The organism is Chlorobaculum sp. 24CR, assembly GCF_004118635.1.
In the GTDB taxonomy this organism is placed as follows: domain Bacteria; phylum Bacteroidota; class Chlorobiia; order Chlorobiales; family Chlorobiaceae; genus Chlorobaculum.
Window position 1 is genome coordinate 1 of the sequence record NZ_SDGU01000025.1, and the last position, 57671, is coordinate 57671.

A 57671-nucleotide genomic window follows, 5' to 3' on the forward strand; every position below is an offset into this window, starting at 1 on the left:
GCTGCGGCTTCTGCTTCGACTGCAAGCAGTGCGTCTCGTTCTGCCCGCAGGAGGCGATCACGCGCTACCGCGACAACCCGGCGGGCGAAAAAGTCTCTACCAACTACGCAAAATGCGTCGGCTGCCACCTCTGCTCCCTGGTCTGCCCCTGCGGCTACATCCAGATGGGCATGGGCGACGGACTGTGATTTTTTTTAACCTCTCAAGAAAGAACCGACGATGAACATAGGAATTCTGCTCAAGGAGGGACCTTACAACCACCAGGCGGCTGACACGGCGTTCAAGTTCGCCGAGGCGGCCATAGCCAAAGGTCATAAGGTCGATGCCATTTTTCTGTACAATGACGGGGTCATCAATGCGACCAGACTTGGCGATCCGCCCCAGGACGACCGCAACATCGCCGCCCGCTGGACGGAGCTGAGCCTGAAGCACGGCGTCGAAGTGCTCGCCTGCATCGCGGCCTCGAAGCGCCGCGGCATCAACGACGAGGTGATGATCGAAGGCGGTGAAATCACCGGCCTCGGCACCCTGACCGACATCGCTATCCGTAACGACAGACTTTTAACCTTCGGAGACTGAATATGAGTGAAGAACAGGATATCAAGAAGATCATGCACGTGATGCGCCGTGCGCCGCATGGTTCGATCTACACCTATGAAGGACTCGAAATGATCCTCATCATGGCGGCCTACGAGCAGGATCTCTCCGTTGCTTTTATCGGCGATGGCGTTTATGCGCTCAAAAAGGATCAGGACACCGCCGGAATCGGTATCAAGGGATTCTCCAAAACCTTCATGGCGCTCGATGGTTATGATGTGGAAAAACTCTATGTGGACAAACAGTCGCTCGAAGAGCGCGGTTTGACCGAAGATGACCTGGTGGTCGATGTCGAGGTGATGGACGCCTCGGAGATCGGACGCTTGATGAACGAGCAGGATGTCGTCATTCACCATTGATCCGGCCCGCGATTTCCGGGGCTGAATAACGAGCAAAGAACACAGAAACGGTAACTCATATCATGTTGCATACCATCAATAAATCTCCGTTCGAGAACAACACCTTCACCACCTGCGTCCGGTTTCTCCAGCCGGGCGACCCCGTGCTTTTCATCGAGGACGGCGTCTATGCCGTGCAGGCGGGCAACCGGTTCGGCGCGCTGATAGCGTCCGTCCTGAAGAAAAACAATCCGGTCTATGCCCTCAAGCCCGATCTCGACGCCCGCGGTATTTCCGCTATCGCCGAGGGGGTGAAGACGGTTGATTATGCCGGTTTCGTCGATCTGGTCGAGGAGCACCAGATCAACAGTTGGCTGTAATTTTTTCGGAATGTCGCTGTTTTGCCGGTTTGCCGACGGAATATTGTTTCTGTCGGCAAACCGGTATTGACAGTGGCGCGATGTGCAAGTGCGGCTTCAGCGCCAAACTATTACGGCGCATGGCGAAAGGAACCGTAGCGTCTTGTTGACGAATGCGTTCTTTTCAATGATTTCCCGAACGTATTTACCTGCCTTGAGGGGGATTATTGCAGGATAAATCATATATTAAATGATTTTACTTCATCCCTGCCTGCATTCAAGTCATTTTCGCACGGGAAGGTCGGTCTGGCGATCTTTTTACCAACAAATACAAAGCTGTTGCTATGGTTTTGAAAAACATCAGAGACTGGATTGTTCCAGGTGTTCTGCTCATGTTGTTCATGATAATGCCGGAGATTGCCTGTGCTGCCGAAACCGCAATGGTCGCTGACACGGCATGGTGGGTGTGGGTGCTTGGTCTGTTTGTCTTCAGTTTTGTCCTCGGCATCGTAGCCGTTGTCGCCGGTGTTGGCGGAGGCGTACTGTATGTTCCCATTGTCAGCAGTTTCTTTCCCTTTCATATCGATTTCGTCAGGGGAACCGGCCTGCTGGTCGCGCTTGCCGGAGCGCTGTCCGCTGGCGCTCCGCTTCTGAGAAAAGGTCTTGCCAACCTCAAGATGGCTCTCTCCATGTCGCTGATCGGCTCCATCAGTTCCATAGCGGGAGCGCTGGTGGGACTCGCTTTGCCCGAAAATGTCATTCAGCTCTCTCTGGGCCTGACCATACTTGGCATTACGGTTATCATGTTTCTTTCAAAAAATTCAGCGTATCCTCAGATCGAGAAGCCCGATTCACTTTCGCAGGTTCTTCAGATCTATGGCATTTATTACGACGAGCATCTGAAAAAAGAGGTGAACTGGCAGATACACCGGACGCCTGTCGGCCTGCTGCTCTTCATCGTGATCGGTTTCATGGCGGGCATGTTCGGGCTTGGCGCCGGCTGGGCGAACGTTCCGGTGTTCAACCTTGTGCTTGGCGCTCCCCTGAGAGTCTCCGTCGCGACCAGCGTCTTTGTGCTCTCGGTCAACGATACGGCGGCAGCCTGGGTCTATCTGCACAAAGGGGCGGTCTTGCCGCTCATCGCCGTGCCATCGGTGGCGGGCATGATGCTCGGCACTAAAATCGGCGCAAAGCTCCTGACGAAAGTACATACCAACGTGGTCAGAAGGGTGGTCATCACGCTTCTGGGAGTCGCCGGTCTGCGCGCGCTCCTCAAGGGATTCGGAATCTGAAACCGTAGAAGAATGAAACAGCAAACAGTACATGCCGACAAGGTGCAACTCGCTTATGCGGCGATTCTCTCAAAAGCGACAACACTGAGTATCGTGTTCGTGATTCTCGGTTACGTCGTTTATATCTTTCAACTCCTGCCGCTTTCCGTGCCGATAGAGCAGGTGTCGGAAAACTGGCACCTGCGAGCATCCGAATTTCACCAGCATATCCATGCTCCTTTCGGATGGAGCGCCTTGAGTGACTTCGGTAAAGGCGATGCGCTGAGCTACATCTCCATCCTCTACCTTGGGGCCGTCACCATGTTTTGCCTTGTGGCGGCAGGGTTCGCGTTCCTGAAGGAAAAGAATGCGATTTATACGGCCATTTCTTTTGTGCAGCTTCTGGTACTGATTTTTGCCGCTACCGGCATCATCTCCGGCGGGCACTGATCCGGGCAGAGAAAAACTTGTCGATGTCGTTCCGTTTACCTGAATCTCAAAACGATCAATCAGTCTTATGTCAGATACCAAAAAAATTGCGATCATCGCGTCCAAAGGGACGCTGGACTGGGCCTATCCTCCCTTCATCCTCGCCTCCACGGCTGCTGCGATGGATATGGAAGCGGTCGTTTTTTTCACCTTCTACGGTCTTCCGCTGCTGAAAAAAGAGATCGACGCCAAGGTGACGCCGGTCGGCAATCCGGCAATGCCGATGAAGATGCCGTTCGGCAGCAAGGATTTCCAGGCGATCAACTGGTCGATTCCGAATCTCATTTCAGGCAACATACCGGGCTTTGACACGATGGCCACCAGCCTGATGAAGGAGACCTTCAAGAAAAAGGGCGTGGCGACCATTGAGCAGCTTCGCGAGATGTGCATCGAGGCGGGCGTCAGGTTTATCGCCTGCCAGATGACGATGGATGTGTTCGGATTCGACAAGTCGGAGTTTATCGAAGGTGTCGATTACGGTGGCGCGGCCTCGTTCCTCGAATATGCCGCGGACGCCAACATATCGCTCTTTATCTGATAGCGGGGAAGTTTCCGGAAAGGGCGGTGACGCTTCCGGTTTTAGAAATTATTTTGCATAATTACATGCCCACTCACTGGAAGTTCGTTTTTTCGTGAATGAGCATGTTCCTGTCGATATGCTGCCGGGCAAAGTGCGAATCGGGTTTCGCGGGCCAAACCCCTTCCGGTTTTCTGACCGCGCCAGGCAAGTATATGTGCTCGTTGCGACGTGCACATACGGGAAATGTTTTTGTCGGCTGCCGTTTTTTGGCTGCAGAGTTTGGTAAATACAGCAGGATTCCATAACATGAATTTTGTTTTTTACCGCCCGCACAGGCATGTCTTCAGCCGCTCGATGACAGTATCATGCATGATCCTCAATAACTCATATTCAAAGGAGTCTCATGGCGTTAGTCAATCCACATGGCAAGGAAAAGGTTTTAAAGCCGCTCTTGCTGACCGGTGACGAACTGGTCAGTGAAAAGGAGAGGGCAAAATCGATGAAACAGGTCAGGCTCTCTTCGAGGGAGACTGGTGACTTGATCATGCTCGGTATCGGCGGCTTCACTCCGCTGACCGGTTTCATGGGCCATGCAGACTGGAAAGGAAGCGTCGAAACGTGCACTATGGCCGACGGCACCTTCTGGCCGATTCCGATTACTCTCTCGACTTCAAAAGAGCAGGCTGACTCTCTCTCCATCGGTGAAGAGGTGGCTCTGGTCGATGACGAATCCGGCGAACTGATGGGCAGCATGAAGATCGAGGAGAAATACTCCATCGACAAGGCTCACGAGTGCCGTGAAGTGTTCAAGACCGACAATCCGGCTCATCCCGGCGTATTGATGGTCATGAGCCAGGGCGACGTCAACCTCGCGGGGCCTGTCAAGGTGTTCAGCGAAGGCACGTTCCCGACCGAGTTCGAGGGTATCTACATGACTCCGGCAGAGACCCGCAAAATGTTCGAGGGTAACGGCTGGAGCACGGTTGCCGCCTTCCAGACCCGCAACCCCATGCACCGCTCCCACGAATACCTCGTCAAGATCGCCGTCGAAATCTGCGATGGCGTCCTCATCCACCAGCTTCTCGGCAAACTCAAGCCGGGCGATATTCCGGCAGACGTCAGGCGCGATTGCATCAACGTTCTGACCGAAAACTACTTCGTCAAGGGCACCACCATCCAGGCGGGCTATCCGCTCGACATGCGCTACGCCGGTCCGCGCGAGGCGCTGCTTCACGCACTTTTCCGCCAGAACTTCGGGTGCAGCCACCTCATCGTCGGACGCGACCACGCAGGCGTTGGCGACTACTACGGCCCCTTCGACGCACACCATATCTTCGACCAGATTCCAGAGGGCGCGCTTGAAACCAAGCCGCTGAAGATCGACTGGACCTTCTACTGCTACAAATGTGACGCCATGGCGTCGATGAAAACCTGCCCGCATGAACCGGCCGACAGACTCAATCTGAGCGGAACGGCGCTCCGGAAGATGCTCTCCGAAGGCGAAGAGGTGCCGGAGCACTTCAGCCGTCCGGAGGTGCTTGAGATTCTGAGGCGCTACTATGCCGGTCTGACCGAGAAGGTTGACATCAAGATGCATTCCCACGCGATCGGGAAATGACGGTTTTCCGGGAAACCGGGATGCCCTGTTTTTTTTATCTCACTTATATCCAATGGCTTCGTAAATCGCGGGCAAAGCCTGCAAATTTTCGGTTAAAGGAGGACAAATTATGCCAAGTTTCGTCATTAAAGAAAAATGTGACGGCTGCAAAGGGCAGGAACGGACAGCATGTATGTACATCTGTCCGAACGACCTGATGAAGTTGGATGTCGAAAGGATGAAGGCCTGGAACCAGGAGCCTGACCAGTGCTGGGAGTGCTACAACTGCGTGAAGATTTGCCCGCAGCAGGCCATCGAGGTCAGGGGATACGCCGATTTCGTGCCGCTGGGCGGCAACGTCATCCCGCTGAGGGGCACCGACGCCATCATGTGGACCATCAAGTTCAGGAACGGCATTCTGAAGCGCTACAAGTTCCCGATCAGGACCACCTCGGAAGGTTCCATCGATCTGTACTCGGGCAAGCCTGAGCACGATTACGCGAACCTCAAGAAGCCTGGCTTCTTCAACATGACCGAATATCCAACCATTTAAGCAAAAAATCACTCAAGGAGGCATTATCCATGGGAGTTGAAAAAAACGAATTCAAGTTTAGCAAGAAGCCCGAAGTTGTTTATGTGGATACGGATATTCTGCTGATCGGCGGTGGCATGGCTTGCTGCGGCGCTGCGTACGAAGCGGCCAAGTGGGCTACCCCGAAAGGTCTGAAGATCACAATGGTTGACAAGGCTGCCGCTGACAGAAGCGGTGCTGTCGCCATGGGTCTTTCCGCTATCAATACCTATTGCGGCGAGAACGATCCGGCTGATTACGTAAAGTACGTAAGAACTGACCTCATGGGCATCATCCGTGAGGACCTGGTCTATGACCTTGGTCGTCACGTTGACAACTCGGTTCATCTTTTCGAAGAGTGGGGTCTTCCGGTATGGAAGCGCGACGAAGACGGTTCGACCATGGATGGTTCGAAACCGGCTCCGAAGCTCGCCGAAGGTGGCAAGCCCGTTCGTTCCGGCAGGTGGCAGATCATGATCAACGGCGAATCCTACAAGGTCATCGTCGCCGAGGCCGCCAAGAAAGCTCTCGAATACAACCGCAAGGAGACCGGCGTCGAGCAGAACCTGTTCGAGCGCGTCTTCATCAGCGAACTCATCCACGACAAGAACGATCCGAGCAAGGTCGCTGGCGCGATCGGCTTCAGCGTTCGTGAGCACAAAGCCTACGTCTTTACCGCCAAAACCATGCTGCTGGCATGCGGCGGCGCCGTAAACGTCTATCGTCCGCGCTCGACCGCTGAAGGTCAGGGCCGCGCATGGTACCCGATCTGGAACGCCGGCACCACCTACGCGCTCGCCGCTCAGGCCGGTTGCGAACTGGTGCTCATGGAGAACCGTTTCGTGCCCGCCCGTTTCAAGGACGGTTACGGCCCGGTCGGCGCATGGTTCCTGTTCTTCAAGTGCAAGGCAACCAACTCGCTTGGCGAGGACTACTGCGCAACCAACCTGGCGGCAGCCAACAAGGATTTCGGCAAGTACGCCGAAGATCCGCACAAGCTGACCACCGCCATGAGAAACCACATGATGATGATCGACATGAAGGCCGGCAAAGGCCCGATCCTCATGAGGACTCACGAAGCGATGGCCGCGCTTGCCGAAACCATGACTCCCAAGCAGATCAAGCACCTCGAAGCCGAGGCATGGGAAGACTTCCTCGACATGTGTATCGGTCAGGCTGTTGTCTGGGCCGGTAACAATATCGAGCCGGAGAAGACTCCTTCCGAGCTTATGCCGACCGAGCCGTACCTGCTTGGCTCGCACGCCGGTTGCGCCGGTATCTGGGTCAGCGGCCCTGGCGACATCGCAGGCATCCCGGCGGAGTGGAGCTGGGGCTACAACAGGATGACCACCGTCGATGGCCTGTTCACCGCGGGTGACGGCGTTGGCGCTTCGGGTCACAAGTTCTCTTCCGGTTCACACGCCGAAGGCCGTATCGCCGGCAAGAACATGACCGCCTACTGCCTCGACCACGCAGACTACAAGCCGGAACTGGGCCGCGATGTTGACGAAGTGATCGCCGAGATTTACGCTCCGATGGAGACCTTCGCCAAGAACAAGGATTACAGCACCGATCCGCTCGTCAATCCGAACTACATCAGGCCGAAAATGTTCCAGGCCCGTCTCCAGAAGATTATGGACGAGTATGTCGCTGGTGTCGCCACCTGGTACACCACCAGCAAGACCATGCTCGAAAAAGGTCTCGAGCACCTGTCGCTCCTCAAGGAGGACGCCGAGAAGATGGCCGCCGAGGATCTGCACGAGCTGATGCGCGCCTGGGAGAACTACCATCGTCTGATGGCCGGTGAAGCTCACGCACGTCACATCCTCTTCCGTGAGGACAGCCGTTACCCCGGTTACTACTTCAGGGCCGATCACTTCTACGTCGATGACGAGAACTGGAAGTGCTTCACCATCTCGAAGTACGACAGGGACAGCAAGGAGTGGACTCTCTCGAAGAGGGACTACGTCCAGGTCGTTCCGGACTGATCCGCTTATCGTTCAGGCATATCCCCGAGGTCGAACCTCGGGGATTGCTTTATAGGCAAACTTGAATCCATAAGTGAATACTGCATTGTTACCTGTTTTCAGGAAGGTTGATTTTTGAGAGTTTATCCGCAGAGGAAAATCATGTCAGTTGAAACCATTTTAATTGTCGGCGGCGGCATCAGCGGAATCACCACGGCGGTCGAGGCTGCCGAGGTCGGCTACAATACCGTGCTTGTCGAGAAGAACCCCTACCTTGGCGGCAGGGTTTCGCAGCTCAACAAGTATTTCCCGAAACTGTGCCCCCCGTATTGCGGCCTGGAGATGAACTTCAGACGCATCAAACCCAATCCGAAAATCACCGTTTACACCATGACCGAAGTCGAGTCGGTGAGCGGTCAGGAAGGAAATTACAGCGTCAGGCTCAAGGTCAGCCCGAGGTTCGTGAATGAAAAGTGCACGGCCTGCAACGCTTGCGCCGAGGCATGCCCTGTGGAGAGGCCAAACGAATTCAATTTCGGAATGGACAAGACCAAAGCGGCCTATCTTCCGCACGTCATGTCCTATCCCATGAGATATGTTATAGATAGAGACGCCTGCAAGGACAGCTCCTGCGACAAGTGCGTCAAGGCGTGCAAATACAACGCCATCGATCTGAATATGAAACCGCAAACCGTGGAGATGAAGGTCGGCAGCATCGTCTATGCCACCGGCTGGAATCCTTACGATGCGTCCCGGATGGACAATCTCGGTTACGGTCGCGTCAAGAACGTCATCACCAACATGATGATGGAGCGCCTGGCCGCGCCGAACGGCCTGACGGGCGGCAAGCTGCTGAGGCCTTCGGATCAGAAAGAGGTCAAGAAGGTCGTTTTCGTGCAGTGCGCCGGATCGAGGGACGAGAATCACCTCAACTATTGCTCGTCGATCTGCTGCATGGCTTCGCTCAAGCAGGCCACCTACGTTCGTGAAAAGGTCAAGGATTCAAAGGTGGTCGTGGCCTATATTGATCTGCGCGCGCCTGGCAAGTACGAGGAGTTCCTCAATAAGGTGCAGGCCGACCAGAACGTGAGGCTGGTCAAGGGCAAGGTCGCCAAGATCGAGGAAGACAAAGCCACCGGCGGCGTCATTGTCGAATTCGAGGATGTCGAGGGCGGCGGTAAAATCCATGAGCACGCCGACATGGCGGTGCTCGCCACCGGCATGGAGCCTTGCGTCAAGAACAATTCCATGCTGAGCTTCGAGGAGAACGGGTTCATCAACGGAGGCAACGCTGCCGGAATCTACTCGACCGGCGTGGCCAAGAGGCCGTCCGATGTCACCACATCCATTCAGGATGCGACCGGCATGGCATTGAAAAGCATTCAAAGTCTCGTGAGGAGTTAAACCATGGCTGATGAGAAAAAAATAGGAGTATATCTCTGTACTGACTGCGGCATCGGGGAGGCATTGAATGTGGATGAGCTTGAAGCGGTAGCCAAGAAGGAGTTCAAGGTTCCCGTCTGCAAACAGCATTCCAACCTGTGCAGCAACGAAGGTGTGCAGATTATCAAGGATGACCTCAACAACGGCGAGGTCAACAAAATCGTCATCGCTGCCTGTTCGCAGAGAGTGAACAACGAGGTGTTCAATTTTGACCCGCTGACTTACGTCACCGAAAGGGTAAACCTGCGTGAGCAGGTGGTCTGGACGGCACCGAAAGGCGAGGACAAGGAGGGCACCCAGTTGATGGCCGCCGACTATCTGCGGATGGGCATCACCAAGGTGCAGAAATCCGAGGTGCCGATACCGAAGCTTGCCGACGTGAACCGCACCGTGCTGGTTGTCGGCGGCGGCGTGACCGGCCTGACCGCAGCGCTCGAATCGTCGCAGGCGGGATACAAGGTGGTGCTTGTCGAAAAGGCCCAGGAGCTTGGCGGCTGGGCAAAGAAAATGCACCGCGTGTTTCCGACCAAACCGCCGTTCGCCGAAATCGAACAGCCGACCATCGGCGTGAAGATCGACGCGGTCAAAAAGGATGGCAATATCGCCGTGCACACCGCCACGACCATCGCCTCCATCGATGGCGGTCCCGGCGAGTACACGGTGACGATCGATAAAAACGGCGCACAGGAAACGTTCCCCGCCGGCTCCATTGTGCTTGCCGCCGGCTGGAAGCCCTATGACGCCAGCAAGCTTGGCCATCTCGGCTACGGCAAGCATCGCAACGTCGTGACCAACATCGAGTTCGAGCAGAATGTCTCCAAAACCGGCGGCAAGGTGACGCGCCCTTCAGACGGAAAACCGGTCAAGAATGTTGTTTTCCTCCAGTGCGCCGGTCAGCGCGACAAGGAGCACGTGCCCTACTGTTCGACCGTTTGCTGCAACGTTTCCCTCAAGCAGGCCAAATATGTGCGTGAATCGGATCCCGATGCCGGGGCCTTCATTGTTTACAAGGATATGCGTACGACCGGTCTGTACGAGAATTTCTACAAGACCGCCCAGGACGACGAAGGCATTTTTCTCACCAAGGGCGAGATTCTCGGACTCAAAGAGGAATCAGACGGCAGCCTCGTCATTGAGATCGACAACCAGTTGCTCGGCATGAAGATGAAGGTAAAGGCCGACATTCTGGTGCTCGCCACCGGCATGGTGTCGAACATGGTGCCCGACGGTATGTCGGTCAACAACCTTACGCCGGAGTATATCGGCAAGATGGTTCAGAAAGAGACCTCGGACGGCGTGATCGAAACGCTCGAACCGGAGAGCCTCATCCTGAATCTCAAGTATCGCCAGGGGCCGGAAATGCCTCATCACAAGTGGGGTTTCCCGGATTCCCACTTCATCTGCTTCCCCTACGAAACGCGCAGGACGGGCATCTACTCCGCCGGCGCGGTGCGTCATCCGATGGATGCCGTGCAGGCTACAGCCGACGCTACCGGCGCGGCGCTCAAGGCGATCCAGTGCATGGAGCTGACGGCGCAGGGCCGGGCGGTGCATCCGAGAACCTGGGACAGAACCTATCCTGAAATCCGTTTCGAGAGCTGCACCCAGTGCCGCCGCTGCACGGTCGAATGTCCGTTCGGCGCGTACAACGAAAAGTCGGACGGCACGCCGCTCGATTTTCCGTCACGCTGCCGCCGCTGCGGCGTCTGCATGGGAGCGTGTCCGCAGCGAGTCATCTCGTTCAGGGACTACAGCGTCGATATGATTTCCGCGATGATTAAGTCGATCGAGGTGCCAGACGAGGGTACCTTTGTTCTGGGCTTTGTCTGCGAAAACGACGCCTATCCGGCCTTCGACATGGTTGGCCTGAACCGGATCGCCATGAACACCAACTTCCGGTTCATTCCGCTGCGCTGCCTGGGCGGCCTGAATCTGGTGTGGATCGCCGACGCTCTCTCGCGCGGAGTCGATGGCATTCTCTTGCTCGGTTGCAAATATGGCGACGACTACCAGTGCCACTACGTCAAGGGCAGCCAGATGGCCAACGAACGCCTCGGCAAGGTTCAGGAGACGCTCGACAGGCTCATGCTCGAAGCCGAGCGTGTCGAGCAGGTTCAGCTCGCCATCAACGAGTGGGACAAGCTGCCGGGCATCCTCGAGGAGTTCTCGAAAAAGATCGATGATATAGGTGAAAATCCGTACAAGGGATTCTAAATCAACCACCACGGTCAGCAGGGCCTCGCGCATTCCGGATCGTACTCCGGATCGAGACGCGGGTTCTGCTGTCCGGGTTTATACCGCTGTTAATTCTGGAGGTTTTCTATGGCTCAAGAGACTGTATTCACACCGGACGTAAAGTTCGTCAGGGAGCTGCAAAAGGCCGGTGCCGATACATTGAAAAAGTGCTATCAATGCGCGACCTGCTCCGTGGTGTGCCCGCTGGCCCCCGATGACAAGCCATTTCCCCGCAAGGAGATGCTCATGGCGCAATGGGGCCTGAAGGACGAGTTGCTCAAAAGCTCCGACATCTGGCTCTGCCACAACTGCAACGACTGCTCCAAATACTGCCCGCGCGGCGCCAGACCGGGCGACGTGCTCGCGATTTTGCGCAAAACGGTCATTCAGGAAAACGCCTTTCCGAGGTTCATGGGAAAACTCGTCGGCGACCCGAACAATATCTGGCAGGCGCTGCTCATTCCGGTCGTGCTCTTTCTGGCGCTGCTCGGCGTGACGGGACACCTGCACATTCCCGAAGGGCCGGTGGTTTTCTCGAAGTTTTTCCCGGTTGCTTTCATCGACGGCGTCTTCGTACCGCTTTCGGCGCTGGCCGTCGGCATGTTCGCCGTCAGTATTTCGCGCTTCTGGAAGAACATGACTGAAGCCTCCGGAATGACGCCGAAAGCCGAGTTCATGCCGAGCCTCATCGAGACGCTCAAGGAGATCATGACGCACTCGAAGTTCAGGAAATGCGACGAAAACAAGGATCGCTCGGTTTCTCACGTGCTGGTGTTCTACGGCTTTATCGGCTTGGCGATCACCACCGGATGGGCGGTGTTCAACCTCTACATCCTGCACTGGGAGCTGCCCTACGCGGTTGACGAACATGCGCTCGCGATCTTTGGCGGCTCCGCGGCTCTGGCGTGGGCTTACAAGATCGTCTTCAAGCTGTTCGCCAACGCCAGCGCCATCATGCTGCTCGCGGGCGGAACGCTGGTCATCACAAACCGCCTCAAGGAACGGAGCGTCGAAACCACCACCTCGTCGTTCGACTGGCTCTTCGCCGGTATTGTGCTGATGGTTGGCGTGAGCGGATTCCTGGCCCAGGTAATGCGCGTGACGAACTTCCCGGCGGTTCTGGCTTACAGCACTTACTTCATCCACCTCGTGCTGGTGTTCTACATCATCGTCTATCTGCCGTACTCGAAGCTCGCCCACTTCGTTTACCGAACGGCGGCGATTACCTGGACAAAGATGCTGAAGCGGGACGTCGAAATGTAATGAACGTCGAGGCGGGTTTTCCGCGCCAGGGAGGGTTAAAATGCAAAGGGGTCGCCATGTTGAACAGGCGACCCCTTTTGTTTGAAATCTTTGTCTGGCGGCGGGCTTACTCTTCGATGATCTGGCCTGTCATGCCGTCGGGGCTGAAGACGCACATCGCGTCGAACACGCCGTTGTCGGGATAACACATGCAGCGGTAGGAGGCGGTCTTGTTGTAGTTGTTTTTCAGGTTGGCCCAGCCGTTCACGTAGAGCTTGCACTCGTCGTTGAAGCAGATGTACATGTAAGGAGTACACCAGCCCAAACCATCCCCATAGTTGATCGGAGGCGGTTCGCATTTTTTCATTTTCACGCCGCAATGGGGGCACTCGGGAGCTTCCGTTATCTTCATGGTATTTCTGATTGAATCGAAATTTGGGTAAGTTACGCGACCCTGGAGGGACTTTCCGAAGGAACCTTAGCGGTTTCGCTTGTTTCCGGGAATGCAATCATGATAACCCATCCGGAGAGTTTCTGCAACAGTTTATCACGAACATTCCGCTGTTTTTCCCGGTTCCCGAACGGGAAGGGCGGCAGACCAAACCAGCAAGACGATGGAGAACATTCTTGAAAAACTCGGCATAGAACTCAACGCAGAGACCCGCCTCACCGGCGACAGCAAGTTCAGCTTCAACTGCCACAGCGCCCTGTCATGCTTCAACACCTGTTGCAGCAATCTGGATATCGTGCTCACCCCCTACGATATTCTGCGGATGAAAAACCGACTCGGACTTACCTCGGCGGAGTTCATCTCGGAATATACCGAGCCGGTGATCCAGAAGGAGTCGAAGCTGCCGTTCCTGAAGCTCAGGCTCGGCCAGGAAGGCAAGTGCCGGTTCGTCGCCGCCGAGGGGTGCACCGTCTATGGCGACCGTCCGGCGGCGTGCCGCTACTATCCGCTCGGCTTCGGCATCTACAAGAACGAGGAGGCCGGAGACGACTTCTATTTCCTCATCAAGGAGGAGCACTGCAAGGGATTCGGCGAACAGCGCGAATGGACGGTTGGCGAGTGGCGCAAAAACCAGGGAATCGACGAATATGACGACAAGAATCGCGTTTGGATGGAGGTGATCCTCAACAAGAAGCTCTACAGCCCGGAGCTCGAACCCGACGAAAAGAGCCTGAAGATGTTCTTCATGGCGAGTTATGACCTCGACGCCTTCCGGGAGTTTGTCTTCGAGAGCCGCTTTCTCGACGTGTTCGATATCGAGGAGGAGCGTCTCGAAATAATCAGGAGCGACGATTCCGAGCTGATGCTCTTCGCCCACCAGTGGCTCCTCTTCGCGCTTTTCAAAAAGCCGACGATGAATTTGAAAGAGAGTTGAATTCTTTTCCCAAATCTCGCTCATAGGTCTTATAAGTCCTATAGGAATTCCTGTAGGGGCGGCTCTTGTGGCCGCCCTTTTTCAGCCTGCCTGAATCACCTCAGTACGTCACCACCTGCGATGCGCCCATCACCAGATCGACCAGGGTTCCCGCCGCGCCGATCTCCGCGCCTTCGATAAGCTCCTCTTTTGTTATGCCACGCTGGGCGAGGCAGGGCGAGCAGAGGTAGAGCTTGCCGCCCGCTTCGAGAAAGGTGTCGAGCATCTCCTTGAGTGGCTGAAAACCCTCGGCATTCACTTTTCCAGCCTCACCTTGTTTTGCGAGCACCACCGCCGAAGACTGGAAAAACATCGTGACTTCGACGTCGAGGGCTTGCGAAGCCGTTGCGAGCACGAACGGCAGGGAGGCCTTTTCGGCGTTTTCAGGCCCGATGGTGCTGATGATGAGCAGTTTGCTGGTTTCCATAAAGGTGGGGGTTAGTATTGATGAAGAGCGGGAAATACAAGGCAATCCCCTTAACGGGAAATAATTTGCCAGAACGTAAAACCACGATTACGCGGCAACGGCCAGACAAGCCCGCTTCGGTTATCGAAGCGTCGTGAATGAAAAAATATACGTTTCCGGAGCGCTATTTTAAAGCCGTTATCTTTTTATTCGCCTCATCCTGCTTGTCGTTATCGTCGAAGACAAGCGTCGAAAGCGCCGGGCGGGAGCGGTCAGATTGTTCACGCATCTCTCCGGTTTCAGCGCGGAATGGTCAGAGGCATTCCGTGACAGCGCCGATTCCCTGATACTCGCGCATCGCCTCCAATTTCTCCCAGGCCGCGCCCGTTTCGAGGGCTTCCCGCGCCATGTCGGCGCCTTCGCGGTAGCTCGTGGCCATTCCGGAGATGTAGAGGGCTGCTGCGGCGTTCATGCAGAAGAACTCCGCTGCCGCGCCGCCGCGCTTGCCTTGCAAGACGTCCGTGACCACGGCGGCGTTCTCCGCGCCGCTCTTCATGCTGGCGATCGCTTCCAGCGAAACCCTTTTCATGCCGAAATCTTCGGGCGTCACCTCGTAGCTGGTGATCGTGCCGTTGCGCAGCTCGACCACCTTTGTCAGGCCGCACAGCGAGAACTCATCCATGCCGAGCGACTGGTCGAAGCCATCCGCCAGACCGTAGGGCGAAAGGGCGGCCTTCATGCCGATTTCGGCAAGAATATCGATCATCTGCATCGAGACTTCGGGGGCGTACGCGCCGATGACCGCGCAGTTGTTCTGCGCGCAGGGGCGGGTGAGCGGGCCGAGGATGTTGAAGGCTGAGGTGAAGCGCATCGAGCCGATCAGCCGCGCCCAGCCCGATTTCAGGAACGCCTCGCCGGGCAGGTAGCAGATGCCGGTGTTCTGCAAGCTCAGCGCGGCGCGTTCCAACGGATGGTCGAGGTCGATGCCGAGTGACTCGAAGATGTCCGAAGCGCCCGATACGCCGGTCACGAGCCGCGCGCCTTTCTTCGCGACCGGCAGGCCGCAGGCTGCCGCGATCAACGCCGCCGGGCTGGAGCAGTTCAACGTCTTGAGCCGATCCGATCCCGTGCCGACGATGTCGCAGACCGGCCCGTCGAGATCGATGTCGAGTTTCGCCGTATCGTGCCGGTCGAGCGCATCCCAAGCCCCCGACAGCTCCTCGGTGGTGGGCTTGCGCATCAGGTGCGCCGCCAGAAACGCTCCCTGCTGAAGCTCCGGCTGGATGTTGAGAATGACTTGCCGGTAAGCTTCGTACGACTCCTCACGGCTCATGACGTGGCCCGAAGCGATGGACGAAATCAGCTTGCCGAAAGCGCGAAGCGCCTGTTCGTGTGGCATTGGGGTGGTAGTGTTGGTTGAAAGAAAGAATAGGTCTTATAAGTCGTATAGGACTTATAAGACCTATAGAATGAAGAGTCTTTACTTGTCACTGAACTCGATTACCTGCCGGAAGCCTGTTCCTGCGAGCACGGTTTCCATGACTGCGGGCGCTTCGTCAAGGCGGATCGCGCGTTCGACGAGGAAGCCGAGGTCGTGGCCGTAGCGGCTGAGCAGGCCCAGCGCGTCGCGCATGTCCTGGCGGGTGCAGCCGTAAGAGCCGACCAGTTCGAGTTCCCGGTAGTGCAGCTCGCTGAAGATTGTGGCGGGACTCTCCGGTACGCCGCCGAGGCCGCTGAAGAGGCAGAATCTTCCGCCCGGCGCGAGACGGCGGATGCCCGATTCAAGGGTGTCGGCGGACGCTGTGGCGTTGAGGACGATCTCGAATTTTTCCTGCGCATCCGGCTTGTCGGCATCGATAGTGTACCGGTTTCTGAACGCCGCGCTTCTGGCAAGCTTCTCCGCGTTGGTGTCGATCATAGCCACGCTCGCGCCCCGGTTGATCGCCGCCACGGCAAGCAGGATGCCGAGCGTTCCCGCGCCGTAGATCAGCACCCGGTCGGCGCGCCGTATGGAACTCTGCTTCACGCCGTGGATTGCGCAGGCGAAGGGTTCGGCGAGGACGGCGAGCGACGCGCCGACTCCTTTCGGTACTTCGACGAGGCTCGAACGCGGCGCGATGAGCTGCCCGGCGAAGCCGCCGTCGCGGTGGAAGCCGGTGATTTTCATCTCCGGGCAGAGATTCTCCCGCCCGCTCCGGCACATGCTGCACGACCCGCAAGCGCTTCCCGGCCACACCGCGAAGAGTCGTCCCGGAGCCTCGTCGATGGCGCCGCACACCTCGTGGCCGAGCACTCGCGGCATCACCAGATCGCGATGCCCCGCCCGCCACATTTTTGCATCGGTGCGGCAAATCGCTGCCGCCGCAACCCGGACGGCAATCTCGTGATCCTCCGGAACAGCCAACTCCCGTTCCCCAAACTCGAGCTTTTCTTTTCCGGTCAGTATCAGTGCTTCCATCTCGTTCTCGTGATTGCGTTGAACAAACATGCGCTTGCCATTGAACGTGCACTTAACTACATAATTTTCAAGGACTTTCCCAAGGTAAACCCAGACCTTTTGCCGAGTCCCTGCGGGAGCATTCCTCGAAGCATCGCGTCAGGGAAAGTATCGCGATCCATGATGAATTCATACCCGGGATCTCTGCTGCGTTGTAGTTGATATGTTTACCGGATGAGATACGTTTTTGTTGTTTGTTTTTTTAGTGCACTTTTATATGAAAAGAGCTATTATTTTTTATTTCCTTACGGACAGGCGTGTGTTAATGACATAATGAATCTTTGTGGATTTTTTTAGCGGCGAAGGCTTGGTCGCAGTAATTTTGCTTGATCCATAATTGCTTTATTTTTCGATAGTTATGCCGTTAACGAATGTTTTAATATATGCCGATATATAAAAAATTGTGTATAAGCTGGAGGTGTTTCGATAGGTGAAATCAATAAATTCTTTTGTGTGTTCTGATATGATTACTTAAATTGCGTGTGCATTACTTTATACAAATAAATCGTTGATGTAAATCATATCAACAAAACAGGGGAAAATCTCATGAAAAAAATTCTAAGTGCGCTTGCAGTATCCGCCGTGGTGCTGATGGGTAGCAGTGGCGTGGCCAAAGCTGCTGTGGGAGATATCATTGATCTTGATATTCAGGGTTCTACCTATGCTGGTAGTGGTCCGGTATTAACCAATGGTTACGACTATTACCCATACAGCATTTCTTCTGCTACTGGCGAAGCGAATAAAAGAATTACTTATGCCGTGAGTCCTACTGCGGATGCGACAGCACGCCTCACGTACACGACGAATGCCAGTACTGCTATCAGCAATATCGGTGGCTCCAGCGCTATGCAGAGTCAGCCAACTGAGTATTTGTTTGATGGCTATATGACCGGCAACCCAGGTGTTGCCAATTCCATCAGTTTTTCGAGTCTTGACCCAAACCAGAGCTATAAATTGGTGGTGTACTCACAGGCGGAGTCTGGTACGACAGCAACTTTAAAAATCAATGGAACTCAGGTTATAAATAACGTGGGTTCTGGTTTGACTTCTCTGACAGAAGCTACTGCCGGAAATAGTCTCCTTGGAAACTACGCTGTGATTAATGGCTTGACAACCAATGCTTCCGGTGTGCTTGCTTTTACCTATCAAGGTCAAATTAGTGGTCTTCAGGTAGAGGCCGTTCCCGAACCGGCGAGCGTCATGCTTTTAGGCGTTGGAGGACTTTTGTTCGGTTTGCGCAGAAATCGCCAAAAAGCTGTGGCGTGACCTGTCGCTGATTGATTGTATCCATTGCTATCGAGAAGCCCCTCTGAAATTTCTCATTTTCAGAGGGGCTTCTTCATTTCCCTGAAAACCCCCGTTGATCTCAAGTTCCCTCAGGTAGCGAGCCAGCTCACACCGCAGAGCACGAGTTCACCGTAATGTTGCACGGTTCGCGTGGTTTTGCGCCGGTGATGGTGTTAATCTGTCATATCGGATGGATTAATTATCGCGACGCATCATGGACTTTTCTGCGGACAAACCCAGGCCTTCGAGCATTCACGTCGAGTGGCGGGAGAATGGGGATTTCGTGTTTTCGTGCCGCTATCTGACGGTGGCGGAGAGGAGTGCGGTCTCGCGCGAGCAGTCGCCGCCGAAGCGTCATTTTTTTCCCACCATGACCCTTGCGATGGGCAATGTGCTGCGCAAGCTGCGGCGGGAGCACATCTCCTTTCCGCTCTTTCTCGTCTCGCTCGCGTTCAACCACCGCAATCTGCTCTCGGAGATCGACCGACTGCTTCAAGCGCTGCACAATCACGTCGATCAGCAAAAGGGGAGCGGCGAGTACACCTGCCTCGTCACCTCGCGCGAAGATCAGTCCTGAACTTCGCCATCATCGTCCCACCGCTGCCGCCCGGCGAAATAGTCCCGGAGCACGAACTCGAAGCCGAAGGCGAGGTTGTCCCACGGAATCTTTTCCTCCGCGAACCAGCGCAAACACTGCCCTTCGTGCAGCGGGATGGTTTCGGCGGCGGCTTCGAAATCCATCAGAAAAATGTACTCGATCCGGTCGGGGAAGTCGTAGATCGAGTGACGTCGGCAGGCGGACACGTTGGTTTCGATCTCCTCCATCATCTCTCGCACGATGCACGCTTCGGGAGTTTCGCCAGCCTCGAAATGTCCGCCGGGAATGTCCCACAGGTTCGGGTAGGGTATCTCCGGTTTGTCGTCCCGCAGGAAGAGCAAGACCTCGTTGCGGGGGTTTTTGAGAATTATGCTGGTTCCGAGGTGCTTCATGGTTGGGTGCAGTGGGACTTTTGAGACTTTTGGGAGAAGAGTTGAAGATGATTCTCCGGGATTATACCACTTTGCCCTCTTTGATGAATTCCCGCATGATCGCTTTTTCGAGGCGTTTGTTGTCGAGGGGGTGTTCAGGGTTGGCGAGCGATTCGATGGCGCAGTAGTGCACGATGTTCAGGATGCCCGCGCCGGAGAGTTCGTAGCGCGCGGCGACGGCGCGCCAGTCGATGCCGTCGTCGATCGGCATCTGCTCCGGCAGGGTGTTGAGCCAGAGGGCGTGGCGGTCGTCGGCCTTGGGCATCGGAAAGTGGATGATGCTCTGGAAGCGCCGCGAAAAGGCTTCGTCGAGGTTGCCGCGCCGGTTCGAGGCCAAAATGACGAGGCCGTTGTGGCTTTCGATGCGTTGCAAAAGGTAGGCGGTCTCCTGGTTGGCGTACTTGTCGTGCGCGTCGCGGATGTCGGTGCGCTTGCCGAAAAGCGCGTCGGCTTCGTCGAAAAAGAGTATCCAGTTTTTGCTGTCGGCCTTGTCGAAGAGGCGCGAAAGGTTCTTTTCGGTTTCGCCGATATACTTCGAGATGATGCGCGACAGGTCGATGCGGAACACCTCCTTGCCGGTCTGCTTGCCGAGCAGCGTCGCCGTGAGCGTTTTACCGGTGCCGGGCGGCCCGTAAAAAAGCGCGCGGTAGCCGGGCTTGACGCGCTTGTTCATGCCCCAGTCGTGCAGCAGCGTGTCGTTGTGCGTGATCCAGTGTTCAATCTCGCGAATCTGGTGAAGCGTCGTTGCGGGCAGCACGAGGTCGCTCCACGCCATGCCGGTTTCGATGTATTCCGCCGGAAAGTCCATGCTGAAGCGCGGCCTGCTCGCCGTGCCGAGCGTGAGCTCTTCGACCAGCTCCGGGTTCAGCGTCAGCCGCCCGCTCATCATCGGCTCGCCCTCAGGCACCGCTTCGAGCCACAAAATGTGCTCCTTCGAGAACCAGTGCTCCGGCCCAAGCAGCCGCTGCACATCGAGCCGCTTTTCGAGATCGTCCCCCCCAATGACGAACTGCGCCGTCTCGCCAGTCGGCAAAAGCCCGCGATGGTTCACACCGCGCACGCCGCCAAACTCCGGAAAATCGCCGCCGTCGGGGAGGAACTCGGCGATGATTCTGCTGAAGAAGTCTGGCTGGATGTGGGGGGTTAGCGACAACACGAACAGGAGCAGCTCTTCAAAAGAGGGGTTGTGCGTGGCGATGAACGCTGTTATCCGCGAGTCTTCGCCATGCAGGCCAGGGGCTTCGATATTGATGGCATCGGCCTGATTGAACCGGATTTTCAGACGGGAGACAATAACCTCGCGCAGCCAGTCGATGAGGGTATGAAGATGATCGGAGTATTCCGGCATACGGGTTTGTTCTTCGTTGTTCTGATGTTGACCATCCTTTGCCGGGTGGTCAATGGTTTTCGTGATTCGGGCAGTCAGTGTGGTGTGCTACTCATACGAGAGGTACTCAGCCAGCAGAAACAGCTCTCGTTGCAGACCATCATCCTTTTCTGTGTTCAGCGCTTCTTCGATGTCTGGACGGAATTGAGGCCACATCAGGGCGCTGATGCACTCCAGCGCGAGTTGGCGTTTTTCAGTATCTGATGATTTCAGGCAATTCAGGATTTGCTTGTGCAGGGCCGGTGAGTATTGAGGTGACTGCAACGCACGGCGGTAGAGCCACTTGTCGTCATTTTCATCCAGATCGTCTTTCCAGACCGGCAGCAACTCCTTCAAGGCGGCGATTATCTTTTCACGTCCCTCGCCATAGACCAGCATATAGAGTACTTCCTGATGGCGGTCGGCGACCAGACGGATTTCACGTTCAGGAACAAGGGCGTCCGTCCATCGCCACCGTCTGATCTCCTCTTTGACCGGTTCCCCTTCTTGTTTCTGCAACGAGTAGCGAAGGCGCTTCGAGAGCGTTTCGACCGAGGCGGCTATCGTGTTGAGCGCCTCCAGCTCAAAGGGTAGATCGATGACAAGGGCGGGTTCCATCATGGAAACAGTGTTGATGGTTCTGTAAAGCAAATATTTCGACAGCTCTTTGCTGCGCTTTGCCAAAGAGACCGGATTGTAAGAGTCCGGCAACAGTTTTCAAACATACTGTTTTTTTCGAGCAGGTCAGTTTTTCGGGCGTGTTGCACGGAGAAATCTTGTCAATGCCTGCGCCAGTTGGTTGGCGGCGTTTCTCGCTTTTGCCGTGTCAAGGTTTTCTCCGTCCAAGGTTTGCTTGCACCAGTTATCGAATGCCGTGCCCAGTTGGCGAAGCGCATTGCCTTCAGCTCCTTGTATGATCGGTTCTTCACTATTGATCGCTTGCCGGAGACGACCGAAAATTTCAGCCGCCGCTCCCTGACGCACCGCTCTGGCGTCTTTGCTTCCACCTTTTCCGCCAAAGAAATCGGCATCGGCGGTTTCCGCTGAACCCCAGGTAGCCATGCCCGCCATCGGTTGCGAGCTTGAGCCTTGATATCGTCCCGCCGAGGTGATGTCATGCTCGGTTGCCAGACCCGAAGAGAGCAGTGATCTGCCTACCCGGTTTGCAGCCAGTTGTCCGGGCGACCGGGCGGGTTCAATTTGATCTCTCAGGCCTCGTGTTTCGGCGGAGAAGCGCCCTTCGCGCGCTTCAGCCTCAATGGACCCAGGGAATGGCGGATAGTATGATGGGCCGGAATGGCGTCCGGGCGAGGTGACATACAGGTTCTGCATCCCGGAAAACTCGCGAGCCTGATTATCCTTTACGGTTATTCTTGAATCATATCCCTGAACGTTGCCCGTTGTGAGTACCTGATGCTCTCGTCCGCGAGGCGGGGTCACGACATTTGCAAGCGGCAACCGATTGCGGCGAGCCTCGCGAATGAGGATGGCCATCTCGTCCTGCGTCAGCGGTTCCGGCAGCGCCTGGCCTGCCCGCATCGCGCGGCGTGCTGTCGAGAGTCTGCGGCGGGTCGCGGCCTCTCCCATCACCTCTTTGAGGTAGCGCTGTTCGGCCTTGACGAGGATCGGTTCAAGCGCCTGGCCAAGCCTTTTTTGCTCGGCAGTGTACATGTTCGCCGACGGGTTGATGGTCGCCACGATCTGATTGCCCTGAAGGTTGAGCGACGTGAGCCGGTACTGCCGTTTCCATGCTTGCAGCTTCAGGCGTAGGCGTATGCTTGAGGGGCCTTTTTTGATATAATCCGCCACTTTTGGCCGTAGCTCCCGTACCGCCCGGTCAAGGTCTCGCTGCTTCTGTTCAGGGCTTCGTGTATCTCTTCCACGGATTGCACCCGTAACCGCGCCCACCATCTTCTTCAACATCTTGCCGAGCCAGGCGACGATTTTGTCCAACCCTTTGTCGATGGGTTTGCGGACTTTCTGGACGATGCCGACGAGCTTTTTCGGGATGCCGCCGAGGCCGACGAATTTGGCGAGGAACGAGATGACCACCGTGAGCGTGTTGGCCAGCGTCTGCTCTACTTTGGTGGCCGCGGCGTTGACCTGCCCCGATGCGATGGCGGCAATCGAATCGACGAACGAAGCCACGACTGCCGCGATCTGCCTCGCTTTTTCGATGAAGAAGCTGATCGTGTTGTAGATCGCGATGATCGCCTGCACCACCGCGCCAGCCGGGTTTATCATGCTCACCAGCTTCATCACCGCTGCTTTGACAATCTCGACCGAAACCATCTGCGTGACCTGCGCGACGAGCTGGCCCTTGAGCTCGTTCAATTCGCCCTTGATCTGTTGCCACGCCGCCGCCGGGCCCTCCTTGACGAGCGTCACCAGAACGCCCGCCGTTTTTTCAAGCCCAGCGAGCACCGGTTCGGGAATGATCTTCACCAGCTTCGTGCGGATGTTCTGCCAGGTCAGCCCCAGCACCGAAAGCACCAGCTTGACGATCTCCATCAGGCTGAACGACTTCGGAATGTAAACTCCGGCATCGGCCAGCGGCCCGACCAGCCACTTGATGAGCGCGGTTTTGAGGTGCTTGACGATGTTGCCCGCGAAGCGCTGGAAGCCGAGTTTGGCGGCCCGCACCAGATTGCCCACGAACCCGATCGGGTTTTTCAGGATGGTGACGAACGCGCCCTTCGCCTTTTTGAGATAGGGCAGAACGCCGGGCGCGACCACCGAAAAGAGGATTTCCAGCAGGCTGATGACCTGGCCGAGCGCCCAGCTTCCGAACTCGGCGGCGATGCCGAGGAAGGCGCCGCCGATCTTGCGGAATGCGCCGACCACCGTCACGAGATCCATGATCGTCAGCGACGAAAGCGTCTGGATGATCTTTTGCGGAATCGACCGCGCAAAGCCGAGCAGGCCCGCGAGCGTGCCCTGGAACCACGCCCACGCGCGGGCGACGGCGTTTCCCTTCTTGATGTTCTCCCAAATCTCCTCCTGGCCGATCAGCTTCATGAAGCCGCCGATGAGCGTGTCGGGCGTTCGCGGCACCGCCTCGCCGGTGATCGGGTCCTGCCCGAGCAGCGCTTTGAGCAGGTCGTAACCCCGCGTGCCCTCCGCCAGCGCGGCCAGCGGCCTCAGGATCGCCTCCCGGATGAAGCCGAGAATCTGGCTCACCAGGCTTGTGGCGAACGAGATCAGTCGGCGGATCGGGGCCGTGAAGATCGCCTTGGCGCGATCCCAGACGCCGCCGAGGTCGAAGATGTCGCGCCAGCTCAGGGAGTCGATGAAGCGCCTCAGGCCGCTGACAATGTCGCTGCCGATGTCTCCGAGCGTGGCGAACTGCTGCTCGGCCCATGCGCCGACGCGGTTGAAAATACCGTGATTGTCGAGAGCCTGCGAAATCATGTGGCCGCCCGGCACCATTTCGACCATCGCGCGCAGAATGTTCGCGGCGCTACGGTTGACGCTGCGCTGGTTGATCGGGTTGAAGCCGATGATGACCGTCAGCATCGTGAAGCCGGGGATGTTGGCCGCCTTGTCGGCAAAGTAGTCGAGCGCGTCCTGCACGCCGAGGCGCTGCACCGGCGGTGGCGTCGCGGTGGTCGAAACCTGCGGCGAGCGCTGCACGGCGTGGCCCTGCTGGATGGTGTGGGTCAGTTCATGCGCCAGCAACTGCTTGCCGCCGCTCGTGCCGGGCTGGTACTGGTCGCGCGAGAAAAAGATGTGGTTCTTGTGGGTGAAGGCGCGCGCGCTGAGCTGGTTGTTCAGGCTGGCCGCCTCCGGGTCGTTGTGGATGCGCACCGTGCTGAAGTCGGCATTGAAGCGCGGCTCCATAAACCCGCGCACCTCGCTGGACATCGGCTGCCCGCCGGTCATCTTTCCGGAGATCGCCGACTGCACGCTCGACGAAGCCGCGCCCACGCCACCGGCCTCCTTGCGCTGAAGTTTGTCGTCAGCTTTCTGAAGTTTGTCATCGTCTTGCTTCTGGAGCTTGTCGTCGGCATCCGGAGCTTTTTGAAGCTTTTCGTCGTCGGCTTTCTGAATTTCTTTTTCTGGCGCAGCAGCTTTCTGGACTATCTCTTTTTCCTCTTTCTGGAGCTTGTCGTCAGAGCTTTTCTGGAGTTTGTCGTTGTCCTGTTTCTGAAGCTTGTCGTCACCTGGTGGAGCGGGGGCCGGGGTGGGGGAGGCCATTCGCATCACCTTTCCGGCCATGTGGTCGGCCTCTTTTTCGAACGGATCGCCGGGCTTGCTGACCTCCATTTTCATCTGAACGGCGGGCGCGAAGAAGGTGCTTTTTCCTGCCGGGCTGAAAAACGGCCTGGTGGCGGAGGCGTGAGTACTCTTGCTCGCGCTGCTCACGGATGATTTGACGGCACTGCTTTTCATATCCGCTCGTTTAAGTCAGAAACGCCACTCGACGCGGAGCATTCGGGGCATCCAGGGCAGCCGGATCATCGAGAAGCCCCACGGGAGGCGATCCAGCAGGATGTCGAAGCTGTTCGATTCGACCTGCAACAGCCAGCCGCCGTCGTGCCAGCGGGTCAGCTTGCCGTCGCGCTTGAGGAAGCTCTCGCGCAAGGCGTCGATGCCGGTGTTCTTCAGCGCCTCCCAGTGGCCGATGACCGCCGAGAGCAGCGCTGCCGACTCTTCCCGCTCCTGGTCGGAGAGAGGAGCGGCCTCTCCGACCAGGCTTGTTGGCGGGAGGCCGCAAAGGATTTTGGGCAGCACGAGATCGTATTCCGGCGCATTTTCCAGTCCGGTCGCCAGGTAATGCAGCAGCCGGAGCGCCTCGCCGGGCCGGAGCAGCTCCGATTCTCCGGCGAGCAGCAGCGCCCGGAAAAACTGCGGCAGGAACGGATGCAGCAGCACCAGCCCGGCGTTTTCGACGTACAGGCCGCGCCGCTGGTCGGGATGCTCGCCGGAGGCTTCCGGAGTTTTCGGGGCGGGCATCTGCCGTGCTCCGAATTTCCGATGCTTCTCAGCTGTCGAGTCGCTGTCGGAATCAGTGGGGGACGAAGCCTGCGAAGCGGTCGTGGATCGTTCCGTAGATTTTTCGGGCGCTGACTGTTCGTTCGTTTGCTCGCACGCCATATCGTCGGCCTCTCGATCAAACGCACTTGTATCGCGGGAGCCGGGTGAAGCGTCAGGTTTTCCCGGTGATTCCGTAATGGCGCCGGATGAGGCGTCCGGCGGCGTCGGCGGTGATCCGGCCGATCTGCCCGAACCTCGATGTCCGGCTGGTACGCTCTCCTGGTCCGTCGCGTCGGTCTCGGCAGTTCGTCTCTCCAGCCGGCTTGCCGCCGTGGCTGACGGCGTCGATTGCTCGCCGTCTCGCTTTGCTGGCGGCGCGGAGTCGCGCGACTGGCGGACTGCGTCCTTTGCACTCTCCGGGACCTGCGGTACTTGCTTTGTTCGGGCGCGGGTTTCCGCTGCGGTTTCGTTGCCCGGCAATTGAATGCGCGCGCTTTCCGTAAGCTCCGGCAGGCTCTTGGCGGCGGCGAGCAGCGTATCGCGCAACTCCGCCGGTTCGATGCTTTGTCGCGGGGCTGAGTGAGCGAGAGTCTGGTCGAGCAGCTTGCGTTCGATTCGTGTCACCAGCTCCTCCGGCAGGGCGGAGCGGCGGAGTTCGTCGAGGATATTTTCGATGACCGGCATCGCGTCCGGCGACAACTTTTCGATCAGCGTTGTCGTCACCTGCCGCGAGAACTGCGCGAGGAGGCGTTGCCGCGCCGTCGGGGATGCAAGCGCCTCGGCGGCGCGGCAACGCAGATCGGGGCGCTTCCATGCTTCGAGCAGTTGCGTCTCGAACTGCTCATGCGACGGCGGCCTGAAGGTTGCGGGCAGGGTTGCGTGGCGGAGGAAGAAGAGCAGCGCCTCGACGGCGGCTTCATCCTTCGACATCCGTGTTCCATCGGATTGATCGGCGCTTCCGGCGGTCAGCTCCGCGTCCGGCGTGGCGATTCCGGCGAGCGCCTTGTCGAGCGTTTCGGCGATCATTGCGGGCAGGCGCTCTTCGAGCTGGTCGAGCTGCACGGCTCCCGCATCGACTTCGAGCCGGTCGATCCGCAGAACGCTTGCGGAGTCGGCATACCGGTCGAGAATCCGCTCAATCTTCGGAACGATGCCGAGCTGGTTCAGCGCCGAAACGGAGGCGTGAAGGTTCATCGCGCCGCGTTCGGAACCGTTGAAGCGGAGGTCGAAAAACTGTTTGCCGATGGTATGTCGCTGACCGGTTGTCATAAAAAAAGTTGCATCGTATCGCCGTAAATCATTACATTAATCCACTGGATTTGCTTCCGCCGACAGGCGGGGGTTTTCGGGAAATGGCATTATTAAATGCTGAGCCTGTACCGCCAAACGCAAGTGTGCATCGTGGGTTTATCCCTGTTGTGTTTGGCGGTCTTCCCTTTTTCTGTTCCAGCCTCACAGTTCAAGTCCTTTCTGAGCATCTTTTTTCCCTTTGTAGATCGTTATCGGGTAGCCGCAAATTACCGGTATCATATCGGGCGTGATGGCGTATTTGCTGTCGATCAGCAGGTCGATGCCACTGAAGCTGCTTCTGCCGGTCACCTTCTGGTTGAGCGTGCGGAAGGTCTTCAATTGCGATGCCGAGCCGAAACTCGCGATATTTTCCGATTCGATTCTCGACAGCCAGCTTCCATTGCCCCAACTGCCCACGAGCACGATTTTAGCATCGGGATCGATACTCCGGATTGCCGATGCGAGACCGCTCAGCAGGCTCGCGTAAATCGGCAGTTTCCTGGCTGATTTGTAACGGCGCGCGCGTTTCAGCGCCATTTTTTCCCACTTGACGATATCCTGTATTGTCGGTCGCGTGACCGTGCTTTGCAAAGAGGCCGGTTTGAAGGTTTTCTGGATCCAGCGATAGACTTTTTCGTCGTAATCTTCGGCGATCATTCGGCAGCCGCTTTCCGTCTTTGCTCCGTCGATCTGCTCCCAGTTATCGTTCTGGAAGCGGAACATTCCGGCCTCGGTGTAGGCGTAGCGTATCCGGTTGCCCTGCACCCCTTCGAGTTCGATACGGAACCGCTGTCCCCGGACGCTGCGGATCAGCACGTTGCCGGTTCCGGCAGTGTGGTCGAAGACCGCGCCGAGCGGGAAGGTCTGGTTGAGTTTCGCCACGATGGCGGCGTGACCGTACTTTTTCAGGTCGCTCAGCGGGATGGAAACATCGATGAAGCTGCTGCTTCCGAGCAGGTTGCGGCCCTGAATTTCATATTTGCGGATTCTCAGGACATAGTTCGTGGCCAGGCGGCTCGCTTCCGCTTCACGAGCCGCCGGAGCTTTGCCGATGGCCTGTTTGCGGTAGTCCCGCATCGTGATGTTGTTGAGGTGCCGGACGCTGTCGATCCAGGCGTACTGGCACTCGCCGACGGAAATATCGGCGGGCTTGAGCGTTTCGGCGACGCGGTAGGGGAGGGCGAAATCGGCGACAATCTCGCTGGCGCCGATTCTTGAGAGCACCGGATTGTACGGGCTGCCGGAGGTCGAACCCGCTTTGTTGCACACCATCACGAAGGTACCGCCCGGCATGACGCCGGAGGTGTGTTCGATGCCGGGATGCTTTTTGAGGAACTCCGTCAGGTAGCCCTGCAACTCGTCGTCGTCGAGGTCGTCGGGTGGCGTTTCGGTTTTCAGCACCAGCACGTCGAAGGGCAGACGGTGCGTGGCGATTTTCTTCTGCAACGCTTCGAGCACCTTGTCGGCGTCGAGGCCGGTGTGCCCTTCGATCCGGAAAAAGCCGCACTGGTCGAGTGACCAGTTGATCGAATCATCACCGTCGATCCGGGAGCCGCAGTTCAGATCGCTTCGGCCAGCGGCGGTTTTCGCGAAGTCCCAGGTTTCGGGCAGGGCTGTTTTCGGATCGTTTGGATCGTAATAGCAGGGGATCGCCCGCAGCGATAGCGGGGCATCAGCCGCGCGGCTGGGCGTAACCCGGATATTTTCAGCCAGACTTTTCGAGTTGTTGTACGTCGGCAAGTCGAAGCTGGCGACCATCGCCCGGAGCCGGTTGTAGAGCGACTGCACTTCCGCTCGTTTCGTCTTGAGTTCACCGAGCGCCGGTGAGGGTCGGAAGGAGTGGCGAAAGGCGAGGATACCGGCTTCGGCGGAGGGCGTGTCGCCGGAAGACGGTTCCAGCTCGCCGAGTTCGAGGTGGCGTGGATAGAGCTGCGATGGCGGATTGCAGAGCGCGGTCAGCTCGAACGCTTTGGCGCGGAACTCGTCATAGGCGTCGATGAGGTCGTTCAGGAAGTCGTAATGGTACTGGAACGCGGCGGCTCTGTTTCTTGCCGGATTCAGAAAGCCCGATTCGATATTTTTCAGCTCCGTCGCAAAGTCAAATTCCGGTTTGTCGAGCAGCGGGGCGTAGGCGGTTCTCGTCGCGTCGAGGGCTTCGCCGATGCGCTTGAAAAGCGATTTCTCTGAGCCTTCGAGCGGATCGATCAGGATTTTCTCGTAAGCCGCGATGATCGACTCCGCATTGGTCAGCGCCGAGGCCGGGATGTCGAAGCGTGGCATTCTTAGATCCGGCAGGTCGAGCCGGGTGGCGAGGTTCGGGAAAAAGTCGCCTTTGGCATCCGCCTTGTTGATCTCGTCGGCGACCTCTTCATGCAGCGCGTCGAGATAGGCGGTGGGCACGAGCAGTTTGCGCACGCTGACCGTCACCTTTTTGCCCTTGTCGTCGCATGAGCCGGGCGTACAGGTTTTCAGGCTGGTTTCGAGCAGCTCGACGTAGAGCACGACCGCCATCTCTTGGGCTTTGGCGGCGTTGATCTCTATGCCTTCGTCATAATGTTCGTGGCTGCTGTCGAGCAGTTCGAGCAGCTTTCCGGCTCCGTCCACATCGTCGAGGAGCAGCGGCTTGTAGCCGTCCCCGACCTCCAGCGTGCGGTAGCGGTCGGCTTTGAACCCTTCGTCGCCGATGATGACCGGGTAGCCCTCCGAGGTGACGCCGTAGCCTTTAGAGATCGAAATTCTCGCCTTTCCGCCGCTTTTGGTCACGGAGACCTCCATGCCGCAGACGATGCCGATGCCGTGCAGCGTGGCCCGCGTGAGGCGCTCCTGTTCGTCGAGCCGGGTGGCGAGGGTGTTGAGGTGGTCGGCGCTCAGCACCTGGTTGACCTCGAAGTACGGATAGATGTTGTTGTCGGGAATCATGACAAGCTGTTGTTTAAGCGATTGATATCCTTGTTGCGCCAGTTACCCGCCGAGTATCGTGCTGTCGAGCCGTACCGGGTTGACGTCGTTGCCGTCAACGCAGTCGTGCAGCGTCGCGGGCGGGTAGATGCTGGTCAGTCTGGCGTGCATCGTGACGACCTCCAGAAGCAGGAGGCTTTCGTGTACGCGCGGGGCGTAGAGTTCGATGAAAAGCACTTTCAGCTCCGCCCGCTCCGCCGCCGACAGGGATGAGCTGTCGAAAGGCTCGTAGTCGAGCGCCTCTTCGAAAATCTCCGCGACAACGCTTTTCGGGTCATTCACGGCGTCGCCTGCGGCGGCCAGCTCGCGCATTGCTCGGTCGAACAAATCGCCGAACTGTTCGATCGCCTGCCGGGCGGTTTGCGCCGGGTCGAGCCTTGAGCCGATCATGCCGCGCATCGTCTCCTGCACCCGCGAAACGAATCCGGCAGGCTTCCACTCCCTCCGCTGCCTCTCCGGAAGCGCGGCGAGCCATGCGTCCCAGGCATCCTTGAAGCGCTTGTAAATATACCAGCGGTCATCCTCGACGACCTCCGCGAAGTGCTCCGACATCATATCGTAGATGGTCGAGCCGATAACGTCGTAGTTGCTGACGCCGCCGTAGATGTTCGACAACGGATCGAGTTCGGCGACGAAGAGTTCGCGGAGCGCCGCCGGGCGGTCGCTGTCTTCGGTTGTCCGGTACTGCTCCGACTTCATCCATGCGCTGAACGATTCGAGGGCGGCATTGTGAATCAGGTCGGCTCCGTTCAAGGCGTTTTTTTGGGGTGGGCGCGCGTTTCTTGCGTTCCGGCCCTCTTCGCGCAGGTAGTCGGTTAGTGGAACGGTCAGCTTTTCGCGGTAGGTCGAGTCGTAATCGTGATTGTCCACCCAGCAGATTTTGCCGAGGATGTGGGCTGGCAGCTCCTGCCGGATGGTGCGTTCGACCGAGCGGCGCAGCTCGATATTTTTGTCGAACGGCGCGAGCCAGCCGGGCATCACCACGGTGAGCTGGAAGGAGTAGGGATCGGCCTCGCCACACGCGCCGCACGGCAGTTTGCCGAGGCACACCTCCATCAGGGCGTCACCGGGGAAGCGCGGCCTGAAGAGCAGATGCTCCACGATGATGATTTTTTGCGCCGTTTCGGGCGCGAGACCGGCCAGCAGCGCAATCCTGCGTTTCAGCACGGCCTCGTTGTCTGGCCTCAGCGCCGTGGCCGCCGTGTTCAGCCCTTTGGCGCGGTTCCGGCTCAGTTCGGGAAGCGCGGTGAGGAAAGCGAGCTTGTCGGCAATCAGCGTCTCGGCCGGTTTGTTCTTGCCGTCGTAGTCGGTGACTTGCAGGGCGTAGTCGCTGAAGCGTTCGCCGAACCGGGCCATCAGGTGGTCGAGGAAGCGCCCGCGCCGCTCCTGCATGGTGGTGGCGGTTTCAGCCATTTCGAGCAGCGCTGCTTCGTCGAGCTCCTCTTTCAGAATGTCCGTGACCCCGCCAATGAGTTCTTCGTTTTTCAGGCTCTGGACGAACATGGTTTGCTGCACTGCCGGGTCGAGCGAAAAGAGGTGGCGCGCGCCCGCCAGTTGCGAGAAGGCGTTGGCGAGCAGTTGCTCGAAAACCATCAGGTAGCCCTTGAGCTGTTTGACTTGCGCCCGCCGCTCCGCCGTGGCCGGTTCGCGCACGCCGTCCGGGCCTGCGCCGTAGCACTCCGGCAACGAGTACTGCACCGGAACGTAGCGCTCCGGATCGCGGTAGCGCCCAGTCGGCACCGGCAGGTCGAGCGAACCGGAGTTTTGCGCTTTGAGCCGCTCCGTCTGGCCCCGGAGTTGTGCGAGCGTGTCGCTCACCTCCGCGAAGTCGGCGACGAACGGCAGGTCGTTTTTGAAAAAGAGGAAGGCCGAGTTATCGACCGAAAGCAGCGGCAGGCAGTTCTCGCTGATTTCGAGCGTCCATTCGGCGCTGATTCTCTTTTCGTCAACGCCCCGCCCGATGTCGGCCACGCCGCCGACCGGGTTGCCGGCGGTGTCGTACCGGGTCAGCCGGAGGCTCCTGACCGCCACGATTCCCTCGATCTCCACAATTTCGTTGATGATGTCGGAGGTGCGGAGCGTCTTGCGGAGTCGCGCCTTTTCGAGTTCCCCCTGTTTGAGGAAGCCGTGCGTCAGCATCGGGCCTTCAAAAATATCCTCGACCGCCATCTTCTCTTTCAGCAGCTCGTCGAGCGAGTGGAAGGGGAGCGGCGGATTGAAGTAGTTTTCGATGGCAAAAAGCATCGTAGCGAACACCTGCTCGATGTCGGCCTCCGGTTCGAGGAGGATGTCCGCGCAGATCGCCACCTCTTCGGTTCGCACCGGCTCGATGCAGCAGAACTCTTCGCACAGGTTCCGGTGCGCCCGGAGCAGTGCGGCGGCCTCGGCGGTGATGCGCTGCACGGCGGCGGATTTCAGCAAAAACGGCTCGGCCACGACCTTCGCCAGCTCGGCGCTGTCGAAATCCGAAAAAGTCCAGGCGTCGCCGTAACCCTTCAGCTCCGACGTGGAGCCGTAGAGCCTGACCGGCACAGCCGGGAGATCGAGCGTTATAACCTCCGCCGCCTCGTCCGCATCCTTGGAATCTTTGTCGAACACTATTTCGATATCGGCCAGATAGCTCTGCTTCCGTTCGCCCTCGGCGATGTTTGTCAGTTCGACGCTGGTCAGGGCGTGCAGCAGCTTGCCGCTGCTATCGACGTACTTCGACACCTCGCCCAGTCTGGCGGTTGACCATTCGGGCATCCGGAACTCCACCGTGACCTCCAGCGCCTCTTTGCCCGATATTTTGTCCGATATTTTGATCGCGAAGGCGTGGCGGATTTTTCGGTCGTTCAGATCGCCGAGTTCCGGATCGTTCTCGAATTGCAGGAACACATCGCGGATGCCCTGCGGCGAGACGGCGTCCAGCTCGAAGGTCTGCGCGCCCGACGGCATGAAGCTCAGGTAGTCATGCTTGCAGTCGGCGTACCAAGCGCTTTCGCACGCTCCTTTCCGGGTCGCGATCCACGCCTTGCTGATTCCTTCGTGATCGATGAGCAGGCGACGGAAATCGTCCGCCGTGAGCGGATTGACCGTCAGAATCTCTCTGGCCGTGAAGAAGGGCTGGATGGCGTAATCCGAGCCGTCGCCCGGCGGATTTTGCAACAGGTCGGTGATATCCCACCCGATCCGGTAGCCGAGGTCGGTGATGGCGTAACAGAGCGCTTCGAGCATGGTGACGCCCGGATCGTGACTGTTGTAGTCCGTCCACCACCGGTGGCTCATCTCTTCGATGAGTTCGATGCCCTTGCGGCGCAGGGCGGTGAACTCCTGATCCGGCTCGCGCCGAGGCTCTTTCTGTATGGTTCCGGTCGTTACAGCCATGTCGGAAATTCTTTTTTCGTCACGGTTTATCGTTGGTTATCCTTCGGAGTCTCCGGAGATCGGCGTGATCGTGTGCCCCGAAGCCTCCGCCGATACGAGGATCGAAAGCGGCAGGGAGGCCGAGGCTTCGTCAAGGTCACTGCTCGTCTTGCCGTTGCCGTCGGTGTGGAACATCCTGAACCCCGTGACGTAGTCAACATAGGCGCGCTCCTCGACGAAATCGATCAGCGAGGATTTGTGGATGCTGCCGCCGAACGCGATGTCCATCCCCTCCTCAAAGGCCCAGGGTGAGAGGAACTTCACCAGCTCCTGCTGCAACTGCCCGATGGAAAAAGCCTCATCGACGCCTTGCCGGAAGCGGACGCTGAATTCGGTGCTGACCGTCTCGAACACCGGATTTTCGACGTGCAGGACGACCATCTCCGAAGCGTGCTTTTCAAGCCGGGCTTTAATCAGGTCGAGCTCGCCGAGGCTGGTGCAGGGGCGCAGCGGATCGATGGCGTTGTTGTTGCGCAGGTTCGGCACCGCCACGATGGTGACATGTCCGGGCGCGAGTTCGCGGTAAATGCCGACGCCGGTTTCGCCAGGTTCGTAGCGGGTGTGGTTCAGGCACTTGACCTTGTAGATCTGCGGGAAGGCTTCGAGCACCAGCCGTTCGTAATCCCACATCGTGATGGCGCGGTTCCGGTGGCGCAGCCGCTCGCTGACTCTGGTGCGGAAGGCGGTTTCATCCTCGGCCTTCCGCCCGCCGAAGCTGGCGTAGGGCTGGGTGATCTTTTTGATCGACGCATCGGGCGTGACCGTTTTTTTGACGGTCTGTGCCGCGAGCTGACCGGCGGACTCTCCGGCGGAGTCGCCGCCGGTGACGCGCGTCGCTCTGGCGGCTTGCGTTGCGACGCCGATGATTTTGCAGACCGCCTCCGGCGTCTGTTTGACCGTCGCCCGCAGCCAGTGCAGCTCTTCAGCGCCGGGAAGCGAGTCGCCACTCGTGGCCGACGAGGGCACGGCGAAGCGGATGATGCCGGAACGGGTGAGTTGGGCCGTGTCGTCCGACAGCTCGGAGGTCTCGAAATCGACCCATTCGTTCGAGCCGAGCCAGCTCCAGGCGACATGCTTTTCCGGCTTCGAGACCGTCGGCGAGGCGCTGCCCTCGGCGAGCTGGAAGAGCACCGAGAGGTTCCGGCCCGGCGTGAAGCCGTGGATGCCGATGTAGAGTTCGCCCTCGTTGCTGAACGGGTAGAAGAGGGGCGATTTTTTGCCCGGCTTCATCGCTTTGCAGCCGAACGGCGCGAGCTGGTAGAGGGCCGCATCCGAAAGCCGCGTGGAGGCGGTGTAGCTCAGCGTCAGCGATTCGATCACCGGCGTGTAGGGTTCGACCGGCAGGCACTTCGAGAAGGTTTCGACAAACTGCTGGGTGAAGTTCTTCGGATTTTTCGGCTCTTTCCGTCCATCTTTCCAGACATAGAGGTCATGGCGCTCCTTCTTCCAGAGGGTCATGCAGTCATCGACCAGCTCGTCGTCATTTGCCGCGACGCGCATCATATACCGGCTCAAGGTGAGCGGGTAGAGCTTGTGGCCGAAATCGCCGTCGAGCGTCAGTTTCATGAAGCCGCTGCGGCTGTCGAGCGTGTAGCGTGTCGTATCGAAGTGCGTATCCGTCAACGCCTGCGCGGGCAGGGTGGTTTTCGATTCCGGAAACGCAACCTCGGCATACTTCCAACTGAAAAGCTTCTGGTTTTCGAGGTCGTTTTTCTCCGGCCACGAACCCTGTTTGAGGAAGGCGAAATCGGCCTTTGGATAAAATTCGTTGACCCAGTCAAAGTCGATGTCGCCTCTCCAGAAGGGAAGGCCTTTCCAGACGATGCGCAACTGGAAGCGGGCGCCCTTTTTCTGGAACAGCTCGTCGGAGCCGACCAGCAGCCAGTCGCCGCTTTCGGGCGTCGCGCCGAATGGCTGGAATGGCTTGTCGGTCTTGAGGCCGCCGAACTTGTTCGAGACCGCGAGGCTTTTCAGGCCGTTGCCGTCCGGCTGGTTGCCGCTGCCGTAGCCGACGCTGATGTCGAGCTTCGATCTGGCGGCGTCGAGCCGCAGCTCCTGAAGCGTCGAAAGCGACAGGCTTTTGGCCGACCCCTGCTTGAGCACCGCCTTGAGCATCGGCAGCGTCGCCGGAAGCGCGTTGCCCGGCTCGGCCTCCGTCATCGGTTCGACCGCGGGTTGCGCTCCGTCGAAGGTGAGCGGAATTCTGACCTTTTTCGAGAGCGTCGCCGACGCCGACACCTTGGCCGTGTCGAGCGTGGCCTGCACCCACTTCTTTCCGGTCGAGAGGTAAAAGTCGAAGCTGTTGCAGAACGCGGATTGCAAAACCTCGCCTCCGCTGAACTCAAGGGTGAGCGTGATTTCGCGGTTCCCCTCCCGGAGCAGCAGGTAGTTCGAGGCGATGGCGAAGCCGACTTCGGCGAGGCTGGTCACGCCGGTGTCGTTCAGGAACGGATGCCACTGGCCGTCGGTCGCGGTGATTTCGCCGCCGATGCCGTCGCCGGAGTTAATCTCCGGCCAGGCGTAGAGGCGGGGTTTGTCGTCGCTCAGCGAGTGGCGCACGGCCCGCATCGCCTCGATGGTGGCCCGGTTGGCGACCAGCTCCTCGTCGAGCGCGTACTCGACGGTCTGACCCGCTTCGTCCTTGCCCTTGAAGAGGGTTCCGGCTTCGAGTCGGGCGCTCTCCCTGTTTTTGACCAGCTCGAAGAGCAGATGAACCCGGTCAGGCTCGGAGGCGTTCGGCGCGAGTTTGAGCACCTGTTTGTAGTAAAAATCGAGATGGCGTCCGGTCAGCGTGTTCAGGTGGCGGCGCGACAGCTCCATCAGCTCCACGAAGGCGAGATAGAGCGCGTAGTGCGGCTGGTGGTCGTCGCGCCCGGTGAGCAGCTCCGGCAGGGCGGCTTTGGCGTCGGCAACGATGCGGGCGTAGGCTTTCAGGAAAAGATCGAGCTGCGAGGTGAAGAGGTTGTGCCTCGCCAGCCGACTCCAGGCGTCGAGGCCGGTCAGCGTGGCGTAGAGCGATTCGTTCGCCTCGATGGCGTCGAAGTACGTTCTCCAGTCCGTAGCCGCGCCGATGATCCACTCTTTCGAGAGACCCGCCGAGCAGATCGCCTCGAACGGCTCCGGAGCCGCTTCGAAAATGACAAGCTCGCTGTCCGGCGTCGTCTTTGCGACGATCTCGCTACCCGCCTCCGTCTCGTTTTCGATGAAGCCGAGAGCGACGCCAGCCTTGAAGGCGGCGACGAGTTTTCCGAAGGCCGGGGCGAGGCGGCTCACGATCAGGTTCTGCAAGGTCGCCTTGAGCTTGACGGCGGGATCGAGGTCGTCCTTGAGCTGGTCGAGCTGTCGCGCGAGCGTGCCGATGTCGCTGAAAAGCCAGCCGAGCGCGATTTTCTGTTCCACGTCCGACGCAAAGCCGCCATCGTTCTTCAGAATGTCGAGCAGCTCCTTGACGCGCTTGCGGTACAGATCGACCTTTTCGATGGCCACGCAGGCGACCCGGACGGCGGGGTCGTCGCTGAAAAAGCGCGTCCAGTCGTCGATCTCGGCGTTGTTCAGGTCGTAGTAGCGCACCGAGGCTGCGTAGTTCCGGGCAAAGGCGATGAGCGATTCCGGCGTCCGCCCGTCGATGGGCGCGCTCGACGGATCGAGCGCGGCGGGGAAGCGCTGCTTCCGGCTCGTGCCGTCACGCCTGAGCCTGTTCGGATCCGTTTGCATCGTGCACTTTTTGCCGTCGGCCATGCTTCAGTTCTCCCCCAAAGGATTGACGGTTATTGCCATGTCGATGTCGGTGCCCTCCTGGATGTAGAACGGATAAACCATGTTGAAACGCGAATTTGTGGTCTTGACCGTGTAATCGATGCTGATGAGCAGAATGCCTTCGTTCTCGTCGCTTTTTTCAATCGAGACCTTTTCGAGCCGGATGCGCGGTTCGTGGTAGAGAATGGCCGATTCGATTTTGTCGGCGACGAGGGTTTTGATGCGCGTGTCGAGGCTTTCGTAGATCAGCTCGTCGAGGTTGCAGCCGTACCACGGCATCATGACCCGCTCGCCCTGCGTCGTGCCGAGCAGCACCGCAAGGCTCGACGCGATGTCCGCCTCGTCTTCGAGCATCCGCGCGCCCGGCAGGTTCCGGTCGAACACCGGCGGAAAAGCCCAGCCACGTCCAAGAAAAGGGTACTGCATGTTAGGAAAGAGTTATAGGTCCTATAGGTCTTATAAGTCCTATAGGACCTATAAGACCTATTCGCGAATTTCCGGGCTGGGCAGGCGCAAGGCCTGCCCCTACATTTTCGTTCAAAGCGCTACCCTCCAATGATTACGGTTGGTGCGCCGGGGGGCATGATTGCGCCTCCTCCGGCGGTTGGGTCGCCTGCTCTGGCGGCGGGCATTCCGCCGATCATCACGGTGGTCGAACCCATTGCGATGGCGTCCGGGCCGCAGGTGTCGCCCTGCCGCGCCGCCGGCATTCCGCCGATGAGCACGGTGGGCGCTCCGGGTGGGATGATGGGCACCGGAGCGCCCTGGGTTGCCGTGCTGACGATCATGTCGCCGACTCGTGCTGCGAATGCCATTTCGTTTTTCCCTTGTCAGTTTATTTGAACCATGCCGCCGCTGATCTTCGCCGTGGCGCTGCCCTTGAGTTCCGCGCTCGCGCCGGAGAGTTCCGCCGTGGCGGAGCCTTCGGCCTTGAAACCGCTCTGCGCCGCCAGTTCAATGTTCACCCCCTCGGCTTTGAGGTCGCCGGTCGCCTTCAGCACGATGTCGCTCGCGCTCTCGATGGTGATGCCCTTGTCGTCGAGGGTGATCTTGTTGCCATTCATATCCTCGACGATGATGCCGTTGCTGTCGTCCGACAGCGAAAGCTTGTTGCCGCCGGGCGTTTCGAGGTGGATGATCTTCTTGTCGTCGTCGAAGGTGAGCAGCATCTTTTCGCGGCTCACGTAGCCCTTGCGGTGGTTGTCGTCCGAGGCCGCTTCCGGCGCGGTTTTGGCGGCGCTGTGGCACATGCCGAGCACCACCGGATGGCGCGGGTCGTCGGCGATGAAGCCCACCACCACCTCGTCGCCGATCTCCGGACGGAAAAAGGTGCCGCGCCCGTCGCCCGCGTCGAGCGTGGCGAGCCGCGCCCAGACCCCCTCGTCCGAATCGCTGATGAGCGGCAGCCGCAGCTTGATGCGCTCCATGCCCGCCGGGTCGCCCTCCAGCACCGTTACCACGCCCATCTGCAAGCCGCCGACGCCGGGCAACAGGCCCGATGCGGGCAGCGGGCGGAGGTTGTAGCGCTCCGGGAAAAGCTCCGGATCGAGGCCGAACTGCACGTCGGTCTCCCAGTTTCCGCCGCTCACCGACTGCCGCACCCCGGAGACGTAGAGCTTGCCCTCGAAGCGCGCGCCGATGCCCGTCACCTCGATCACCTGGCCGGGCAGAATCGAGGCCATCCCCTGAAACCGTACCCGTCCGCGCACCTTCGAGAGCCGCTCTTTCAGGAGCCGTCCGTCGGCCCACGCCTGCAATTCGGGCTGGCTCAGGTTGCCGCCGTGGCGGATCACCGCCGCGTCACCGCCGAGCACTTCGGCGAGGTCGTCCGCCGAGAGGTTGCCGTTGCCGGTGGTCGAGGGTTCGCTCGCCTCAGACTTCACCAGCTCCTGATCCGCCGGGTTCCACGACGAAGCGGTGATGCCGGTCTCCTGCACGCGGGCGTCGAGTTCCGCGTCGAGCTCCAGCACGGTCGCGCCGAAGCGCACCGTCACCGCCGGGTCGGCGGTGGGGTCGGGCGGGGCGACCGTCACCGTGCCGTCCGATGCCGCCACCACCATGCCGTTCGCCTCGGCGCGGCAGAGCATGAAGTCCCAGTCGGTCGATTCGTACTGCACCACCGAACCCGGCTCCGGAGTGGTCGCCGTTACGTCACTCGTTAACCCGTATTCGCCGATGATCTCCTCCATGACGTCGCTGTCTTTCATGTCGGCGAAGTAGCGGCTTTTGAGTCCCCTCGTCATTTTGACCGCGTTGCCCCGGCACTCGATGGCGAGGAAGCTGCCGTTCTTGCGGATTTTGACGCTCTGCTTGACGATCAGCCCTTTGAACACCTTGTCGTTCGTCGAGCGGTAGCCGAGCTGAATCTCGATCTCTTTGCCCGGTATGAACAGCTCCTCGTCGCTTGCCGCGAAGGTTCCGGTCGAAGCCTGTCCGTCGAGCAGATGCAGCTCGGCGGTGGGAATCCGGTTCAGTTCGTGCGACACCGAGAGCGCCACGAGCTGGAACCTGCCGGGAATTTCCGCGCCATCAATCAGCACCGCGGAGGTGCAGACATCCGGAGTCGCCGGCGTCGGTATGGTGTTTTCGGGACTCACGATGACTTTGCTGTTTTGTCGATGGGCGGAAACCTGATCTCCGCTCCTGGCGCCAGCGAGCGGAAGTCGTCCAGCCCGTTGGCCGCGGCTACGTCGAGATAGTACTTCGAGTCGCCGTAAATCCGGAAGCACATGAGCGGCAGGGTGTCACCGGCTCTGACCTTGCGGATGTGGGTCAGGTCGGCGGACTGCCTGTCCTCCGAGGCGGCGCGTTTCTCCTCTTCGATGCTGCTCTTGAAGGTCACTTTGGCCGAGGCGCGCAGGGGCGTGCCGTCCGGCTTGAAGAGCTTGTAGGTGATTTCGAGCTCCGTCACCCGCCCTTTGAAAATCGAGTTCTCGCCCCATACCAGCTTGAAGTGGCGCGGCTCGTGTGCATCGCCCTTGTAATCGATCAGCACCGAGCGGAACTTCTTGATATCTTCGGTGATCGAGTCGCGCGGAATGCCGTCGATGATGCCGGTGTTGTCGAACAGAAAATCGAAGCTCATCTCGCCCGGCTCGGAGTATTCGTACTTGAGCTGCTGGCCGCTCGTACCCTGCCCCTGACCCGATTTCGAGAACTTCAGCTTGTAGCTCTGCGTGTAGCTCTCCGGGTTGATGAGCGCCTCGACGTAGTCGTCGGCCTCCTTTTTGCCGCCGCTTTCGGCCTTCTTCGAATCGGAAAAGGCCAGGATCAGCATCTTTTCGAGTTTTCCGCTCTCAGCCATCAGCGTTCACGTTTGTTTTGCATAATCCGGAGCACCTGTTCGACGCACTCGGCCACGATCGCTTCGCGATCCGCGCCGCCGCCTGCGCCGCCGCCGCTTCGCTCCGCGCCGTTCCGGCTGGCCTGTGCGTCTTCGTCCTGCGGCGCTTCGTTGACCGTCACCTTGATATGCAGCTCCCTGATCTCTACCGGCATGGCCCTATCCTTTCTGGACGGTGAAGTAACGGTAACTCAGCTCCATCGTTTCGACGACGACGCTGTTTTCGTTCGCATTGAAATCGCTGACGAGCCACTTTTTGGGAATGGCGTGAACCACGTTCCAGGTTTGCAGCGGCTCGCCTTTTTCGTTGAGCAGGTTGATCGACAGGTCCGTGGGGGTGAACGAGCGGTTCCGGAAGGCGTCGGTCAGCCACCCGATGACCGACGAATCGGTCAACAGGCCGCGCTTGAGCACCAGGTCGGCGTACTTTGTTCTCGTCGGCAGCTTGTGCTCGAAGCGGTTCTCGCCGCCCTCCTTGAAGGTCTCGAAGTCGTACTCAACCGACAGGCCGGAGACCGACTGGAAACGCGCGTCGTTCTTGTCTTTGCTGATGCCAAAGACCACCCGGAAATAGAACCCCCACGGAGGATAGTAATCAACCATAACGTCGTTCCTCTCAGATCTTCATCAGTTTCAGTCCCTCGTGCGCCAGCTCGATGCTCTCGATGGCTACCTCGTTGGCGTCGGACTTGAGGTCGGGAGCGGTGATCTTGACCGGGAAGCAGCGAGCCGCCGTCCAGGCCGCCACCGGCGAGTGCTTCTCGTTGAGCAGCCGGATGGTGACGTCGCGGCGGTTCTCGACGCGCTCGTTAGCCACCTCGTCGAGCCAGCCGTTGAAGTCGAAGTCTTGCTCGAACTTGCCGCGCTTGAGCGTGATGTTGCTGTTCTTGACCATGCCCGGCATGGCAATTTTGCTGAAGTCCTTGCTGTCGCTGTGCCGGTACTCGATCTTTTCGCGCTCCATCACCAGCCCGGTGACTTCGGTGAAGCTGAGTTTGGCGCCTCCCCAGTCAACCTGAAAGTGAAACCTTGGTATCGGATATTCCTGTGCCATAGTCGTGTGAAGTTTATGGATTGAAAAAACTGGTTATCGAATGCTCCGTTCGACGGTTACGACTCGGCCATCTTGTGCGAGAAGCGCAGGATGATGAACTCGGCGGGCCTGACGGCGGCCATGCCGATTTCGATAATCATGCGGCCTTCGAGGATGTCGAGCGAGGTCATCGTTTTGCCGAGGCCGAGCGACACGTAGAAGGCGTGTTCGGGCTTGATGCCCTGCAACGCGCCCTGTCGCCACTGCACCGTCAGGAAGTTCTCGATCATGGCCTGGATGCGCACCCATGTGTTGGCGTCGTTCGGCTCGAAGACGAACTGTTCGGTCGCTTTTTTGACCGACTCCTCGACGAAGTTGAAGAAGCGCCTGACGTTGACGTAGCGCCACTCGTTGTCGTTGCCCGCCAGCGTGCGCGCGCCCCACACCAGCACGCCCTTGCCGGTGAAGCTGCGGATGATGTTGACCGACTTGCCGGCGTTCGCATCGACGTTGTAGTCGGCCTGCTGCTCCTGCGAAATTCTGGCGACCGGGCTGACCACCGAGTTGAGGCTGACGTTGGCCGGGGCTTTCCAGACACCGCGATCCGAGTCCACAGCCGCGTACACACCGGCAATCGCGCCCGACGGGGGAAGCTGGTTGAGCGACTCGATGGCCTTGCTGACCAGGCTCTTGTAGGTTCCGAAGCCGCTGAGGAGGGCGTCGTTGAACTTCTTCTCATACTCGGCAGCCGAGCTTTCGGCGAAGCGGAAGAGCGCGATGATGGAGCTGGCGGCCTGCACGGCGGCGTTTTTGGCGACGTCGGCCTGCTGTTTTTCGGTAATGCCCGGAACGGTGTATTTCGCCGTGACCGAGGCGCTGGTGACAGTGGTGAACGAAGTCGTATCGTAAGAGGCTGCGGTGGTGTAGCCGAGCAGGATAATCGCCTTGCCAAGATCGGTTGAGGCGGTAATCGGATCGTCGGAGAAGAGGTTGATCGAGCCGTTGGTCAGCAGGTAGTTGTAGTGCGCGGCCAGCACGTCGAAGACTGATGCTTTCAGTTTGGAGCTGCCGAGGTACTGCTCGATGTCTTTTTTGAGGATAAAATCCCTGGTCTCCGGAACCGACGGGTCGGGCGAGGCGCTGACGACTGCCGGGAGTCCGTCGATCATGTCGCTCACATCGGCCACGATTTCGGCGAGCAGGTCGTAGATGTTCTGCAATGGCGCTTCCAGGGCGGCAAGCGTGGTTGCTGGGGAAGCGTTGTAGGCGTCGGAGAGCGCTTTGAGCTGATCCGCCCAGCTTTTGCCCGCGCCCGCGGCGGCGGTTTCGGCGGCATCGAGCGCATCGACCGCGTCCTGCGCTTCGCTCACATCCGAGAGCATCTGAAGGATCGAGGTGTCGCTGGTCAGGCTCGTGGCGGGAACGGCTGCGCCGGAGGCGTCGTCGCGCTTGAGTGTGAGGTCGCGGAAGTAGAAGTAGCGGGGGAGACTGGTGTTGATCCAGGGGCCGTAAGCCGCGCCGTACTTGAGGTTGTTGATGCCAATGCCGTCGCGGAGCTGCTGCACGTCCGCGCTAAAGTCGCTTGACTTGACCGTATCGCACAAGGTCACTCTGTCCTGAAGCTTGTTGCACTGCGAAAGCGCGGCGACCTGCACGTCGTGCAGTCCGTTGCCCGACAGGTTCACGGCGTCGGGGAAGAGCAGGATGGTCGGTTCGTCCTCGTTTTCGACCGCTTCGAGGCCGTCGAGGAATGCCTGTTTGTCGAGGCTGTCGCTGTAACTGCCGACGGAGACGATGTAGCAGTTGCCGCCGCCATTGGCGTAGAACATCCGGAGGCTGTCGTACAGCATGCGCCCGCCGGCGGAGGCTTGTCCGCAACCCGCGTAGTTGTTGTTCGAGTCGAGATAGAGCTCGATCTGTTGCGAAGGCCCCTGGCCGAACAGCTCGACGTACTCGGCGATGGATTCGATTTTGGTCGGCTTGTTGAAGAGCGACTCGCCGTTTTCGAGCGCCTTTTCGGTGTAGCCGATAAAGGCCGGAATCGCCGTCGCCACGGGTGCAATCGAAGGTGGGAACTTCGGGATCTCTTCGATATAGACGCCGGGGGTCTTGTACGTTGTTGCCATGATGTATCCCGTTTTAGGTTGAGGTTGGGTCAGATAACTATTTCCGAAACAATTTTTGATAGGGCGACTCCGGCCATTTCGGTTTTGACCGTCTCCACCGAGGGCTTTGGCCCGGTCGCGCCGGAAGCGTTGCCGTAAAAGGTCATGGGCAGCGGTTCGGCAGAGAGGCTTTCCGTGCCGTCACTTTCGATCCACTTCCACCAGGTGTGGCGGTTCTTGAAGCGCACCTCGAAGACCGGCCCGCTCGCCAGCGGTTTGCCGTCGCCGTCGATGAAGCTGAAATCGCCGTCGTCGCCGCGCGTTGCCGCGAGCCGGATGAGCGCGAAGAGGTCGGCGGGCAGATTGGCGTTGAAGAGGAGGCCTCTCGATGGCGCATCCGTTACGCCCTCCGGCGCTGCGATTTCCGGCACGTCGTTCTGGTTGGCGAAAACCGGCATCGCGGATTTGTCCGCGTCGAGCGTCTGAAAGGCCGGAGCGGTGCCGGTCTGGTCAGCCGTGAGCTGGCAGAAGGCGCCGCCATCCTCGAAAAGCGCTTCAATGCCGTCTCCGGCGTCGAGCGTCTCGATCTCTTTCGACAGAAAGAGCCGCTTGCTTTCGCCGCTGGCTCTCGAAGCGCCGGTGAGGTTGCCGAACACCGGCACGTTCTCTTTGAAACGGTAGCGGGTGCTCTTGTCGCCGGTGTAGCATTCGCGAATCGATTGCGGCCGCAAGGTGAGCGCCGTGTAGTTGAAAAATTCGGGGTCGATGACCTTGAGGCTCCACTCCAGCACCGTGTCCAGAGGCAGAGCCGCGTCGCTTGGCGCGGCGGCGATGAAGCCGCTCTTCGTCTTTCGCCAGAGCGCGCCGAAAGCTTTCAGCCTCTTTTCGGTCGCCGCCGTCGGTGTGATCTCCAGAAATGCGCCCACGTTATAATTCAACAGATAACGCTCCTGCTGCGCAGCCGGAAGGCGGTCGAACAGCGTCGGGCCATCGTCCAGCCAGTAGTGGTGAAGGAGGCGCACCTCGAAGAGTTTGCGGTATGCTTTTTCGCTTCGCTCGGCCATGACAGTTCAGAGTTTATGGCTGATTTCGGTGACGACCTCCGTGACAAGCCTCCCCTCCTTCGGGCGTGCCCTGAACTTCAGGTCGAGCATGCGCATCCAGTAGATGACGAAGGGATACTGCTTTCCGCCGAGCGTTCCCCAGAGGTGGTTGATCTCCTCCATCGAGGGAGAGTGGAGGTCGAAGATCAGCTTGAACGATTCGAGGCAATCGAGGTCGTTGGTGGGCGCGTTGCCGGTAATCGAGGCCGGGCTGACGTTGTCCTGGGTGAAGACGTTCCGGAACTGGAAGAAGCGCAATACCCTGGAGAGCATCAACAGGCCGTTGGAGTAGCTTGCGTGTGGCGCGATGATGAGTATCTGGAAGTTCAGAAAGAGCGGCGGATTTTCGTACAGCGCCGTCAGGTTGGCTTCGTCGCGCCGGTAGTTTGGCTGGTTCTTGAGCGTCTTTTCCTCCCGCACATTGATGACCGAAAAGAGCACCGAATCTCTCGAAATGCCGTTGCTTGATGTGTCGAACCCGTCGGAGGGATTGCCCAGCCGCGCGTTGTCCGTATCCATCGAATAGGCGTCCCGCAGATGCGAATTCAGTTCGTTGACCACGATTGTCAGGGCATGAGAAATCATTGGTCATCGTTGGTTTGACGGTTTGACGAAACCTGCTTCGCACTCTCTCTCTTCTTCAGGTTGACCGGGAAAAGCTTGTGCCGATTGTCCGTTTACAGTCGAATCGAACAACGGTTTCGCTTTCAGCGCCGATCTCAGGCCAAAGCGAAGATGGCTTCAAAAAACAGCCCATGCCAGTGACTTTTCCGACTACGATACCGGAGACGAACACTCGACAAACGGCAAACTTTTTCAAAAAAACAGTTGGCTGCTGACCTGCGTGCCGGGTATGAACAATCGACGCAAGTCGATGAAGAAGGATGCTTGCAATAAAATACGTGTAAAAGCTACTAATATTTTCGCGCCGGGCAAAATGAAAAAATGAGATAACTATCTGTTGTATATATGGAAAGGGGGTTTATTGTGTTTGATTCTATGTGTAGTGTATATGCGTTTGCTGTTTTAAAAAATAGTCCAGCGGGATGCGGCGGTTTCACTCCGTGATTCCGTCGTTCTCGAACGCGCCGTTTTCGTCGAGCTCCGGGTAGGGTTTGCCTCGCTCGCGCAGCACGGCGGCAAGGCGCGGGTAGGTGTACTCGAAGAGCAGGCGCTCGAATTCGGCGTCGCTGAAGTGGCGCGTGTCGTACATTCCGGCGGCCTGGCGCTGGCGTTGCGCTTCGAACAGAATGAGGGCCGCGGCGACCGAGACGTTCAGCGACTCGACCATGCCGACCATGGGGATATAGATGAAGTTGTCAGCGAGGTCGAGCGCCTCTCGCGAAGGCCCTGTCAGCTCCTCGCCCATCACGATGGCCGTCGGGCGGGTGTAGTCGATGGTGCGGAAATCGACCGCCTCCGGGCAGTAGTGCGCCACCAGAATCTGCATTCCCGCCGAGCGAAGTTTTTCGCCAACCGGCGTGACCGATTCGCTGAGGCCGACCTTGACCCACCGGCTCGCGCCCGCCGCTGTGTGCTGCCTGGTTCTGATCGAGGAGCGGTACGAAATGGCGTGCACCCGGTGAATGCCGACCGCGTCGCAGCTCCGGATGATGGCGGCCAGGTTGTGCGCCTTGTTGACGTTGTCCATGACGAGGGTCAGGTCGGTCTGCCGCTTTTCGAGCAGCTCGCGGATTTTCCGGAATCGTTCGGGTGAGACCAATGGGGCGTGGTTTGGTTGATGGAGCTTCAGGTCAAGAAAGCGTTTTTTCGTTAACTTTTCAATCACTCATCCGTTCGGGCGCTTTCCTCGGCAATGTGTTGTTAATGGCTGGCTTGAAGGTATATTCAGTTTCAAAATCAGAGCCGGGGGGCTTCGGGGTTTCGAGGGCGAGAACCTTTGAACGGCGCGCTCTGTTGTATCGGAAAGCGGTAAAATCCTTCCGGAAAAATGTGTCTGAAACCATGAGTTTGCATCAGTGAGTCTGCATCAGAAGAAACATCCCCATCTTGAAAAACTGCTTGAAACGTCCAGGCCCGTCACGCTCGACGGTTCGTCGAAGGTGCTGATCCTGAGCGACTTGCACATGGGCAACGGCGGGCGGCGCGACGAGTTCCGGCGCAACTCTGAGCTGGTGCGCTCGATGCTTCAGGAGCACTACCTGCCGGGTGAGTACAGCCTCGTGCTGAACGGTGACGTCGAAGAGCTGTTCAAGTTTTCGGTAGAGGATATCGTCAGCCGCTGGGGCGAGATGTACGAACTGTTTCTGCAATTCGAGAAGAACGGATTTTTCTGGAAGACCTACGGCAACCACGACTCCGATCTTTTCGAGGAGCGGAACTACCCGCTCTCGAACCATCTGCTCGAATCGATCAGGTTTGAGTACGAAGAGGAGGTGATGTTGCTTTTTCACGGCCACCAGGCCTCGATTCTGCTCTGGGAGACCTATCCGCTGGTCAGCCGCGCGGTCGTGCTGTTCCTGCGCTACGTGGCCAAGCCCATCGGCATCCGCAACTTTTCGACCGCCTACAACAGCCGCCGCCGCTTTGCTATCGAGCGCTCGATCTACGAATTCTCGAACCAGGCCAAGATCGTTTCGGTTATCGGCCACACCCACCGGCCACTGTTCGAGTCGCTCTCGAAGGTCGATCATCTCAACTACCGCATCGAGGAGCTGTGCCGCCAGTACCCCGACGCCGGGCCGGAGGAGCGGCTCGCCATCGAGGAGCAGATCGGCGACCTGAAGGCGATGCTCGACGCCTGCTTCACCGAGGGCAAGAAGATTGGCTTGCGCAGCGGGCGGTATAATAATATTGTCATACCGAGCGTTTTCAATTCGGGCTGCGCCATCGGCAAGCGAGGCGTCACGGCGCTCGAAATCGACGGCGACCGCATCCGGCTGGTTTACTGGTTCAAGGAGAAGCAGGGGCGGCGCTTCGTCAGCGACCGCGAGAGCGCTCCGGAACAGCTTGGCCAGAGCGGCTTCTACCGCATTGTGCTCAACGAGGATCACCTCGATTACGTCTTTTCGCGGATTCATTTGCTGGCCTGAGGGGGATCGGTCGGATCCGGCGAAAAGAGTTTGCCGGAAGTTTGCAACGCATCGTTCTGGAAAGGTTTACCTTTGCCGAGGCAAACAGCTCTTTTTCACCCGACAGGCGGCGCATGACTCGCTATTCCAATCTTGAACGGTTGCTGCACACCTCGGAAACGATCGGGATTGACCGCGCTTCGCGGGTGGTGGTAGTCAGCGATCTGCATCTCGGCGATGGCGGGCGCAACGACGAGTTCCGGCACAACGGCCAGCTCTTCGAGACCGTGCTGCGCCAGCGCTACCTGGCGGGCGGCTTCAGCCTCGTCTTGAACGGCGACATCGAGGAGCTGTTCAAGTTCGACCTCGACGCTATCGCCTCCGCCTGGGACGGGCTGTACGATCTTTTGCTCGCGTTCGGGCGCAACGGTTTCTTCCGGAAGCTGTACGGCAACCACGACCACGGCCTGCTCGATCACCACGACTACAGACTCGCCTCCGCGCTCGTCGAGTCGCTCGCGCTGCGTTACGAGGGACAGACTCTTCTGCTTTTTCACGGCCACCAGGCTTCGCCCTACCTCAACGAACCCTCGTCGATTTTCAGCCGCATCCTCTTCTATATTCTGCGTTACCTTGCCCTTCCCTTCGGCTTTCGCAACTACTCGGTCTCTTACAGCAGCCGGAAGCGGTTTGCCATTGAACGCTCGGTGTACGACTTCTCGAACCGCTTCAAGCTCATTTCGATCATCGGCCACACGCACCGCCCGCTCTTCGAGTCGATGTCCAAGCTCGACTACCTCAACTATCGCCTCGAAGCGCTGTGCCGCGGCTATGCTCCGGCGGACGCTGCGCAACGGCAGGCAATCGAGGCCGAAATCGGCGAGGTGAGGGCGGAACTCGAATCGTGCTACCGCAACGGCTTCCGCAAAAGCCTGCGGAGCGGGCGGTACGACGCCATCGCCATTCCGAGTATTTTCAATTCAGGCTGCTGCATCGGCAAGCGCGGCATCACGGCCATCGAGATCGAAGATGGCATGATCCGCCTCGTTTACTGGACGCGCGACGGCCTTCGGGGCCGCCCGACCGGCGAGCGCCTCCATACAGCGCGGGAGCTTGGCCAGAGCGGCATCTACCGCGTGGTGCTCAACGAAGATCACCTCGATTACGTTTTTTCAAGAATACGCCTGCTGGCGTAGAAAAGAAAGAATAGGACGGATAGGGCTTATAGGACGGATAGGTCGAATAGGATGAAAGAAAAAAGAGCGTGTATAGTCGGTATTGCGACCGGCAATTCTCAATTCATAATTCTACTCTCCCCCTCACCTCCTCCCACAGTTTGCTGTATGCCTGCGCTGCCGGGCTTTTGGGATGGGTGGCGTTGAGGGGGGCGCGGGTGAGGCCCATTTTTTCGACCTCCGAGCTGTAGGGGATCGTTTGCCGGAGCATCGCCGGATTGGCGCTGAACTCTTCGACGATTTCGCGGTGCATCGATTTCCGTTTCTCCTCCATCGAAAAGAAGCCGACGATTTTCGAGCTGTCGAGGCCGTTGCCGTCGAAAAACTCCACGAGCTGGTTGAAGGTGCGGACGGAGAGCGTCGTGGGGATGACCGGCACGAGAATCAGGTCGGCGGCGCGGAAGACGCTCTCGGAGAGCAGCGTGAGGTTTGGCGGGCAGTCGAAGAAGAGGTAGCGGTACTCCGCGTCGAGTCCTTCGAGGTTTTTCGACAGCAGCTTCTTCGGCTTTTTCGATTCCGAAAGCTCAATGTCGAGGTTCCGGTACGACAGGTCGGAGGGGAGCAGGTCGAGGTGGGTGAAGTCTGTGGCCTTGATGTTCTTCAGGATTTTGCTGTTGCCCTTCAGGAATTTTTCGCTGTTGTACTTGCGCGAGGCCGTGATACGGAAGTAGAACGAGCTGGCGCCTTGCGGATCGAGGTCGCAGATGAGCGTTGGCGTTGCGGTGGTCGCGGCGAGGAATGAGAGATTGACGGCGGCGGCTGTTTTGCCCACGCCGCCCTTGATGCTGTACAGGGCGATGGTTTTCATGCTTCGGCAAGTCCGGTCAACAGTTCGTCAAACAGTTCTCCGGTTTTGTCGCTGTCGAATCCGGAGAAGATTTCGTGGAAGTGTTCCCTGACTTTTTCCCTTTCACGGTAGAGCGTCGTGAGCAGGCCGCCGATGGCCGCCGCCTCGCCGATGCCGCCGCGATCCGCCGGAAGCGTTTCGAGGCGGCTCTGCAAAAACTCCATCTGCACCGAAAGATCGACAAAGTTGCCGAGGTTGTCTTGCAACGCCTTCATCTGCCGGATGGCCTGCGCGGTGGCTTTCGGCGCAAAGAGCGACGCGAAGAACTCGAGCAGGTAGCGCAGCTTTTTGCAGTCGATGCGCAGCTCGTGAAGCTCGGTGTCGCTTGTTTCGCTGCCGGCACGGCGTCCGTGCGCGAGCACCTTTTTCAGCGCTTTGCGGATCGCTCGCGTCGCCACCTCACCCGTCGGTTGCGCGGCGAGCGGCGCGGATTCTTCGCCCGGAAGCGTCCCATCCGCGATGAACTCTTTCAGCGAAGTCATAAAGTCGGGATATTCCCCGCCTGTAAAGTAGCGACAGAACTGCCTGTGATGCAAACGTTTATCGGCTTCGAGATCGCTGAAAAAGGGATCGAGCGCCGGCTGGAGCGAAGGCGGCAGGAGCCGCGTGTACTCTTCGCGGCGCAAGAGATAGACGTCGCTGTCGCGCAAGTCATTGGTGCGCTTGCCGAGTTCGCGCAGCCCCGCGAGCGCCCAGGCGGTCTTTTCGGGGTCGAACGCGCCGTTGAGCAGCCGGATGATCGAGCGGCTTCTTCGCACGGCCACGCGGAAGTCGTGCAGGAACTCGGAGTCGATATCCTTGCGGATGCCCTCTTCGTTTGCCTCCATGACGGAGGTGGTGAATTGCAAGAGCCGCCGGATGTTTTCGTTGATGGGCGCGCGGGCGTCGAGCTGTAAATGGAGCTTCGAGGAGTAGTTTTTGCCGAACGGCTCGGCGGCCTCCATGATGGTCATGAAGCGCTCCTTGACGCTCACGATCCGGTAGGCGTCAACCGGCTCCGGCAGCGCCATGAGCATTGGCGACAGCTCCTTGTGGTAGCCCTTGAGCGGCGTGATCGAAAAGTGGTGCGGAAAAACGGTCTCGCTCGTTTTGTCCGACGGATGGAGCGACTCGTAATCGAGCGTGGCGACGGTTTTGTCGTCCTGGTTCAGAATCCGCCACGACGAGATGAAGCGGTCGATGGCGCAGCGGTTGATGAAGGCCCTGAGCGTGCTGCACTGCAAGAGCTTTTTTCGCGCCATGCCCTCCGGAAGGTCGGATGCGAAAAAGCTCGGCGGCGTCTGGACGAGAGGTGTTTCCGCCTCCGCCAACCCGCTTTCGAGATCGATGATCGAGAGCACGCCCTTTTTGCGTATCACCGCCAAGCCTTTGCGCAGCGCCTCCTCCTCGAAAGTATCGTAAAAAACCAGGCGTTCCCGGCGCGTGGAGATCCGCCCAAGGCTCCACCCCTTGGGCAGGTTCTGCCCGACCGCCTGAACCAGCGGCGTCTGGCCGTTGATTCTGAAATAGAGGGTTTCCTGGGTGTCGCTCATCGGCTCTCGGTTTCAGCGGTTATGAAGAAAGCGCCTTGATATGGCGTTCGCCGGTTTCCTGGCAGCAGCAGCGCACCGAGCCATCCCGGACAAGCCGGATGCAGCTCCGGTCTGGCTCCGGTTTCGGACTGTTACAGGCGGTGGCCGGGTTGCCAGAGCAGTCGATCGTGCCCCTGACCCGTTTCGGAAATCGCTTGAGGCTCATGAGGCGGTTGCCGGAGCAGTTGAAGTTGCCCGCCACCTCGACCGGCCCGTGCGCGAGATTTTCGAGCCAGTTGTCGGCGCAACGGAAGTCTCCATTGACGAACTCAGGCGCGCCGTCGAGCGAGGCGAGCTGGTTCGTCGAGCAGTCGAAACCGGCGTGGACTTCGTCGGGCGCGCCCTGGAGCGAGCGCAAGCGGTTCGATGAGCAGTTGAACGAGCCGGTTTCGAGCGGGCCGCCATAGAGCGAACCGAGCCGGTTGCCGGAGCAGTCGAACACTCCCTTCACCTTTTTCGGCGAACCGAGCAGTGAAATCAGGCGGTTGCCGGAGCAGTTGAAATCGCCCTTCACCTTTTTCGGCGCGCCCTTCAGGCAGGAGAGCCGGTTTGACGAGCAGTTGAAATCGCCGTTGATTTTGTCCGGCCCGCCTTCGAGCGAACTGAGTTCGTTGCCGGAGCAGTCGAAGCTGCCGGTGATTCGCGGCGCTCCTTCGAGCGAGGTCAACAGATTTCCGGAGCAGTTGAACGAGCCTTCGACGATCTCCGGGCACCCTTCGAGCGAGGTCAGCCCCAGGTTCGAGCAGTCGATATCGCTTGTGCCATCGAGCCTGCCCATTATATCTCTGAATGTGCGCATCATTGCGGAACGATGATGCGATGCCGGTCGTGGCCCTTTCGGGAAGGCATCGGATTGAACAGTTTTTTCGGTATTCATGGCGACCAAGTTAGCTGGCCGTCGCGCAATATTTCGTTTCGTTGCAAAGTGTTGACAGAATCGTTACCGCTTCGTTGCCGTTCCGGTTCAGTTCATGGCGAGTCGGCCCTTGATGCCGGTCGCTTTCTTTTTCTGCGTGCGGCGCTTCATGAATCGCTCCTGGCTGTTGACCTCCGGCGCGTCGTTGCGCAAAAGCGTGCAGTTGCCGCTTGGCTCAATCTTCCACGCCTTGAGGTTGTCGGCGAGCTGGAGTTCGAGGTCGTTTTTGACCCGCTCGACGAGCGCCGGATCGAGGATCGGAAAGAGCGTTTCGACGCGGTCGTCGAGGTTGCGCGGCATGAGGTCGGCGCTGCCGAGGTACAGCTCCGGCTTGCCGCCGTTCGAGAACCAGTAGGCGCGGCTGTGTTCGAGGTAACGCCCGATGATGCTGATGACCCGGATATTCTCGCTCACGCCCGGAATACCCGGCTTGAGGCAACAGATGCCGCGTACGACCAGCTCGACCCGCACTCCCGCCCGCGACGCCCGGTAGAGCGCCTGGATGGTGGCCGGATCGACCAGCGAGTTCATTTTCATCATGATTTTTCCGCCGCCTTTTTCGGCCCAGGCGATTTCGCGCTCGATCATCTCGATGATCCGTTTTCTCGTGTTGATCGGCGAGACCAGGAGATGGCGGTAATCGGTATATCTGAAATAGCCGGTCAGCGCGTTGAACAGCTCCGAGACCTCGCACGAGAGCCGGTCGTCGTCGGTGAAAAAGCTGTAGTCGGTGTAGAGCTTGCCGGTCGAGGGGTTGTAGTTGCCCGTGCCGAGGTGCAGGTAGCGCCTGAGGCCCTGCGCTTCGCGGCGCACCACGAGCGTGAGCTTGGCGTGGGTTTTGAGGCCGGGCAGGCCGTAGATGACGTGCGCGCCGACCTCTTCGAGCGCTCGCGCCCACACGATGTTGTTCTCCTCGTCGAAGCGCGCCTTCAGCTCCACCAGCACGGCCACCTGCTTGCCGAGTTCGGCGGCCTTCATCAGCGACTTGACGATGGGAGAGTTGCCGCCGACCCGGTAGAGGGTCTGCTTGATGGAGAGCACGTCGGGGTCGCTCGCCGCCCGGTCGATGAAATCGACTACCGGCTGGAACGAGTCGTACGGGTGATAAAAGAGCAGGTCGCCCGAATCGATGGCCCGGAAAATATCGGCGTTTCGCGGCTCCTCGAAGGGATTATGCGCAATGAACGGCTCGTCCTTGAGCGATGGCCGGTCGATTTTGAGCAGCTCCATCAGGCAGCCGAGGCCAAGCGCGCCGTCGATTTCATAGACGTTCCGCTCCTCGATTTCGAGGTTGTTGACCAGCAACTGCCGCACGAAATCGGGCATTTCCGGGCTGATGTCGAGCCGCACGACGTCGCCGTAACGGCGCGATCTGACGCCTTTTTCGATGGTTTGCAACAGGTCGCCCGCTTCGTCCTCCTCGATTTCGATGTCGGCGTCGCGGATGATGCGGAACTGGTGCGACTGCACGATCTCCATCGTCGGAAACAGGAGGCCGAGGTTGTGCTGGATCAGCTCCTCGATCCAGAGAAAGCGCAGGCACGACGGGCCGTTGCACAGCCCCTCGATGTCGTTGAGTTTCAACAGGCGCGGCAGCACACTCGGCACCTTGACGCGGGCGAACTTCAGGCTGCCGTGCCCGATGTCGTTCAGCTCGATGGCCAGGTTCAGCGACAGGTTCGACATGAAGGGGAAGGGGTGGCCGGTGTCGAACGCCAGCGGCGTGAGCACGGGATAGATCTCCTCGCGGAAGTATGCGTTCAACGCCTCGCGCTCGCCGAGAGCGAGGTCGCTGAAGCGCACGAAGGTGATCCCCTCCGAGGCCAGCGCGGGCAGGATGTCGCCGTAGAAACAGGCGTTGCGCAGCCTGAGCTGTTCGAGCACCTCCGCCCGGATGCGTTCGAGCTGCTGGGATGGCGTGAAGCCGTCGATGGTTTTTTTGCGGATTCCGGCTTCGACCTGCTTTTCGATGCCCGCCACGCGGATCATGAAAAACTCGTCGAGGTTGGAGCTGAAGATGGCGATGAACTTGGCCCGTTCGATGAGCGGATGCTCACCGGGGCGGATCGCCTCGTCGAGCACCCGGCGGTTGAAATAGAGCCAGCTCAACTCCCGGTTGAGGTAGAGCGACGGGTCGGTGAAGTCAGGCTTGTCGGCCTGACTGTTGCCGTTGCGTTTCGGGGTCTCCGTGAGCAATGCCGCCGGAAGGTTTTCTGGGTTGGGAGGATTCATGACGCGCGAAATGGTGCTGGAAGTCGATGGTTCAACGGATTTCAAGGCGGCAATGCAGTCCGGTGATGAGGGCGATCCGGTTCCAGGCCATTGGCCGGGCGATCGAATCGCGCAAGTAGCCGCATACAGAACGGCTGCTTCTGTTTTGTACGGGGAAAAGTAGCAAATAGTTTCCGCCGGAAAGGTTACGAACGTGTTAACTGTTGCTCTTTCCGGCGGTTAGGAGGTCAGGCGGTGAGCAGCGGGATAATCTCTTCTGGCGACGAGACGAGCTTTGCCGCGCCGGTGGCGAGTAGTTCGTCTCCGGGGCGGTAGCCCCAGGTGACGCCGAGGGGGTACATGCCGGCGGCGGTGGCGGTTTTCATGTCCACGCCGCTGTCGCCGACGTACAGAATCGAGGCGGGCTGGACGCCGAGTTCTTCGGCCACCATCAACGCGCCGGTCGGGTCGGGCTTGGGCGCGATGCCTTCGCGGAAGCCCATGATGACGTCGAACTTCCATGGCGCGAGCAGCGCTTCGGCGCACTGGCGGGTGAAGCGGTCGGGCTTGTTCGAGAGAATCGCCTTTTTCAGCCCCAGCCGGTCGATGGCGTCGAGCAGTTCGGCGACGCCGTCGTAGGGGCGTGAGCTGTCGTTCCAGTGCTCGGCGTATCGCGCCTGCATCTTTTTGAGCAGTGGCTCGGTGATGGCCTCGTCGTGGGCGCTTTCGGGCAGCGCTTTCCTGACCAGCTCACGCATGCCGAAGCCGACCATCACCCGGCACACCTCGACCGTGTGGGTGGGGTAGCCCTCCTCTTCGAGCACCGAGTTGAGGCTGTGGGAGATGTCCGTGAGCGTGTCGAGGAGCGTGCCGTCCATGTCGAACACCACGGCGGAGAATTTCTGGGTAACTGACTGATTCATCATGCGTTATGCCTTGGGTTTGAGCGCGGTGACAAGAAAGACCGGGTAGCTTTTCAGATTGCCCTCGCGGTTTTTCTTTTCGATGACGTGCGCAGTCATGAAGGAGACCCCCGCAAATCCCGCCGATTCGAGGAGCGTTTTGAGCACCGCGCGGTCGAAGCCGTGGTGCACCTTTTCGGTGGCGTCGTCGTGGAAAAGGCCGTCCTCGGCGTCGAGATCGGCGATGGCGAGCGTACCGCCGGGTGAGAGGTGAGCGACGAGCTCGCGCAGGAAGCTCGCGGTATCGGGAATGTGGTGCAGCGTCATGCTGCTATAGACGAAGTCGTAGTCGCGCTCAAGCCCGGCAGCCTTTTCGGGGCGGCTGAAGTCGAGATGCAGCGGCTCGATGTTGGCGATGTTTCCGGCGGCGATCTTTTCGCCGAGCATCCGCAGCATCTCCGACGAGCTGTCCACGGCGGTCAGCCGGGCGCAGTGCGGCGCGATGCGTGTGGTCACCAGGCCCGTTCCGCAGCCAAACTCCAGCGCGTTGGCCGGTTTGCTGACCGGCATGTGCGCGATGATCGCGCGAGCCACGCCATCGGCGAGCGCCGCGCGGACGGCGTTGGCGTCCCACTCGGCGGCCTTGTTATCAAATCGTTCGGTATCGCTCCAGCTCTTCTCACTCATTGTTTTTCATCGGTTTGACGGTTCATCGCAAAGTGCCAGCCGCTTCCGGCTGCGCACAATATACGCTTCACCGGCCAAGAGTGAAAGCCGCAAACGCAGGCATTCGAGCCGCCGCCTCATGCGGCCCGGCAGAAGTTGCCAAATCGTTGCCCGCCCTCCACGAACGCCCAACAATCGGCGGTTAATTTTGAGCGTTGGCAAAACAATCAGCCTCTTCAATCTTCAATCCTATAGGACTTATACGACCTATAAGACCTATAAGTCCTATAAGAATTTACAATGAACCGGTTCGTCGAGCTTTTTTGCAGGCCGTTGCCGCATCTCACGGGTGGCAAAGCCTTTCTGCTGAGGCTGCTCATGGCACCGAACCTGTTTTTCGTCGAGGTCGAGGGGGCCGGGCGGCTTGAACGCAACGGCTCGTCGCCCTGCATCTACGCCTTCAATCACAACAATGCTTTTGAATCGCTCTTTGTGCCGGTGCTGCTCATCTGGTTGCTTGGCGGGCGGCGCGTCAGTTTCGTGATTGACTGGATGTTCGGTCGCCTGCCCGTCGTCGGCTGGCTGATGAAGCAGATCGATCCGGTTTACGTCTGGCACAAGCGCTCGACCTGGGCGTTCCTCGAACGCCGCCGCGAGAAGGCGGCTTCCTCCTCCAGCCGCGACGAGTGCGTCCGGCGGCTCCGCGAGGGCGCGAGCATCGGCATCTTTCCCGAAGGCACGCGCAACGGCGATCCATTCAGATTACTCAAAGCGAAGCCGGGCATCGGCTCTATCGCGCTCGAATCGGCCGCGCCGGTCATTCCCGTGGGCATCGAGTTCGTCGCCGCCCGCAGGCGTGGCCGCGTACCGCTTGTCGGCAAAATCGTGCTTCGTTTTGGCGAGCCGATGCAGTTCGAGCGGCACCGCGCTTCCGTGGCCGGGCCGGACGCCGGAGCGAGCCGCGCCCTCAAGCGGCGACTCGCCGGTGAGATTGCCGACGAGGTGATGCTGGCCATATCGCCGCTCTGCGGCAAGAGTTATCCGTACACCGAATCTGAACCGGAACCGATTCCGACTCTCAAACCATCAATGGAGGCCCTATGTCCGTCATAACCGTATCGAAGGTGCTGACGCCCCAAGACCGGCTCGAAGCGCTCGGGGTGATCGAGGAGGTGTTTGTCCGGGAGAAGCAGTGGATGAAGGATGCCGGCGAGCAGATTCCGGAGTTTCTGGATGGGAACCTTGAGTATTCATGGTTCCTGGCCAGAGTGGGCGACCAGCCTGCCGGGGTGATGCGCCTCTACTACGATCCGCCGCTGGAGTTGCCGGAGACGTGCCAGGTGAAGTTCGCGCCGGGCATCGATCTTGAAACGCTCCGGGCTGCCGGGCAGTACGTCGAAATCGGCAGGTTTATGATCCGCCCGCAGTTCCGGCGGCAGCACCGCGTCGCCCTGCGTCTCATGCGCGTGGCCAGCGCCGAGGTGATCGAGCGGGGCTACACGCACTTCATCACCGACGTTTTCGAGGGCGAGGAGCATTCGCCGCTCAACTTCCACACGCGGGTGCTCGGCTTCGAGGTGATCGGCAGCCATCTGTTCGGTGAACTCAATTGCAGCTCGACGCGCATTATTCTGACGCTCGACATCATCAAACTCTACAACCGGGTCAAGGACAGCCGGAGCC

General features: G+C 59.0%; 50 protein-coding genes (1 of these 50 running past the window's edge). 21 read left to right on the forward strand and 29 right to left on the reverse strand.

Annotated features, from left to right (window positions below):
* The 13 genes from EST62_RS05600 to qmoC all read left to right on the forward strand — a co-directional run.
* The coding region (locus EST62_RS05600; protein ID WP_129051128.1) for a 4Fe-4S dicluster domain-containing protein at positions 1-188 on the forward strand (188 nt) is incomplete at its 5' end.
* A 31-nt stretch (positions 189-219) separates the two neighbouring features.
* Entirely contained in the window at positions 220-579 is a 360-nt protein-coding gene (tusD, locus tag EST62_RS05605) for a sulfurtransferase complex subunit TusD (protein WP_129051129.1), read from the forward strand.
* Positions 580-581: 2 nt separating this feature from the next.
* On the forward strand, positions 582-956 hold the full coding sequence (gene tusC, locus EST62_RS05610; protein ID WP_129051130.1) for a sulfurtransferase complex subunit TusC: 375 nt from the start codon (positions 582-584) through the stop codon (positions 954-956).
* Positions 957-1018: 62 nt separating this feature from the next.
* Entirely contained in the window at positions 1019-1315 is a 297-nt protein-coding gene (tusB, locus tag EST62_RS05615; protein ID WP_129051131.1) for a sulfurtransferase complex subunit TusB, read from the forward strand.
* A 371-nt stretch (positions 1316-1686) separates the two neighbouring features.
* Positions 1687-2586: a sulfite exporter TauE/SafE family protein gene (locus EST62_RS05620; RefSeq protein ID WP_371414679.1), complete on the forward strand. Its 900-nt coding sequence runs from the start codon at positions 1687-1689 to the stop codon at positions 2584-2586.
* 12 nt (positions 2587-2598) lie between these two features.
* The gene (locus EST62_RS05625) at positions 2599-3015 is read left to right on the forward strand and encodes a DUF1634 domain-containing protein (RefSeq protein ID WP_129051133.1); all 417 of its coding nucleotides are present in this window, start codon (positions 2599-2601) and stop codon (positions 3013-3015) included.
* Between the two features lie 67 nt (positions 3016-3082).
* Entirely contained in the window at positions 3083-3592 is a 510-nt protein-coding gene (locus EST62_RS05630) for a DsrE/DsrF/DrsH-like family protein (RefSeq protein ID WP_129051134.1), read from the forward strand.
* Positions 3593-3977: 385 nt separating this feature from the next.
* Positions 3978-5192 carry a sulfate adenylyltransferase gene (gene sat, locus EST62_RS05635; RefSeq protein ID WP_129051135.1) on the forward strand — a complete coding sequence of 405 codons (1215 nt, stop codon included), beginning with the start codon at positions 3978-3980 and terminating at the stop codon, positions 5190-5192.
* 109 nt (positions 5193-5301) lie between these two features.
* Entirely contained in the window at positions 5302-5724 is a 423-nt protein-coding gene (gene aprB / locus EST62_RS05645; protein ID WP_129051136.1) for an adenylyl-sulfate reductase subunit beta, read from the forward strand.
* A 29-nt stretch (positions 5725-5753) separates the two neighbouring features.
* Positions 5754-7730: an adenylyl-sulfate reductase subunit alpha gene (aprA, locus tag EST62_RS05650; protein WP_129051137.1), complete on the forward strand. Its 1977-nt coding sequence runs from the start codon at positions 5754-5756 to the stop codon at positions 7728-7730.
* A gap of 141 nt (positions 7731-7871) precedes the next feature.
* The gene (locus EST62_RS05655; RefSeq protein WP_129051138.1) at positions 7872-9113 is read left to right on the forward strand and encodes a CoB--CoM heterodisulfide reductase iron-sulfur subunit A family protein; all 1242 of its coding nucleotides are present in this window, start codon (positions 7872-7874) and stop codon (positions 9111-9113) included.
* Positions 9114-9116: 3 nt separating this feature from the next.
* Positions 9117-11366, forward strand: a complete 2250-nt coding sequence (locus tag EST62_RS05660) for an FAD-dependent oxidoreductase (protein WP_129051139.1) — start codon at positions 9117-9119, stop codon at positions 11364-11366.
* 108 nt (positions 11367-11474) lie between these two features.
* A complete protein-coding gene (gene qmoC / locus EST62_RS05665) occupies positions 11475-12650 on the forward strand; it encodes a quinone-interacting membrane-bound oxidoreductase complex subunit QmoC (RefSeq protein ID WP_129051140.1) in 1176 nt (391 codons plus the stop codon).
* A 106-nt stretch (positions 12651-12756) separates the two neighbouring features.
* Here the strand turns inward: qmoC and EST62_RS05670 are convergent, their stop codons facing one another.
* Positions 12757-13041, reverse strand: coding sequence for a hypothetical protein (locus EST62_RS05670; RefSeq protein WP_167599202.1), 285 nt, complete (start codon positions 13039-13041; stop codon positions 12757-12759).
* A gap of 202 nt (positions 13042-13243) precedes the next feature.
* Here EST62_RS05670 and EST62_RS05685 point away from each other — a divergent pair, with 202 nt between their 5' ends.
* On the forward strand, positions 13244-14014 hold the full coding sequence (locus EST62_RS05685) for a YkgJ family cysteine cluster protein (RefSeq protein WP_129051144.1): 771 nt from the start codon (positions 13244-13246) through the stop codon (positions 14012-14014).
* Between the two features lie 100 nt (positions 14015-14114).
* On the opposite strand, the gene EST62_RS05690 is transcribed toward EST62_RS05685, so the two are convergent.
* The 3 genes from EST62_RS05690 to EST62_RS05700 all read right to left on the reverse strand — a co-directional run bounded on the left by EST62_RS05690 (position 14115) and on the right by EST62_RS05700 (position 16917).
* Entirely contained in the window at positions 14115-14480 is a 366-nt protein-coding gene (locus EST62_RS05690; RefSeq protein WP_129051145.1) for a DsrE family protein, read from the reverse strand.
* Positions 14481-14772: 292 nt separating this feature from the next.
* Positions 14773-15858, reverse strand: coding sequence for an anthranilate phosphoribosyltransferase (gene trpD, locus EST62_RS05695; protein ID WP_129051146.1), 1086 nt, complete (start codon positions 15856-15858; stop codon positions 14773-14775).
* A gap of 81 nt (positions 15859-15939) precedes the next feature.
* Entirely contained in the window at positions 15940-16917 is a 978-nt protein-coding gene (locus EST62_RS05700) for a zinc-binding dehydrogenase (RefSeq protein WP_129051147.1), read from the reverse strand.
* A 585-nt stretch (positions 16918-17502) separates the two neighbouring features.
* On the opposite strand from EST62_RS05700, the gene EST62_RS05705 reads away from it, so the two are divergent.
* Positions 17503-18222: a PEP-CTERM sorting domain-containing protein gene (locus tag EST62_RS05705; protein WP_129051148.1), complete on the forward strand. Its 720-nt coding sequence runs from the start codon at positions 17503-17505 to the stop codon at positions 18220-18222.
* Positions 18223-18457: 235 nt separating this feature from the next.
* Entirely contained in the window at positions 18458-18820 is a 363-nt protein-coding gene (locus tag EST62_RS05710) for a hypothetical protein (protein ID WP_129051149.1), read from the forward strand.
* Here the strand turns inward: EST62_RS05710 and EST62_RS05715 are convergent.
* From EST62_RS05715 to trmH, 19 genes are all read right to left on the reverse strand, one after another.
* Positions 18811-19233 carry an NUDIX hydrolase gene (locus EST62_RS05715; protein WP_129051150.1) on the reverse strand — a complete coding sequence of 141 codons (423 nt, stop codon included), beginning with the start codon at positions 19231-19233 and terminating at the stop codon, positions 18811-18813. The genes EST62_RS05710 and EST62_RS05715 overlap by 10 nt on opposite strands.
* A gap of 61 nt (positions 19234-19294) precedes the next feature.
* Positions 19295-20620, reverse strand: coding sequence for an ATP-binding protein (locus EST62_RS05720; RefSeq protein WP_129051151.1), 1326 nt, complete (start codon positions 20618-20620; stop codon positions 19295-19297).
* 87 nt (positions 20621-20707) lie between these two features.
* A complete protein-coding gene (locus tag EST62_RS05725) occupies positions 20708-21259 on the reverse strand; it encodes a hypothetical protein (RefSeq protein WP_129051152.1) in 552 nt (183 codons plus the stop codon).
* A 123-nt stretch (positions 21260-21382) separates the two neighbouring features.
* Positions 21383-25030 (reverse strand): DUF4157 domain-containing protein, encoded by a 3648-nt coding sequence (locus EST62_RS05730; protein WP_245153489.1) that lies wholly within the window; start codon positions 25028-25030, stop codon positions 21383-21385.
* A gap of 15 nt (positions 25031-25045) precedes the next feature.
* Entirely contained in the window at positions 25046-26884 is a 1839-nt protein-coding gene (locus tag EST62_RS05735) for a contractile injection system tape measure protein (protein WP_129051153.1), read from the reverse strand.
* Between the two features lie 183 nt (positions 26885-27067).
* Positions 27068-29824, reverse strand: coding sequence for a hypothetical protein (locus EST62_RS05740; RefSeq protein WP_129051154.1), 2757 nt, complete (start codon positions 29822-29824; stop codon positions 27068-27070).
* 42 nt (positions 29825-29866) lie between these two features.
* Entirely contained in the window at positions 29867-33229 is a 3363-nt protein-coding gene (locus EST62_RS05745; RefSeq protein WP_129051155.1) for a hypothetical protein, read from the reverse strand.
* Between the two features lie 36 nt (positions 33230-33265).
* Entirely contained in the window at positions 33266-36982 is a 3717-nt protein-coding gene (locus EST62_RS05750; RefSeq protein WP_167599203.1) for a baseplate J/gp47 family protein, read from the reverse strand.
* Between the two features lie 27 nt (positions 36983-37009).
* The gene (locus tag EST62_RS05755; RefSeq protein WP_129051157.1) at positions 37010-37450 is read right to left on the reverse strand and encodes a GPW/gp25 family protein; all 441 of its coding nucleotides are present in this window, start codon (positions 37448-37450) and stop codon (positions 37010-37012) included.
* 119 nt (positions 37451-37569) lie between these two features.
* Complete coding sequence (locus tag EST62_RS05760) at positions 37570-37839, reverse strand: PAAR domain-containing protein (RefSeq protein WP_129051158.1); 270 nt, start codon at positions 37837-37839, stop codon at positions 37570-37572.
* 15 nt (positions 37840-37854) lie between these two features.
* Positions 37855-39621, reverse strand: coding sequence for a type VI secretion system tip protein VgrG (gene vgrG / locus EST62_RS05765; protein WP_129051159.1), 1767 nt, complete (start codon positions 39619-39621; stop codon positions 37855-37857).
* Positions 39618-40328, reverse strand: a complete 711-nt coding sequence (locus EST62_RS05770) for a LysM peptidoglycan-binding domain-containing protein (protein WP_129051160.1) — start codon at positions 40326-40328, stop codon at positions 39618-39620. Before EST62_RS05770 ends, vgrG begins: the two co-directional genes overlap by 4 nt.
* Positions 40328-40522, reverse strand: coding sequence for a DUF5908 family protein (locus tag EST62_RS05775; RefSeq protein WP_129051161.1), 195 nt, complete (start codon positions 40520-40522; stop codon positions 40328-40330). Before EST62_RS05775 ends, EST62_RS05770 begins: the two co-directional genes overlap by 1 nt.
* Before the next feature lie 4 nt (positions 40523-40526).
* Complete coding sequence (locus EST62_RS05780; protein ID WP_129051162.1) at positions 40527-40970, reverse strand: phage tail protein; 444 nt, start codon at positions 40968-40970, stop codon at positions 40527-40529.
* A 13-nt stretch (positions 40971-40983) separates the two neighbouring features.
* Positions 40984-41421 carry a phage tail protein gene (locus EST62_RS05785; RefSeq protein WP_129051163.1) on the reverse strand — a complete coding sequence of 146 codons (438 nt, stop codon included), beginning with the start codon at positions 41419-41421 and terminating at the stop codon, positions 40984-40986.
* A gap of 56 nt (positions 41422-41477) precedes the next feature.
* On the reverse strand, positions 41478-43526 hold the full coding sequence (locus EST62_RS05790; protein ID WP_129051164.1) for a phage tail sheath C-terminal domain-containing protein: 2049 nt from the start codon (positions 43524-43526) through the stop codon (positions 41478-41480).
* Positions 43527-43555: 29 nt separating this feature from the next.
* The gene (locus EST62_RS05795; RefSeq protein ID WP_129051165.1) at positions 43556-44569 is read right to left on the reverse strand and encodes a hypothetical protein; all 1014 of its coding nucleotides are present in this window, start codon (positions 44567-44569) and stop codon (positions 43556-43558) included.
* A 6-nt stretch (positions 44570-44575) separates the two neighbouring features.
* On the reverse strand, positions 44576-45193 hold the full coding sequence (locus EST62_RS05800) for a DUF4255 domain-containing protein (protein ID WP_129051166.1): 618 nt from the start codon (positions 45191-45193) through the stop codon (positions 44576-44578).
* 472 nt (positions 45194-45665) lie between these two features.
* Positions 45666-46331, reverse strand: coding sequence for a tRNA (guanosine(18)-2'-O)-methyltransferase TrmH (trmH, locus tag EST62_RS05805; protein WP_167599206.1), 666 nt, complete (start codon positions 46329-46331; stop codon positions 45666-45668).
* Between the two features lie 256 nt (positions 46332-46587).
* Here trmH and EST62_RS05810 point away from each other — a divergent pair, with 256 nt between their 5' ends.
* Together EST62_RS05810 and EST62_RS05815 are read left to right on the forward strand one after the other, a co-directional pair.
* Positions 46588-47661, forward strand: a complete 1074-nt coding sequence (locus EST62_RS05810; protein WP_129051167.1) for a metallophosphoesterase — start codon at positions 46588-46590, stop codon at positions 47659-47661.
* Between the two features lie 113 nt (positions 47662-47774).
* On the forward strand, positions 47775-48836 hold the full coding sequence (locus tag EST62_RS05815; RefSeq protein WP_129051168.1) for a metallophosphoesterase family protein: 1062 nt from the start codon (positions 47775-47777) through the stop codon (positions 48834-48836).
* Positions 48837-48939: 103 nt separating this feature from the next.
* On the opposite strand, the gene EST62_RS05820 is transcribed toward EST62_RS05815, so the two are convergent.
* The 4 genes from EST62_RS05820 to ppk1 all read right to left on the reverse strand — a co-directional run bounded on the left by EST62_RS05820 (position 48940) and on the right by ppk1 (position 54441).
* Positions 48940-49683, reverse strand: coding sequence for a ParA family protein (locus tag EST62_RS05820; protein WP_129051169.1), 744 nt, complete (start codon positions 49681-49683; stop codon positions 48940-48942).
* Positions 49680-51254, reverse strand: a complete 1575-nt coding sequence (locus EST62_RS05825; RefSeq protein WP_129051170.1) for a CHAD domain-containing protein — start codon at positions 51252-51254, stop codon at positions 49680-49682. Before EST62_RS05825 ends, EST62_RS05820 begins: the two co-directional genes overlap by 4 nt.
* A 19-nt stretch (positions 51255-51273) precedes the next feature.
* Positions 51274-52071 carry a hypothetical protein gene (locus EST62_RS05830; protein WP_167599204.1) on the reverse strand — a complete coding sequence of 266 codons (798 nt, stop codon included), beginning with the start codon at positions 52069-52071 and terminating at the stop codon, positions 51274-51276.
* A gap of 186 nt (positions 52072-52257) precedes the next feature.
* Positions 52258-54441 carry a polyphosphate kinase 1 gene (gene ppk1 / locus EST62_RS05840; RefSeq protein WP_129051171.1) on the reverse strand — a complete coding sequence of 728 codons (2184 nt, stop codon included), beginning with the start codon at positions 54439-54441 and terminating at the stop codon, positions 52258-52260.
* Here ppk1 and EST62_RS13445 point away from each other — a divergent pair.
* Positions 54440-54604: a hypothetical protein gene (locus tag EST62_RS13445; RefSeq protein WP_167599205.1), complete on the forward strand. Its 165-nt coding sequence runs from the start codon at positions 54440-54442 to the stop codon at positions 54602-54604. The two genes, ppk1 and EST62_RS13445, sit on opposite strands and share 2 nt — an antisense overlap.
* Positions 54605-54668: 64 nt before the next feature.
* On the opposite strand, the gene EST62_RS05845 is transcribed toward EST62_RS13445, so the two are convergent.
* The gene (locus tag EST62_RS05845) at positions 54669-55346 is read right to left on the reverse strand and encodes an HAD family hydrolase (RefSeq protein ID WP_129051172.1); all 678 of its coding nucleotides are present in this window, start codon (positions 55344-55346) and stop codon (positions 54669-54671) included.
* Positions 55347-55349: 3 nt separating this feature from the next.
* Entirely contained in the window at positions 55350-56009 is a 660-nt protein-coding gene (locus tag EST62_RS05850) for a class I SAM-dependent methyltransferase (RefSeq protein WP_129051173.1), read from the reverse strand.
* 357 nt (positions 56010-56366) lie between these two features.
* On the opposite strand from EST62_RS05850, the gene EST62_RS05860 reads away from it, so the two are divergent.
* On the forward strand, positions 56367-57101 hold the full coding sequence (locus tag EST62_RS05860; protein WP_245153490.1) for a 1-acyl-sn-glycerol-3-phosphate acyltransferase: 735 nt from the start codon (positions 56367-56369) through the stop codon (positions 57099-57101).
* A protein-coding gene (locus EST62_RS05865; RefSeq protein WP_129051176.1) for a GNAT family N-acetyltransferase crosses the window boundary here: on the forward strand, positions 57089-57671 show its 5' portion. It continues 86 nt past the right edge of the window; 583 of the gene's 669 nt are visible here — the first part of the coding sequence; it begins with the start codon at positions 57089-57091; its stop codon lies beyond the right edge, outside the window. Before EST62_RS05860 ends, EST62_RS05865 begins: the two co-directional genes overlap by 13 nt.

Excerpts from the sequence above, each read along its gene's own strand:
- EST62_RS05815 (WP_129051168.1), top strand. The coding sequence starts at position 47,775 with ATGACTCGCTATTCCAATCTTGAACGGTTGCTGCACACCTCGGAAACG.
- EST62_RS05785 (WP_129051163.1), bottom strand. The coding sequence starts at position 41,421 with ATGGCACAGGAATATCCGATACCAAGGTTTCACTTTCAGGTTGACTGG.
- EST62_RS05820 (WP_129051169.1), bottom strand. The coding sequence starts at position 49,683 with ATGAAAACCATCGCCCTGTACAGCATCAAGGGCGGCGTGGGCAAAACA.
- EST62_RS05720 (WP_129051151.1), bottom strand. The coding sequence starts at position 20,620 with ATGCCGGAATACTCCGATCATCTTCATACCCTCATCGACTGGCTGCGC.
- EST62_RS05725 (WP_129051152.1), bottom strand. The coding sequence starts at position 21,259 with ATGATGGAACCCGCCCTTGTCATCGATCTACCCTTTGAGCTGGAGGCG.
- aprA (WP_129051137.1), top strand. The coding sequence starts at position 5,754 with ATGGGAGTTGAAAAAAACGAATTCAAGTTTAGCAAGAAGCCCGAAGTT.
- EST62_RS05620 (WP_371414679.1), top strand. The coding sequence starts at position 1,687 with ATGTTGTTCATGATAATGCCGGAGATTGCCTGTGCTGCCGAAACCGCA.
- trpD (WP_129051146.1), bottom strand. The coding sequence starts at position 15,858 with ATGCCACACGAACAGGCGCTTCGCGCTTTCGGCAAGCTGATTTCGTCC.
- tusC (WP_129051130.1), top strand. The coding sequence starts at position 582 with ATGAGTGAAGAACAGGATATCAAGAAGATCATGCACGTGATGCGCCGT.
- qmoC (WP_129051140.1), top strand. The coding sequence starts at position 11,475 with ATGGCTCAAGAGACTGTATTCACACCGGACGTAAAGTTCGTCAGGGAG.
- EST62_RS05655 (WP_129051138.1), top strand. The coding sequence starts at position 7,872 with ATGTCAGTTGAAACCATTTTAATTGTCGGCGGCGGCATCAGCGGAATC.
- aprB (WP_129051136.1), top strand. The coding sequence starts at position 5,302 with ATGCCAAGTTTCGTCATTAAAGAAAAATGTGACGGCTGCAAAGGGCAG.
- EST62_RS05790 (WP_129051164.1), bottom strand. The coding sequence starts at position 43,526 with ATGGCAACAACGTACAAGACCCCCGGCGTCTATATCGAAGAGATCCCG.
- EST62_RS05775 (WP_129051161.1), bottom strand. The coding sequence starts at position 40,522 with ATGCCGGTAGAGATCAGGGAGCTGCATATCAAGGTGACGGTCAACGAA.
- sat (WP_129051135.1), top strand. The coding sequence starts at position 3,978 with ATGGCGTTAGTCAATCCACATGGCAAGGAAAAGGTTTTAAAGCCGCTC.
- EST62_RS05735 (WP_129051153.1), bottom strand. The coding sequence starts at position 26,884 with ATGACAACCGGTCAGCGACATACCATCGGCAAACAGTTTTTCGACCTC.
- EST62_RS05625 (WP_129051133.1), top strand. The coding sequence starts at position 2,599 with ATGAAACAGCAAACAGTACATGCCGACAAGGTGCAACTCGCTTATGCG.
- EST62_RS05825 (WP_129051170.1), bottom strand. The coding sequence starts at position 51,254 with ATGAGCGACACCCAGGAAACCCTCTATTTCAGAATCAACGGCCAGACG.
- EST62_RS05670 (WP_167599202.1), bottom strand. The coding sequence starts at position 13,041 with ATGAAGATAACGGAAGCTCCCGAGTGCCCCCATTGCGGCGTGAAAATG.
- EST62_RS05755 (WP_129051157.1), bottom strand. The coding sequence starts at position 37,450 with ATGCAGTACCCTTTTCTTGGACGTGGCTGGGCTTTTCCGCCGGTGTTC.
- EST62_RS05845 (WP_129051172.1), bottom strand. The coding sequence starts at position 55,346 with ATGATGAATCAGTCAGTTACCCAGAAATTCTCCGCCGTGGTGTTCGAC.
- EST62_RS05760 (WP_129051158.1), bottom strand. The coding sequence starts at position 37,839 with ATGGCATTCGCAGCACGAGTCGGCGACATGATCGTCAGCACGGCAACC.
- EST62_RS05850 (WP_129051173.1), bottom strand. The coding sequence starts at position 56,009 with ATGAGTGAGAAGAGCTGGAGCGATACCGAACGATTTGATAACAAGGCC.
- EST62_RS05770 (WP_129051160.1), bottom strand. The coding sequence starts at position 40,328 with ATGGCTGAGAGCGGAAAACTCGAAAAGATGCTGATCCTGGCCTTTTCC.
- EST62_RS05750 (WP_167599203.1), bottom strand. The coding sequence starts at position 36,982 with ATGCAAACGGATCCGAACAGGCTCAGGCGTGACGGCACGAGCCGGAAG.
- EST62_RS05700 (WP_129051147.1), bottom strand. The coding sequence starts at position 16,917 with ATGGAAGCACTGATACTGACCGGAAAAGAAAAGCTCGAGTTTGGGGAA.
- EST62_RS05745 (WP_129051155.1), bottom strand. The coding sequence starts at position 33,229 with ATGGCTGTAACGACCGGAACCATACAGAAAGAGCCTCGGCGCGAGCCG.
- EST62_RS05830 (WP_167599204.1), bottom strand. The coding sequence starts at position 52,071 with ATGGGCAGGCTCGATGGCACAAGCGATATCGACTGCTCGAACCTGGGG.
- EST62_RS05740 (WP_129051154.1), bottom strand. The coding sequence starts at position 29,824 with ATGATTCCCGACAACAACATCTATCCGTACTTCGAGGTCAACCAGGTG.
- EST62_RS05860 (WP_245153490.1), top strand. The coding sequence starts at position 56,367 with ATGGCACCGAACCTGTTTTTCGTCGAGGTCGAGGGGGCCGGGCGGCTT.
- EST62_RS05690 (WP_129051145.1), bottom strand. The coding sequence starts at position 14,480 with ATGGAAACCAGCAAACTGCTCATCATCAGCACCATCGGGCCTGAAAAC.
- tusD (WP_129051129.1), top strand. The coding sequence starts at position 220 with ATGAACATAGGAATTCTGCTCAAGGAGGGACCTTACAACCACCAGGCG.
- EST62_RS05710 (WP_129051149.1), top strand. The coding sequence starts at position 18,458 with ATGGACTTTTCTGCGGACAAACCCAGGCCTTCGAGCATTCACGTCGAG.
- tusB (WP_129051131.1), top strand. The coding sequence starts at position 1,019 with ATGTTGCATACCATCAATAAATCTCCGTTCGAGAACAACACCTTCACC.
- EST62_RS05660 (WP_129051139.1), top strand. The coding sequence starts at position 9,117 with ATGGCTGATGAGAAAAAAATAGGAGTATATCTCTGTACTGACTGCGGC.
- EST62_RS05780 (WP_129051162.1), bottom strand. The coding sequence starts at position 40,970 with ATGGTTGATTACTATCCTCCGTGGGGGTTCTATTTCCGGGTGGTCTTT.
- EST62_RS05800 (WP_129051166.1), bottom strand. The coding sequence starts at position 45,193 with ATGATTTCTCATGCCCTGACAATCGTGGTCAACGAACTGAATTCGCAT.
- EST62_RS05685 (WP_129051144.1), top strand. The coding sequence starts at position 13,244 with ATGGAGAACATTCTTGAAAAACTCGGCATAGAACTCAACGCAGAGACC.
- EST62_RS13445 (WP_167599205.1), top strand. The coding sequence starts at position 54,440 with ATGACGCGCGAAATGGTGCTGGAAGTCGATGGTTCAACGGATTTCAAG.
- EST62_RS05630 (WP_129051134.1), top strand. The coding sequence starts at position 3,083 with ATGTCAGATACCAAAAAAATTGCGATCATCGCGTCCAAAGGGACGCTG.
- EST62_RS05705 (WP_129051148.1), top strand. The coding sequence starts at position 17,503 with ATGAAAAAAATTCTAAGTGCGCTTGCAGTATCCGCCGTGGTGCTGATG.
- EST62_RS05715 (WP_129051150.1), bottom strand. The coding sequence starts at position 19,233 with ATGAAGCACCTCGGAACCAGCATAATTCTCAAAAACCCCCGCAACGAG.
- ppk1 (WP_129051171.1), bottom strand. The coding sequence starts at position 54,441 with ATGAATCCTCCCAACCCAGAAAACCTTCCGGCGGCATTGCTCACGGAG.
- EST62_RS05730 (WP_245153489.1), bottom strand. The coding sequence starts at position 25,030 with ATGAAAAGCAGTGCCGTCAAATCATCCGTGAGCAGCGCGAGCAAGAGT.
- EST62_RS05795 (WP_129051165.1), bottom strand. The coding sequence starts at position 44,569 with ATGGCCGAGCGAAGCGAAAAAGCATACCGCAAACTCTTCGAGGTGCGC.